Below are 56,609 nucleotides of genomic sequence, written 5' to 3'. Positions count from 1 at the left end.
ACGAAACGCTACGCTGTCGCGGCTGCGCAGCTGCGCGAAGCCATCCTGGTCCGCCGAGGCCAGTACCGCGACCTTCGGGTAGCCGCCCGTCGTCTGATGGTCCGCCATCAGGATGATGGGATCCCCATGGCCAGGCACCTGCATCGAGCCACGCGGCAGTGCCTCGGACGGCATGTCGAGCGTTCCGACGATCGGTAGCTTCGGGCCCTGCAACCTGACGCCCATGCGGTCGTATTCGTTGCTGAGGGTGAAGGGCTCGCCCAGCAGGCGGCGGATCGTCTCCGGTGCGAAGAAGCGGTCCTGCGGCCCAAGCACCAACCGCACCTCCGGCCGCGGCCGCGACGTCACCGGCAGAGGAAGGTCGCGCTCGCGGGCCAGGCGCCGCTCGGCATCGCGGATCTCAAGATGCTGCCCCGCCTGCAGGCGGAGGCCGCCGAAATCCGACAGCACATTGGTCGCGCGGCTGCCGAGCCAGGCCGGTGCGACGATGTCGCCGGCGAAGGCGAGATAAGTCCAGCTTCCCCAGTAGCCCGGACGTACCGACAGCAACGATCCTTCGCGGACACCGAACACGCCCCAGGCCCCAACCGGCAAGCCATCGACGAAGCAATGGAAACCGCCGCCGACGCTCGCGACCGTCACCTCGCCCTCGATGCAGCGCAGCGCGACGCCGCCGATCGTCGTCTCGATCGCCGCCGCGTGCCCCGGATTGCCCAGCGCGGCCTGCGCGATGGCAAAGGCCTGGCGGTCCATCGGACCCGCCTCCGTCACGCCATAGCGCAGATAGCCGAAGCGGCCGTGGTCCTGCACCGTGGTGAGCGGCCCGGCGTGCTCGACAAGGAAGACGGCGCGGCTCATGGGGCGCTCTCCAGCGCATCGAATTCATCGCGCCCAATGCGGCGGAAGCGGATCTGGTCGCCCACCTCGAACAGGAACTGGCGTTCGCGATGCACGTCGACGATCCGTGCCGGGGACCGGCCGATCAGCCACCATCCCGTCGGCGCCGTCACGGTCGTGACCAGGCACATGGGCCCCGCGATCACGACGCTGCCCGCGGGCCTGCCTCGCACCGGGTTCGGCTTGCGGGGTATGCGGATCGCCTCCGGCACGCCGCCGAGATAGCCATAGCCTGGCGCAAAGCCGAACATGAAGACGCGGTATTCGCCCGATAGATGCGCGGCGATCACCGCTTCCTCGCTCATGCCGCAGCGCTGCGCCACCTCGGCGAGGTCGGGCGCAAAGGGCTGTTCGTAGCACACGGGCAGTTCGTGGAGCGCCGCGTCGGCCAGTCGCGGATGCGGCTCCGCGAGCAGTGCCTCGACATGCGTGCGTACCTCGCCGGGCGACACCTCAATGGGATCGTACCCCACCAGCACCGCGGCGTAGGACGGTGTGCTTTCCGTGAAGCCGCCGAAGGGCCGTGCCCGCAGCGCCGCATCGAAGGCGAGCACGCGTTCACTGACGGTGACATCGACCGTATCCCCGAACTCGACCAGCAATCCCTGGTCGCCCGCCGGACGCAGGCGAGGAAACCGGGCGGGCCGCACCGCAATCAGATCCGTTCGGCCGGCAGGAAGGATTTCAGCGTGACGCCCGCCTTCTCCAGCGCGTGACGCACGCCACGCGCCATGGCCACCGCATGGTCGCTGTCGCCATGAATGCAGATGGACACGGCATCGAGGGGCACCGCGCCCCCATCCACCGTCCTCATCCGGCCCGTATCGAGGAAATGCAGCAGCCGCGCGGCGGCCTCCTCCGTGCTCTCGATCATCGCACCGGGCTGGCTGCGCGGGACAAGCTGGCCCTGTGGCGTATAGCCGCGATCGGCGAAGATCTCGGCATAGGTCGTCAAGCCCGCAGCACGCGCGGCGGCTTCGAACTCGCTGCCCGGCATGGCCAGCACCGCCAGCCCATCGAAGGCACGCACGGCGCGCGCGATGGCCTCGGCGACGCTGCGATCCTCCGCGGCGACATTGCCGAGCGCGCCATGCGGCTTGACGTAGGCAATCTTCACGCCGGCCAGGTGGCCAATGCCGATCAGCGCACCAATCTGCGCCGCGACGAAGCGTTCGATCTCGGCCGGCGGGTAAGGCAGCCGGCGACGGCCGAAACCCTCCCGGTCCGGGTAGCCGGGATGCGCGCCGACGGTCACGCCGCGCTCGCGCGCCTGGGTCAGCGTGCGGAACATCGTCTCGGGATCGCTGGCGTGGCCGCCACAGGCGATGCTCGCGCTGGTGACGATGTCGAGCATCGCCGCGTCATCGCCCATGCGCCAGGGGCCGTAGCCTTCGCCCATATCCGCGTTGAAGTCGATCAACCGTTCCGGCATCGCGTGGCACCCCTTGTCCGGCAGCCCATGGCAGCAGAATTCGCTTCCATACAGCCAGGGCCGGCGGACCGCTAATCCGGCGTCGCACCCGATGCCCGCACCACCGGCGCCCAGTCGGCGACCTGCCGGCGCACGAAGGATTGCGCCGCATCCAGGTAGAGCTGGCCAGGCGTGCTCGACATCTCGTCAAGCCGCTGGCGCACCGCCGGTTCAGCCTGGGCGGCGCGCATCGCTCCCGCCAGCGCTTCGAGGATCGGCCGCGGTGTCCCGGCCGGCGCGGCCAGCCCGGCCCAGCCATCAGCAACCACGCCGGGGAAGCCCAGCTCGCTGAAGGTCGGCACGTCGGGAAATCCCGGCGAGCGGCTAGCGGAGGAATTGGCAAGGGGCAGCATGGTGCCCGCGCGGATGAAGCCGCTTGTCGCCGTCAGGCTTTCGATGATGCCGGGGATGGTGCCGCTCATCAGGTCGGCGCTGGACTGCGCCAGGCTACGATAGGGAACGTGCTCCAGGGTGACGTGCGCGGCGGCGGCGAGCTGCACGCCGAGCAGGTGGGCGACGGAGCCGACGCCCGTGGTGCCGTAATTCAGCCCGTGCCCGCCGCGCGCAGCCGCGATCCAGCCGGCAAGGTCGCGGATCGTGCCGCCCGGACGCACGCACAGCATCCAGGGCGTCTGCAGGATCATGCCGATATGCGCGAAATCGCGGTCGGCATCCCAGGTGATGCGGTCGCGATAAAGCGTCTGCCCAACCGCCATGCCGCTGATTGTCGAGACGACGAGCGTGTACCCATCCGCCGGGGACCGCGCCGCGGCGGTGGTGCCGATCGTCGCGCCGGCGCCGGGCCGGTTGTCCACCACGATAGCCTGGCCGAGATGCCGCGACATCGCCTCGGCATAGACGCGGGCCACGAGGTCCGTCGCCCCACCGGTGCCGAAGGGCACGATCAGGCGGATCGGCCCGCCGCGCGGCCAGGCGGGCGGGGCCTGTGTCAGCCCGGGCCGCGCCAGGACAAGGCCGGGCAACGCGGCAAGCACGGTACGGCGCAGGACACGCATCAGCTCAGTTCCCCATCGATGAAAGCCGGGATGATCATCTGCACCAGGGTGCGGACGACCGGCAGGTGGTCCGCTGTGAAGTGCCGCGCCACGTGCAGCAGGTTCACCTGGCCAAGCGCCCGGCCGCGCCACAGCACCGGCATGTTCAGGATGCTCTCGCAGCCCAGCGCGAAGATCTTGTCGTGGTCGGGAAAGTCGCGGCGAATGTCATCGGCGTCATGCCCGATATAGGGCTGTTGCGTCTCGGCGACGCGGCGCTGCGTCGGCGCCTCGGTGAACGCCTTTCGCCCGCGCGCGGGATAGAGGTCCGGCCGGCTGCTGTAGAGGCGTTCCGCCACACCCTCATCCCAGCGATAGGTGAGGATGGTCAGGAATCGGTGCCCGACAGCCTCCTGCAAGGCGGCATCGAGTGCGGCGAAACTCGCCCCGGGCTGCTGCGGATCAGCCAGTGCGGCGGCGATGCGCTCGGCGGGCGCCTGCATCACCGCCTCCGCAGCGGCAGTTCGATAGCGGAAGCGCGATCATCACCGCGCAGCAGCGTGAAGCGCGGCGGACGGCCATGCGGCACCTGCACGCAGTGATCCGCATCCGCGCCGGCGATGGACAGCCGAATGCGGCTGCCCTTGCGGAACACCCAGGAGGTCGGCAGCAATGGAATGCGGATACGCTCCGCCTCGCCGGGCACCAGCGGCGCGGCATGGTCGCGGCGGAAGCTACGGAATGGCCAGGTGGTGCGATAGCGGTCCGGCGCCGGGCTTTCCTTCCGGTGCAGTGCGCGCAGCAGCCCTTCGGTCACGTAGCGAACGCTGCCATCCGCCTCGACCTCCGACAGATAGACGAAGATGGACGCATCCGGTTCGCTGCAGGCGAACCACAGATCGGCCAAGCCATGTCCGGTCAGTTCCATCTCGGCGTCGAGCGGCGCGGAGGTCCAGCAGGTCAGCGGTGCGGCGCGCTCGGCCCAATCTAGATGGTAGGTCGTGCTGTTGATGCCAGCGATGCGCTCGTAGCGCGTGCCACTGCCGCTCCCGAGCGAGAAATCCGCCTGCGCGGTGTCGGCGCCTGACTCGCGCGGCGCGGCATCGGCGAGCCCCGCATCGGGTGCGAGATGCAGGCGCTGCGTCGCCCCGACCGGCGGCCAGGCGGCGGCATCGCGCCATTCCTCGCCATGCAGGCTGAAGTAGTGGATGCGCGCCTCCGCCTCGAGCCCGGTCGCGCGCCCCATCAGGTAGTGGTCGAAGAACCGCACCACCTCGCCGAGCAGCGCGAATTCCGGTTCCACCCGCGCCCGCCAGGGCGAGACGTTGCAACGCGCCCCATGGTCCCAGGGACCGAGCAGCAGATGCACCGGATTGTCGCGCAGCGTCAGGAAGCGCGAGATCGCCCCGTTCGCGTAGCCCGCGCCATCCATCCAGCCGGAACAGGCGAAGACCGCCACATCCGGCCGAATTCCCTCGCTGACGGAATAGGGGCTGAAGGAGGCAGAGCTGAAGGACGGATCATAGGGCAGCGGTTCCTCGCGGAAGCGGAACTCGCCCATGAAATCCGGCTGGCGGAAATTGCCGGCATGCTCGTGGATCGCCTGGGCAAGGAGCGTGCCCTCGGTGTCCTCATCCACCGGATGCGGGCCGGCGAGGTCGGGATTGGCGTAGTAGACGAAGTTCTTCAGCAGATCCCGACGGTCGTGATCCATGGCGATCATCAGCTCGTCATAGGATCGGGCGAGCTGCTTCAGCAGGATGCCGCCCGGATAGTAGTTGTCTGCATAGGTGTCCCACACGGCAAAGAGCGGCGCGATCGCCTTGACCGCGGGATGCCCGGTGCTCGCCAGGAAATCCGAGGCCGCGCCGGGATAGGAAATGCCGGTGGCGCCGATGCGCCCGTCCGACCAGGGCTGCGCAATGATCCAGTCGGCGATCTCGCGGCTGTCCTCGCGCTCCTTGGGAGAGCGGAAGCTGTCGCGCGTGCCGAAGCTCGCACCCGTGCCGCGCACATCGACGACGACAACCGCGTAGCCGCGCGGCACCAGCAGGTCGATGAACTTGCCCGCATTCGGCGTCGCGTCGCCGCTGCCGCCCTCGCGCAGACGGAAGCGCCGGTAGTACGGGGTGGCGATGATGACCGTGGGCACCGGCCCGGTCGCGCCCTCCGGCAGCCAGGCATCGATGGCGATGCGGCAGCCATCGCGCATCGCGAGGTATCGCGACAGCGGCTTGGCCGGCCGTGCGAAGGGCACCTCACGCGCCTTCAGGTAGGCGCCGGGCGGCACGACCCAGGCGGGGCTGTCGAGATCGCTGTCCGGCATGGTCTGGTCCTCGCGAGGGGGAATGTGACGAGTGAATGTCTGGCCCTTCGCTGCGTCAAATGCATAATGGGGTGCATTTCGTGCGTTTTTCGCAGGTGACAGGTGATCAATCAGCGTGCGCTGGAGGCCCTGCGGGCCTTCGTCGAAGGCGGCTCGATCGCCCAGGCGGCCGAGCGGCTGGGCCGCACACCGCCCCAGGTCGGTCGTCTGCTCGCCAGCCTTGAGGCAGAACTCGGCCTTGCCCTCTTCGCGCGGCACAACCGCCGCCTATCCCTGACGCCGGAGGGCGTGCGTTTCCATCGCCAGGCCGAACGCGTCCTCGCCGGCCATGACGGCTTGCAGCGTCTTGCCGAGGAGCTGCGCTCAGGCCGGCAGGCGGGCCATGTGCGCATGCTCGCGGCGCCGCACATGGTGCGCGCGCTGATGACGCCGGTGCTGCTCGCCATGGCGCGCCGCAACCCGGCCTTCAGCGCCACCGTCGACGTGCGCGTGCGCCTCGACATCGAAAGCTGGGTCGGGCAGGAGGCTTTCGATCTCGGCATCACCGTGCTGCCGCTCGTGCATCCGGCACTAGAGATCGAGGAATTCTGCCGCACAGAAGCAGTCGTCGTGATGCCGCGAGACCATCCGCTGGCGGCGGAGAGCGTGATCACGCCGGCGGAACTGATCCGCCACGATCTGGTGGCGACGCATCCGCGATCCCTCGTGAGCCAGCAGGTGGACCAGCTGTTCCGCGCGGAACAGGGCAAGCCGCGGATACGCTTCGTCGCGCCGAACGGGGCGGTGGCCTGCGAGCTCGCCGCCGCAGGGCTCGGCGTGACGCTGGCCGACCCCTTCGTGGCGGAATCGAGCGGTGCGGCGGGTTTCGTCATGCGCCGCTTCCGGCCGGCGATCGCGCTGGCCTATGGCCTGCTGTTCCCGAGTTGGCAGCCGCGCTCGCAGGCCACCGCCGAACTCGCCGGCCTGATCGCCGCACATGGCCGCGCCCAGGCGGCGACGCTGGCGCGGCGCGTCTCGCGCGTCAGGACCGTTTCAGCGCTGTAGCGCGCTCAATAGACCACGGTCTCGTGCAGCGGCTCGCCGGCCCGGATGCGGGCATAGCCGAGCGGCGAGAGATCGAGGCTGCGGTATTCGCCATGCAGGATCCATTCGGCCACGCCGCGCCCGGTGGCGGGGGCGTGCTGCAGGCCATGGCCCGAAAAGCCCGTGGCCAGGATCAGGTTTGCCACCTCGTCATGCGGGCCGATGACGCCGTTGTGGTCCAGGGTGTTCACCTCGTAGTGGCCGGCCCAGGCACGTTCGATGCGGAGCTGCTCGAGCGCCGGGACGCGGTGCGCCAGGACCGGCCAGAGCACCTCCTCGAACAATTCATGCGCCGGACTGAAGTCGTCCGTCGCATCGGGATCGGCGTCCTCCGGCGGCACGATGCCGGCGATGAAGCCGTTGCCTTCCGGTCGCATCCAGGCGCCACTGGTGTCGAACAGCATCGGCATGCCGGCGCCGTCGAGCGGCGCGCGCAGAGTGAAGACGGTGCGCTTGCGCGGTTCCACCGGCAGCAGCAGGCCGTGCCGCCGCATCAGCGCCCCGGAGGACGGGCCGGCCGCCATGACGCACCAATCGACCGGGATGGTGTCGCCCTTGGCGGTGACGACCGCCGTCACACGACCGCCGTGCATCTCGATCCGCGTGGCCTCGGCGTCCAGGTATTCGGCCCCCATGCGCCGTGCCGCGCTGCGCACCAGTTGCAGCAAGGACCAGGCATCGAACCACCCCTCGTCGCGCAGCCCTAGCGTGCCGATGCCGAGATCCGTGACATTGAGCCAGGGGAAGCGCTCCGCGAGTTGCGCCGGCGACATCACGACCACCGCGGCGCCCTGCGCCGCTTGCATCTCCGCGCCGGCACGCCGGATCTCCTCCGTGCCGGGGGTGCCGAGGAACAGGTACCCGCGCTCAACCCGCCCAATATCGGCGTCGTTGCCGAAGCGCTGCTTGAGCTCTCGCAGAAAGGCGGCGCCGAACAGGCTCATCCGCACATTCACCGGGCAGCCGAACTGCGTGCGGATCGAGGCCGCGGACAGCGCGGTTGAGGAGCGGGCATAGGTCGCATCGCGTTCGAGGACGAGGATGCGTCCGCGAAAGCCCAGCTCGCGCAGGAAATAGGCGGTGCAGGACCCGACGATGGCGCCACCGATGATGGCCACCGTGCCGATCGCCTCCGCACGCTGCGGCGGCGCGGTCATCGGCATGCGGGTGCTGTGCTCATTCCAGCTCCAGGATCGGTTTGCGACGGATGGCGGGGATGGTGGCGCGGCTTTCGGACTTCGGCAATGTCGCCCGGAGGTCCCGCGACGGCGCCACCCCTGGCGCGCAAGGCCGCGCGGCCCCACACTTCGCGCAACAGTGACGGAGGCCATCACGATGCTGACCAGACGTTCCCTGGCGACGCTGCCGATGCTCGCCCTGCCGGGCCTCGCCGCGGCGCAGGGTTGGTCGCCCTCCGGGCCGATCCGCGTCGTGCTGCCCCAGGCGGCCGGCTCCTCGGGCGACATCATCCTCCGTTCGATGGCCGAGGTGATGACGCGCGAACTGGGCCAGCCCATCGTCGTGGAGAACCGCCCGGGCGCGAACGGGTCGATCGCCGCGAGCTACGTCAAGCAGCAACGGCCCGATGGGCAGACGCTGATGCTGCCCGGTGTGTCCATGGTGGCGTTCAACCAGCATCTCTACGCCAACCTGCCTTTCGATCCGCTGCGCGACTTCACCTACATCGCGCCGGTCACCAACACGGCCTTCGTCGTCATCGCCAGCCGACAGAGCGGTATCACGACGCTGCGCGAGCTCATCGATCGCGCACGGGCCCAACCGGACCGGCTGACCTTCTCCTCCGCCGGCATCGCCAACACCACGCATTTGGCGATGGAAATGCTGGCCGATCGTGCCGGCGTGAAGATGACGCATGTGCCCTTCGGCGGTTCGCCGCAGGCGATGACGGCCGTCGCCGCCGGTCAGGTCGATGCCATGACCGCGGTGCTTGGCATCGCCCTGCCGCTGATCCGCGGCGGCCAGGTCGTGCCACTTGCCGTCGTGCGTGACGCCCGCGCGCCCGTTCTGCCGGACGTGCCAACCCAGGCCGAGGCCGGCGTGCCGGGTCCGGTCATTCCCGGATGGTTCGCCCTGGTGGGCCCGGCCGGCATGCCGGATGCCGCCGTGGTGCGGCTGAATGCCGCAACGCGCGCCGCGCTGTCGGACCCCGCCGTCAAGGCGCGCCTCGACGCCGCCGATCTGGAAGCACTGTTCAGCACGGCTGCCGAACTCCGGGCGCGGCTTGAGGAGGAAAGCAGGATCTGGGGCGACTTCATCCGGGCGCGCGGCCTGCGCCTCGAATGAACGGACTTCGCTATGCGCGCTCCGCCTCATCCCATTTGCCGAGTTCCTTCGCCGCGGAGCGCACGGCGTCAAGGATGCCCTGGTAGCCGGTGCAGCGGCAGAGGTTGGAGGAAAGGAGATGCCGCAGGCTGTCCTCGGCCAGCCTCTCCTCGCGCTCCAGCATCCAGGTGGCGAGCATCAGGAAACCCGGCGTGCAAAAGCCGCATTGCAGGCCGTGATGCTCCTGAAAGGCGCGCTGCAGGACGTTGAGCGTGCCGTCCGGGGCTGCCAGTCCCTCGATGGTCCGGATGGTCGCGCCATCGGCCTGCACGCCAAACATCAGGCAGGAGCGCATCGGCACGCCATCCACCAGCACCGTGCAGGCGCCGCAGACGCCGTGCTCGCAGCCAAGATGCGTGCCGGTGAAGCCGCAGGTATCTCGCAGCGTGTCGGCCAGGGTGAGCCGGGCCTCGATCTCGACCGCCTGCGCTTCGCCGTTGACGGTGAAGCGCACGACATGGCGGCTCACGCGGCACCCCCGGCCGGGCGGCGAGCCGCAGCGTCGCGGATCAGGGCGCGGATGCGCGGCGGCGTGGCAGGGATCTCGGCAATCTCGACGCCGAAGGGGGCGAGCGCATCGGTGATGGCATTGGCGATCACCGCCGGCGCGCCGATGGCGCCCCCCTCGCCGAGGCCCTTCGCACCCGTCGCCGTGGCCGGGCTGATGGTCTCGAGGTGGTGGATCTCGATCGCCGGAATCTCGGCGACCGTCGGCAGAGCGTAGTCGGCGAACGTACCGGTCAGGATGTTGCCGTCCTCGGCGTAGATCACTTCCTCAAACAGCGCATTGGCAATACCCTGGGCGACGCCGCCACGCACCTGCCCATCCGCGATCATCGGATTGATGATCCGCCCGGCATCCTCGACGACGAGGTAGCGTTCGATGCGCACATGCCCGGTCTCCGGGTCCACCTCCACAATGGCGGCGTGGCATGCGTTGGAGAAGGTGCCTTCGGGGTCGTAAGCCGCAGTCTCGGCCAGGTTGAAGCCGTCGAACAGGTCGCTGCGCTGGTGCACTTGCCGCGCCAGCGCCGCGATCGGCACCGACGATCCGTTCGCTGACACGGCCTGCCCGTCGCGCAGCACGATCCCCTCCGCCTTCGCCTGCAGGACCTTCGCCGCCGCCGCGCGCAGGCGGGCGGCCAAGCGGTCGGCCGCTTCCTGTGACGCGCCGCCGCTGATCACCATGGACCGGCTGGCGAACGTGCCCCAGCCATAGGGCGTGCGGTCGGTGTCGCCATGGATGACGCGCACGCCCTCCGGTGCAATGCCCAGCCGATCGGCGACGATCTGCGCAAGGGCCGTGCGCAGCCCCTGGCCATGCGGCGAGGCGCCGATGCGAAGTTCCACCTCGCCGCCTGGCGTCATGGCGATATCCACCACCTCATAGCCCGGCACGATGCCCATCCCACGTGCGGCGAAAGCGGGCGAGCCATAGCCCGTGCGTTCATTGAACACGGCAAGACCGAGGCCAAGGTAGCACCCCTCCGCCCGAGCCACGGCCTGGCGCGCGCGGAAGGCGGGAATGTCGAGCCGTGCGACGGCATCATCGAGCGCTTCGACATAACTCGCCTCGTCCAGCATCAGCCCTGTCACCGTGCGGTGTGGGAAGCTGTCGACCAGGTTGCGCCGGCGCATGTCTTCCGGCGCGAGACCGATGCGCGCGGCCGCGCGGTCCATCAGCCGCTCGATGCCGAAGGTAATCGCCGGCCGCGACACGCCGCGATATGGCGCCATGGGGCAGGTATGCGTCAGCACGCCACGCGCCCGCGCAGCGTAGGTCGGCACCTTGTAGGGACCCGGATACTCCGCGAAGGCCATCAGCGGCTCGACGCCGCAGGTCGTCGGATAGGCCGAGAAGGCGCCGACATTGGCGAGGATCTCCGCTTCCAGCCCCAGCAGCGTGCCATCGGTGGCGAAAGCGCCGCGCAGCCTGTGCTCCTGATCGCGGGAATGGGCCGAGGCGATAAGGTTCTCGTTACGATCCTCGATCCAGGCGAAGTCGCGGCGATGCTTCCGCGCCAACCAGACCAGCACCGCGTATTCGGGGAACAGCGCCATCTTCTGCCCGAAGCCGCCGCCGACATCCGGCGCGATCACCTGAAGGTCGGCCTCGGGCATGTTCAGCAACTCGGCAATGCCAGTGCGCAGCATGTGCGGCATTTGCACCGAGGCGGTCAGCCGCACGCGCCCCGTGCTGCGGTCGTATTGTGCGCAGCCGCCGCGTGCTTCCATCGGTGAGGCGTTCTGCCGCCCGGAGCGGAAGGCGAATTCCACGACATGCGCTGCCGCGGCGAAGGCTGCCGCGCATTCAGGCGGCGCCAGAATGCCTTCGACGGCGACATTGCCCGGTGCGATCGCATGTACCTGCGGCGCGTCCGGCCGCAAGGCAGCCGCGATATCCACCACCGGCACCGTGGCGTCGAAGGCGACCTCGATCTCCTCCAACAGATCCTCGGCGAGGGCCGCATTCTCAGCGGCGATGGCGGCGATCGGCTGGCCAACGAAATGCACCGCGTCCGACGGCAGGACAGGCTGTTCGACCGGGCGATAGGCGAAGCGATGTAGCATCGGCCTGATCGTGCCGGTGCCAGCCATCTCGGCGGCACTGACGAAGATGGCGCCCGGCGGCATGTTCGGCGGCGGTCGCAGTGACGCGATCCGCCCACTGGCGATCGGGCTGCGCAGGAAGCGCACCGCGCGTGCCCCGGCCGCGACGTCGGCGGTGAAACGGCCTTGGCCCCGCAGCAATGCGGGGTCCTCCAGTCGGCGGATACTGCGGCCGACCCAGGTCACGAGGCGAAAGCCATCTCGAGCGCGCGGCGCACCATGGCGCCAACGAGGTCTCGGCGGTACGCCGCCGGGGCGTGGATGTCATCCTGTGGGTCGCACTCCGCGGCAGCCTGCGCGGCGGCGAGACGCGCCGCCGCGCCGCCGGCTGGGCGGCCGATCAGCGCCGCGGCAGCCTCCGGAGCAAGGACCGGCGTGCCGCCGATGCCGCCAAGGGCGATGCGCGCCTCCCGAACCGCGCCGGTTTCGATCCGCACGGCAACGACGGCCATTGCGAGCGCGAAGTCGCCCGCTCGCCGGCTGAACTCGGCGAAGCCGCAGCGCCAATCCTCGCTGAGCAACGGCAGGCGTGCCTCGACCAACATCTCCCCCGGGCCAATCGCGGTGGTGAAGACGCCCTGGAACCAATCTTCCGCCGCGACCTCGCGATGCCCATCAGGTCCGGTGAGAACCAGCGTCCCGCCCAGTGCCAGCGTCGTCGCGCACCATTCGGATGCCGGGTCGGCATGCGCCAGGCTGCCGCAGAAGGTGCCGCGCATGCGGATCGGCGCATGGGCGATGTGCTGCGCGACCAGCGGGAGCAGGCGGCCCACCGGACCGGTGGCGGGCGCCTTCTCGAACCAGGAATGGCGCGCCAGAGCGCCGATGCGCAGGACGCCGTCCCCTTCCTTCACGTAGGCCAGGGCGGGGATGCGGTTGATGTCGATCAGTATGCCAGGCCGGGCCATGCGGAACGCCATGGTCGGCACCAAGGACTGCCCGCCGGCGAGGATGCGAGCCTCATCGCCGCCGCCATGAAGCAGGGCGAGGGCCGCCTCCAGCGTCGATGGCGCGTGGTAGTCGAAGGCAGCGGGCTTCATCGCGGGTCCCGGTCCATGAATCGGATGCGTCGGATCACACCAGAACTTCGCGAAACAGCCAACGCGCGCTGCGGGCGCGCACCCGCCAACCGCTACGCCAGCCGCTGCCGGAAGAAGGCGATGGTGCGTTCCCAGGCCAAGGTCGCCGCGGCTTCGTCGTAGCGTGGCGTCGAGTTGTTGTGGAAGCCGTGCTGGGTGCCCGGGTAGATGTGCATCTCATGTGGCACGCTGCCGGCCTTCAGCGCCGCCTCATAGGCCGGCCACATGGCGTTGATGCGTTCGTCGCGCTCGGCGTAGTGGATCAGCAGGGCGGCCTTGATGGCGGGCACCGCGGAAGTTTCCGCCGCCGCGCCGTAGAACGGCGCGCCGGCCTGCATCCCGCTGCCGAGTTGCGTCGCCAGGAAGTTGGTCGTGCCGCCGCCCCAGCAGAAACCCGTGACGCCGAGCCTGCCCGTGCTCAGCGCATGCGCCTTCAGGTAGAGTGCACTGTTCAGCATATCGGTCCGTAGCTTCGCCTGATCGAGACGGCTCTGCATCTCGCGTCCGTCATCATCGTTGCCCGGATATCCGCCAAGCGGCGACAGCCCGTCCGGTGCGAGAGCGAGGAAGCCCGCGACAGCCGCGCGCCGCGCGACATCCTCGATATAGGGGTTGAGCCCGCGGTTCTCATGGATCACCAGCACCGTGGGAAACGGCCCGGTGCCGGAAGGCTGCACCAGGTAGCCGCGCATCGTCCCGCCGTTGCCGCCCGGCGAGGGATAGCTGACGTAGCGTCCGAGGATGCGCGGATCCGTGAAGGAGATCGTCTGCGCGCTTGCGTAGCGGGGCAGCAGAGCCTGCGCCATGGCAAGCCCGCCGGCAATGGCGGATGCCGCCTCCAGGAAGCTGCGGCGATCCATCCGGCCGTGACAGTACTCGTCGTAGAGATCGAAGACGCGCTGGTCGATGAACTCCTGCGTCAGCGCCTGCGGCTCGGTGGTTTCAACGCTGCTCATGATCGTGCCCTTCGATTGGCTATCGCGCGAGAGGATCGGGTCGCATCTGCACGCGGAACACGCGGGGCCGCTCGCCGCGCCCGCTTTCGCTGTGGAACGGCGCGCGCGTGCCGGTGGTGGTCCAGACGCCCCGGCCGCGCCAGCCGATACTCGGGTCATCGATCCGGCCGTCGACGTTTTTGGTGAAGAACCCAAGCGGATAGGGCACGCGCAACTGATGCAGCCTGCCATTCACCAGCACAGTCAGCGACTCGCTGCCATTGGTCGAGGCGATCGGCACATCGTTGCCAAGACCCAGCGTGTTGAAGCGATCGACCCAGATGTAATAGGCGTGATCGGCGCTGCCCGCCGGATCGAGCCCTGCGAATTGCGGTCCGGGAAATCGGTAGAGCGTCCAGCCTTCGTAGCAATGCTCACCGGTCGCGGCATTGGGGCCGGTCAGCGGGCCCCGGCATTTCGACCGGTCGAAGCTCGCCATGTGGCCGCTGGCCAACGTGGTCCAGGCGACGCCGTTGCTGTCCACATCGAGGCCGCGCGGGCTGAAGCTTCCGGGGGGCGGCCGGAACACCTCCGCGAGGCCGGTCCGGGCCGGATCGACGCCGGGGATGAAGCGGATCAGGTAGCCGGGCTGGTTGCCGCCCGCGAAGCCCGCACTCATCGACTGGCCCCAGATCGAACCATCGGTCGGGCTCGGCTGCACGCCATAGAAGCCGGCGATGATGCGGCGCTGCCGGTTCGGGTCCAACGGCTGGTTGGCTTCGGTGTATTCGCCGCGGCGGCCCCAGCCGGGCACGTCCACGATCAGCGGCGCCCAGCCCTGGGAGGTCCGCGCGTCACGCGTATCGAGGAAGCGTCGCGTGTTCAGCCAGCCGACCGCACCACCGCCCGCGCCGCCCCAGCTCGTCCACAGCGTGTGGTCGGCGTCGTAGCCGAAATAGAGGTGATGCGTGCTGAAGCAGGTGTCGATCAGGTCGAAGCGCTGCGTGCGCGGGTCATAGACCGACAGGTGCCGTGTCGCGGCATTCAGCGGCGCGACGCGCGCAGAAGGATGGTCGCCGCCCGCGCTGCACCAGGCGGGCTGTGCTTCCCCGGGGCGGATGCGCGCGGTGAACCACACCAGGCCGCGATGATCGAGGATCGGATTGTGGATGCTGGTTCGGCTGTCCCAGATCGCCTCGTCACCCCAGAAGGGGGAAGTTCCGAGAGGGTTGTCGGCACTGGTCGGCGTGTCCGGATGCGCATAGGGGTGGCGGATGGTCCAGGTACGGTGGCTCACCGGGTCAAGCACCGGCACCTCGTCCGACGATTCCTCGGGCGAGCCATAGATCAGGCCATTGGCGTTCAGCGTCGGCTCGCGCTTGTCGGTGGAGATCGCGTCGTGCTGGTAGGTGGTAAGCGAGGCCCAGTCCCACAGCGTGACGACCATGTTGCGTTCCAGCCCCTCCGGCCGGCGCGGCTGCTCGGCGGGTAGTTCGCCCGCCCGGACGCGGTCGGTCCAGTCCGCGAACAGGTCGAGGCCACGTTCCGGCCCGAGCCGCCCGATCGACCCGGCCATGTTGTTCATCGCCTGGCCCGACTGAATGCGCCGCAGCCACATGTCATAGGAGTTGCCGATCTCGGCGAGTGACTCACTGGGCCGCCGGACGTTCTGGGTGCCGAGGCCATGGCAGGACTGGCAGGATTGCTTCAGCGTGTCGATCCATGCCGCCTGGTCGGGCGCGGATGTGGGAATGCCGTTGCCGGATGGACGATCGCCGGTGCCCGGGAACTGGTCCGCCGAGGGAATGCGCAGCATCGAATACCAGTACATGCCCGGGTAGTATTCGGCCGCCGCCGCCGCGTCCGGCGCCGGCGCGGCGGTCAGGTCCAGGCGTTGTCCCGGCGTTCCCGCCACTCGCTCGCTGTCCACCAGCCCGTAGCCGCGCACCCAGACGCGATAGGCCGCACGCGGTAGGTCCGGGATGAGATAGCGGCCCTGGCCATCCGTGACGACGATACGGGCGAAGCGCGTGGGCAGGTCAGTGGTCTCGGCGATCACCCAGACGCCAGCTTCAGGGCCATTCCGGCCGGACACCACGCCGCCGATATCGGTGGCGCCGAGCTCAATGGCAGCGGATGCCGTGGGCTGCGCATCGGCGCCGATCGCCGCGGATGCGAGCAAGGCCGCCAGCAGGGCTGCCGTCTGGCGGGCGCGGCGGAACACCTTGGACATGCCTGAACCTCCAGCGTGGCGATCATCATGCGGTGCGGTGTCCCGCGACCATAGCAGCATCCGACGCGGCGGCACCGCCGAAAGAGGCCGGCCGCGTGCGCCTACAGCGACACCCAGCCGCCTTCGCCGGCCGCGGACCGCAAGGCCGCTTCGACGAAGACCATACCGTCGAGGCCCGCCTGCGCATCCGGCATGCCCGCGCACAGCGCTTCGGGCGCCAGGCCAAGCCGGCGCGCGGCGGCATATTCGGCGAGGTCCAGGTACAGATTGGCGAAAGCCTCGTGCAGGCCTTCGGGATGGCCGGTGCGGCGGAAGCGCGTGGCGCGCGTGGCTTCTGGGGAGAGGCCGGCATGACCGCGCGAGAGGGTCATCGGGAAACCTTCGAGTGGCGCCAGGCGCAACTCATTGTGCGCCGCGTGGCGCCATTCGATATGCCCGTCCGTGCCAAACAGACGCAGCAGGATGTGGTTCTCCGCGCCCGCCGCACCCTGGCACAGCACCATGGATCCACGGGCGCCACCGGCCATGCGGAAGCGGGCCTGCGCGTAGTCCTGCACGCGGCGCCCGGGCATCAGTGTGCCGACCTCCGCACTGATCGCCGCGACGGGTTCCCCGGCGGCGTAGCAGGCGATGTGATGTGCATGGGTGCCGATGTCGCCCAGCACCAGCGACGGCCCGCTGCGCGCCGGGTCGAGCCGCCACCGCCGGGCGGCGTCGGGCGCCTGCTCCACCGCGACCGCGAGGCCCGATCCGAAATACTCGACCTGCAGCATGCGCAGCGTGCCAATGCGCCCAGCGGCGACCAGCGCGCGCGCCTCCCGCACCATCGGATAGCCGGAATAGGCGTGGGCGACGCAGAGCGCGACACCCCGTTCGGTCGCGGCGCGCTGGATGTCCCTGGCCTCGGCGACGCTGTTCGCCATGGGCTTGTCGATCATCACGTCGAGCCCCGCGGCAATGGCAGCCAAGGCCTGCGCGTGATGCAGGTCGTTCGGTGTGACGATGGCGACGGCTTCGATACCATCCGGCCGCACGGCTTCGCGTGCGAACATTTCCTCCGGCGTGGCATAAGCGCGGGTGGGATCAATGCCGTACTCCGCCGCGGCGGCGCGGCCGCGCGCGGCGTCACGCGACAAGGCACCGGCCACCACCGAGAAGCAGCGGTCCATCGCCGCGGCGCGCCGATGCACCTGACCGATCATCGAGGGCGCGGCGCCCCCAATGAAGCCGAGGCGCAGCGGACGCCCCAATGCCTGAATCGCGGTCATGATTCGAATCCGAGGATGCGTTGCGCCGTGGCCGGGTCAATCGGGCGCCGCAGCGCGGCGTCGAAGGGCCGGTCGGTGACATGGATCATGTGTCGAGCGATGAAGGGAGCGCCCTCCGCCGCGCCGTCCTCCTTGCGCTTGTAGCAGCACTCCCATTCCAGCGTGGCCCAGCCGTCATATCCGACATGGGCAAGGCGCGAGAACACGCCCTTGAAATCCACCTGCCCGTCGCCGAGTGAGCGGAAGCGCGCGGGACGATCGCGCCAGTCCTGGAAGCCGCCATAGACGCCGCTGCGATCGCTGCGGATGAATTCCGCATCCTTGACGTGGAAGGCGCCGATGCGGTCGCCATAGCGCGTGATGAAGCCGAGATAATCCATGTGCTGCAGCAGCATGTGGCTCGGGTCATAGAGGATGCGCGCCCGGCGATGGCCATCCAGCAGACCGAGGAACCGCTCGAAGGTGGCACCGTCATGCAGGTCCTCACCGGGATGCAGTTCGAAGCAGATGTCCACCCCCGCGTCGTCGGCGTGATCGAGGATGGGGCGCCAGCGGCGCGCGAGTTCAGCAAAGGCCGCGTCGATCAAGCCCGGTGGGGCCGGTGGCCATGGATAGATGTAGGGCCAGACGAAGGCCCCGGAAAAGGAGGCCAGGCGCGACAGGCCGAGCCGCGCCGTCGCCTCGATCGCCTGGTGCAGCTGCCGCTCCGCCCAGGCCGAACGCGCCGCGGGATCGCCACGGACCTCGGGCGCGGCGAAGACATCGTTCAACTCCGCAAAGGCGCGGTTCACCGCCATGAGCTGGCCGGCGCGATGGGCGGCGAGTTCGCTGATCTCGACGCCGAGCGCGGCGAGCCGCGCGCGGTAGTCGCGGCAGTACGCATCATCGGCCGCGGCGCGCGGCAGGTCGATCAGCCGTGCGTCATGCACGGGGATCTGCACGGCCCTGTAGCCGAAGCTGGCCAGCCACCCGACCACGCCGTCAAGGCTGTCGAAGGGCGGTTCACTGCCCATGAACTGGCTCAGCATCACGCCGGGACCGCGGATCGGCATGCGGCTACGCCGGCACGGGCGCAGCCGCGTCGAGCAGGCCCTCGGTCTTGAGCTCCGTCCAGAGCGCCGCCGGAATCGGCCGACGCAGATGTGCGAGGTTCTGCTCGACCTCGGTCCGCGCCAGCGCGCCGGGGATGACCGAGCAGACCACCGGATGCGCGAGCGGGAACTGCAGCGCGGCAACAGGCAGCGGGACGTCGTGGCGACGGCACACCGCTTCGATGCGGTGGGCCTTCGCCACCACCGCAGCCGGCGCGGCGGCGTAGTCATAGGTCGCGCCGTCCTTCACCGCACCGGCCGGGATGCCGGAATTGTAGGGGCCACCGATGATCACGCTCATGCCGCGGGTCGCGCAGTACGGCAGGAACTCGTCGAGCGCGCCCTGTTCCAGGAGCGTGTAGCGGCCGGCCAGCAGCATGCAGTCGAAATCCCCGGCCCTGGCGAAGCGCAGGCACATGTCGGCCTCGTTCAGCCCGCAGCCGATCGCGCCGATGACCCCGGCGGCGCGCAGTTCGTCCAGGGCGCGGTAGCCGCCATCCATGGCCGTGCGGAAACGATCCTCCAGCGCGGCGCGATCGCCGACGCTCCAGAAGTCGATATCGTGGATCAGCAACACGTCGATGCGGGCGATACCCAGGCGCAGGCAGGATTGCTCGACCGAGCGCATCACGCCGTCATAGGAGTAGTCGAAGGCCGGCACGAAGCCCGGCAGACCGTTGGCCCGCATGCCGGCCGGCGGCACCTCCCCGGGCCTCAGCGCATGCATCACGCGGCCGATCTTGGTCGAAAGGATGAACTCCTCCCGCGGCCTCTGCCGCAGCGCCTGGCCGACGCGCAGCTCGCTGCGGCCGTAGCCGTAGAAGGGTGAGGTGTCGAAGAAGCGCACCCCGCCATCCCAGGCAGCGTCGAGCAGCGCCTGCGCCTCGCTTTCCGCGATGGCGGTACGGAACCCGCCGATCGGCGCGGCGCCGAAGCCCAATGCCGTCACCTCGATCGCCGTGCGGCCCAGGCGCCGCTTCTGTGTCGGATCCACGGTCATCCCCTGCCCATCGCGGCCAGTGCAACCTTGCCCATCGGCGCAACTCCCCCCAATGTTCGTGCAGAATACACGCATGGCATGCTCATGCACGGGGGAACCGCGTGGCAACAGTGTCGTTGCGCAAGCTCCGCAAGGCCTTCGGGACGGTCGAAGTCGTCCATGGCGTGGATCTCGACATCGCCGAGGGCGAATTCATCGTCCTTGTCGGCCCCTCCGGCTGCGGCAAGAGCACGATCCTGCGCATGGTCGCGGGACTCGAGGAAGCAAGCGGCGGCGACATCCTGATCGACGGCGTGGTCGTGAACGAGCGCGACCCGAAGGATCGCGACATCGCCATGGTGTTCCAGGATTACGCGCTCTACCCGCATATGAGCGTGGCGGAGAACATGGGCTTCTCCCTGGCCTATCGCGGCGTGAAGAAGCCCGAGATCGCACGCCGCGTGTCGGAGGCTGCCGTGGTGCTCGACATCGCGCACCTGCTGGCGCGGCGCCCGCGCGAGTTGTCCGGTGGCCAGCGACAGCGTGTCGCGATGGGCCGCGCCATCGTTCGCGATCCCAAGGTGTTCCTGTTCGATGAACCGCTGTCAAACCTCGATGCCAAGCTGCGCGTGCAGATGCGCACCGAGATCAAGAAGCTGCGCGACCGGCTGCGTGCCACCACCATCTACGTGACCCACGACCAGGTGGAGGCGATGACGCTGGCCGACCGAATCGTAGTGCTGCGTGGCGGGCATATCGAGCAGGTCGGCACGCCGGAGGAGATCTACGACCACCCGGCCAGCGCCTTCGTCGCCAGCTTCATGGGCGCGCCGGCCATGAACCTGCTGCCGGTGAGCATCACCGCCGGCGCCGCGGTGCTGCCGGACGGCACTGCGCTGCCACTGACCCGGCGGCTGGCCGATGTCACCGAGGCGACGCTCGGGCTGCGGCCGGAGCGGCTGGCCTGGCTAGCGCCCGATGCGCCAGCCAATGGGACGGAACTGACCGCGCGCGCAGCGGTGGTGGAACCGCTTGGCGCAGAGACGCTGGTGACGCTCGATATCGCGGGACATGAGTTGCATGCGCGGGTGCCGCCCCGCAGCGTGCGCGTGGCCGGGGAACTGGTGCGCCTCGCAATCGACCCGTCCGACCTGCACCTGTTCGCGCGCGAAGGCGGGCAGCGCCTATGACCAACGATCCCCTGCTGATTGCGCCGGAAATGCTCGGCCACGGGACGGGCATCGCCGTCACGGTGGTGCCGGATGCCGCGACCTTGACGCAGGCTTTCGCCGACATGCTGCTGGATGAGTACCGCGCAGCGCGTGCGGCGGGCCGCAGGCAGGCGTTGTTCATCGTACCGGTCGGTCCGGTTGGGCAGTACGATCTGCTGGCGGCGCGCTGCAACGCCGAACGCATCGCACTGACGGATCTCACCCTGATCGGCATGGATGAGTATCTGACCCCGTCCGGCGACTGGATCGATGAAGCCGATCCGCGGTCCTTCCGCGGCCATATGCGCCGGCACTTCCTCGATCTGATAGACCCCGCGCTGGCGCCGCGCGTCGTCTTCCCGCACCCGGCGCGGACAGGGGAGATCGCTGCGGTGATCACCGATGACGGCGGCGTGGATGTAACCTTCGGTGGCGTCGGCATCGCTGGCCATGTCGCCTTCAACGAGCCACCCGAACCCGGCGAGCCGCTCGATGTGGATGCCTTCGCCGCCCTGCCGACGCGCGTGGTGCGCCTGGCACGGGAAACGCGCACCATCAATGCCGTCACCGTCGCGCGCGGCGCCATCGAACTGGTGCCGGAACGCGCGGTGACAGTCGGGATGCGGGAGATCCTGGGCGCGCGGCGCCTGCGCCTGTTCCTCAACCGGTCCTGGCAAAGCGGCATCGTGCGAAAGCTGCTGCACGGACCCGTAACGCCCGCCGTGCCGGCATCCTACGCTCAGCGCCATGCGGATGCGGCGCTGATCATGACCGAGGAGGTCACGCGCTCTCCCATGCCGGTGCTGGCGTGACGGCGCCGATGCGCGTCGGGCTGGTCGGCTACGGCGCCTGGGGACGGCACCACGCGCGCGCGCTGGCGGCCGCCCCATCGGCAACGCTGGTCGCCATCGCCGCACGCAGTGGGGACAACGCCGCCACGGCCGCCATCGATTGGCCAGGTGTCGCTGTCCGTCGCGATTGGCGTGAAGTGATCGGAGACTCCTCACTACAGGCCGTCGCTGTGGCGGTCCCCAATGCGCTGCATGCGGAGATCGCGCTGGCGGCGCTGGCCGCCGGCAAGCATGTGCTGCTGGAAAAGCCGATGGCGTTGACGCTGCCGGATTGCGACCGGCTGATCGCTGGTGCCCGCGCAGCCGGCCGCGTGCTGACCATCGGACATGAACTGCGCGTCAGCCGGCAATGGGCACCGATACGGGCATTGGTCGCACAGGGTGCGATCGGGACGCTGCGCCACGCTTCCTTCTCTCTGTTCCGGTTTCCCTACCGTCAGGGATCGTCCGCCTGGCGATACGACCAGGCTGTTGTCGGCTCCTGGATCCTCGAAGAGCCGGTCCATCTGTTCGACCTGCTGCTCTGGTACGGACGGGAACTCGGCCCGCCACGCACGCTGCGCGCCGTGGCGGAGGGCGATCCGGCCATGCCGAACGCGCTGTCCGTCACGCTGCGCTTCGATGGCGGTGCCCTCGCCACGCTGAACACCGTGGTTGGCGGTTTCGAGCATCACCTCGCGCTGCACGTCATGGGAACGGCCGGATCTGTCCGCGCGCTGTGGTCGGCCGCCATGGATCGCAGCGGTGAACCAGCCGCAAGCCTGCACATCCTGCGCGGCCGCGCCGCGCCGGGGCAGATTGCCGAGACCATCCCCTTCGACCGATCGGGCGAGATCTTCGAACTCGAGACACAGGCGGAGGAAGCCATTCGCGGCTTCCGCGAGGGCCGCGCGCTGGTGCCGCCCGAAGAAGCCCGCGCCGCCATCGCCTGCTGCCTGCTCGCGGAGCGGTCCGCACGCGAGGGCGGGCGTGAGATTCCTTGGACCGAGGCCGATCCACCAGCCTAGGCTTCGCCACACAGATCAAGGAGGGAGGGATACGAGATGCTCAAGAGGCGCACCGTCCTACAGGCCACCACCGGCCTTGCCCTGGCGACCCCATCGGTCGCCCAGACACGACGGCGGATCAGCTTCCTCACCTGGAACATCATCGACCAGGAACCCTTGATCCGCGGCTGGATCGCGAGCTTCGAGCGTGCCAATCCGGGCGCCGAGGTCGAATGGCTCGACAAGAAAGGGCCGGAACTGCCGCCCTTCTACCAGACGCAACTTGCCGCCGGCACGCCGCCGGACGTGATCAACACGCAGGGCGCGCTCTGGCTGGAATACGCTGCCGGCGGCGCGCTGCTCGACATGACACCGCTGATCGCCCAGGACGAGGCGATGCGCGGCCGCTTCAACGCGGAGTACCTCGCGAACTGGACCTATGAGGGGCGCAACTTCATGCTGCCCTTCTACATCACCAAGACGCTGCTGTTCTTCAACAAGCCAATGTTCCAGCGCGCCGGCCTGTCCGGTCCGCCGCAGAATTTCGACCAGATCCTGGAATTCGCAGGGAAGATGGCGCAGGGCGACGCGACAGGCTTCCTCACGCTGAACTTCGACTGGCTCTACTGGCCGCTTTTCGCGATGAATGGCATCGAGCTGCTGACGCCGGACCTGCGCCGCCCCGCCTTCAATACGCCCAAGGCGGTTGAGGTGGTGGAAAAGCTCGCCCGCGCATCGGATACCGGCGCGATCAACAAGATCTCCTGGACCGGGCGCTGGGTGGAACCCAACGGCGCCTTCGCCGCGGGCAATGTCGGCATGCTGCACGCCCATTCGCCGGCCTATTTCTTCGTCAAGGGCCAGGGCAGCTGGATCACGCCGGACAGCCTCGGCGTCGCACATGCTCCGGGCGGCTCTTCGACGCCCAACAGCCACGGGCTGGGCATTTCCAAGGGTTCGCGCAATCCCGAACTGGCCTGGGCTTTTCTCAAGCACATCACGGCCAATGAGCAGGCGACCCAATTCGCGACGCAGCGCCGCATCCTGACCGGCAACACGGCGGTGGACCAGGCGCTGCTCGCGTCCCTGCGGACGGAAGATCCACAGGTCTTCTCCGTGTTGACGACGCAGCTTGAACACACCGACAAGATGGTCGGCAAATGGCCGCTGGCGAATGATGCACGGGTGAAGGACGCCTTCTGGGCGGAGTTGCAAAGCGCGCTGCTCGGCCGGAAGCCGGCGCGCCAGGCACTGGCGGATGCCGAACGGCGCGTCGGCCGCGAACTCGGACGCGCCTGACGCCGTGCGGGATTGGTGGGGCAGGCGGCGGACGCGGCAGACGATGCTGATCGTCTGCTTCCTGCTCCCATCATTGGCGATCTTCTTTCTCTATCGCGTGCTGCCGCTGGGCTGGAATGCCGTGCTGTCCTTCCAGTCCTGGTCGCCGATGCGCCCGCCCCGCTGGGTCGGCCTCGAACATTATGAGGAGATGCTCTTCTACGATGACGTGTTCTGGCAGGCTCTGCTGAACACGCTGATCTGGATCGGTGCGGCGCCGCTGACCATCGTGCTGGCCCTGGGCGTCGCGCTGCTCGTCAACAGCGACCTGAAGGGGGCGAGCGTCTACCGAACGATCGTCTTCCTGTCCTATCCGCTGATGACGGTGGCGGTCGGCATCGTCTGGCGCTGGATGTATGATGAACGCGGCGGCTTCATCAACTGGGCGCTGCGCTCCGCGGGGATCATCGACCGGCCGCTCGGCTTCCTGCAATCCTTCGACATGGCGCTGCCCGCGGTCATCGTCACTGATGTCTGGCAGATCCTCGGCTTCTACATGATCGTGTTGCTCGCCGGGCTGCAACAGATCCCGACGCATCTGTACGAAGCGGCCCGGGTTGATGGCGTGCCGGCCTGGGCGCGCTTCACGCGGATCACCCTGCCCATGCTCCGGCCCGCACTGTTCCTTTGTGCGGTGATCGGGTTGCTGAATTCGATGACCGCCTTCGACCTGGTCTATGTGATGACGGGCGGCGGCCCCGGCAACGCGACGGAACTGCTGATCACCTACATCTATCGGATGGGCTTCGGTCAGACGAAGTTCGACTACGCGGCAGCCATCACCGTCGTGCAGTTCGCGCTGCTGCTGTTCCTGACGGTGCTGGCGAACCGGGCCGCCGGCGGCAATGCCGGCGCGGTTGATCGCGACTGATGCGCCGACGTTTCCCCTGGCTGCGCCATGCGGCACTGCTGCTGGTCTCGATGGTGATGCTGCTGCCCTTCTACTGGGTGATCAAGACGGCCATCACCAATGAGAACATCTACGCCTACCCGCCCCGGCTGCTGCCGCAGGACCCGCACTTGTTCAATTTCGTCGATGTCTGGTACCTGATCCCCTTCCCCCGCTACCTGCTGAACAGCATCATTGTCTCGGCCATGGTAGTCGTGGGCAACGTCGTGCTGAACGCGCTGGCCGCCTATGCGCTGACCAAGCAGTTCGCCGCGCGGCGCCTGGTGATTGTGGCCCTGCTATCCTGCACGCTGATCCCGTTCCAGGCGACGATCATCCCCGCATACCTCATCACCGCGAAGATCGGGCTCCTCAACACCTATCTCGGTCTCGCGCTGCCGTTGCTCTCCACCATCATCTGCATCTTCATCTACAAATCGGCCTTCGAGGCAGTGCCGCGCAGCCTGATCGACGCGGCGCGGATCGACGGGCTGCCGGAATGGCGCATCATCCTGCGCGTCCTGCTGCCGCTGTCGAAGCCGGCCATCGCCACGAATGTGATCCTCGCCTTCATCTGGTCGTGGAACAGCTTCATGTGGCCACTGATCGTCACACGCGACGCGCAGATGCAGACACTGCCGCTCGGCCTTGCACGCTTCCTGTCCTACATGGAGGACACGACCGGCGCACTGTATGCCTTCGTCTGCCTGGTGCTTGCACCCGGCATCCTCGTCTTCCTGATGGCGCAATCGGCCTTCATCCGCGGCCTGACGAGTGGAGCGACGAAGGGATGAAATGGCTGCGCTCACGTTGGGTCATCGTGCCCGGTGGGATGCTGATGACGGTCGCGTTGTGGAACCTCTATGTCGCCGCCAATGCCGGCGGCATCGTCGAAGGCCAGGTGGTGGACCGCGGCGGCACACCGGTGCCGGGCGCCAATGTTCTGCTCTACGAACGCGCCTTCATCACAAACAACGAGAAGCAGCGCACCGTGACCGGTCCCGACGGTCGCTTTCGCTTCGAGGGCAATACCAGTCATGCAATCCAGTTGCAGGCAGAAGGCGCCAGCGGGCGGTCGGAACGCATGACCCTTCGCCTGTGGTTCCGCGCGCAGAACCGCTCGATGCCGGAACCGCTGCGCCTGCCGGGGGCGGCGTCGTGATCGGGTCCGCCACGCGGTTGATCTTCCTGGCCGGCGATCCCATCGGCCACACCAAGGGCTATGCCGAGTACGCTGCCGCGCTCGAAACCGCCGGGATCGATGCCGCCTATCTGCCGATGCATGTGCCGGCCGGCGCTTTTGTCGAGTTCCTCCAGGGCGCGCGGCAGATGCGCAACCTCGCCGGCATCGTCGCCACCATCCCGCACAAGCAGGCCGCCTTCGCCGCCTCGACGCCGGATGCGGCAGCGCGCCGCGCCGGTGCCGCCAACCTGCTGCGTCCCGGACCACGCGGGTGGGACTCCACCAATCTCGACGGCATCGGCTTCCTGGCGGCGCTACGTGGCGCGGGGATCGCGCTCCCCGGACGGCATGTGCAGGTGCTGGGCGCGGGGGGTGCGGGGCGCTCGGTTGCGATGGCGATCGCCGATGCAGGCCCCGCTTCGCTCGCTATCGCCGATCCGGATGAGGCCCGCGCGGTTGCGCTGGTCGAAGCCGTCGCGCGCGAGTTTCCTGGCTTGCGCGTCACCGCCGCCCTTGGCGTGTCGGAGGTGCTGGTCAACTGCTCGCCGGTCGGCATGGGCGAGGATGATCGGCTCCCGCTTTCCGCCACGCTCATTCCCGATCGCGGCGCCGTCTACGACATCGTCAATCGGGCCGATACGCCATTGCTGGTTGCAGCGCGGGAGCACGGCTGCATCACGGATCATGGGCGCTCCATGATGCTGGCGCAGATCGACCTGCTGATCCGCTTCCTGTTCGGTCGCACATGAAAACCGTCCTGCTCCACGCCGACGATGTCGGCATGTGCCACGGCGCCAACCGCGCCTATCTTGACCTTTTTCGCGCCGGTCGCCTCGACAGTGGTAGCGTCATGGTGCCCTGCCCCTGGTTTCCGGAGATCGCCGCGGAGGCGACTGCCGATCCGACACTGGATCTCGGCGTGCATCTCACGCTGACGAGCGAGTGGCTCGGCTATCGATGGGGGCCGATCTCCACCCGCAGCGCCGCGAGCGGCCTGCTCGACGCGGATGGGTTCTTCCCGCGTAATGTGGTCGCGCTGCGCGAGACCCTGATGCCGGAGGCAGCAGAGGCGGAGATGCGGGCGCAGGTCGAGCGCGCCCTCGCCGCCGGCATCGACGTGACACATCTGGACACGCATATGGGCGCCGCGCTGGTGCCGGAGTTGCTGCCCGCGACGCTGCGGCTGGCGCTGGAGTTCCGCCTGCCGCTGCTGCTGCCGCGCGACATCCGCTCCTACCTCTCGGTCCTGAATCTGGGCGATGTGGATGCGGGAGCCTATGAGACGGTGCTCGCGGCCATCGAGGAAGCAGGGATGCCGGTGTTCGAGCGTTTCACCATGACGCCCGGGCTGACCCCCGACGCAGCATCCTATCGGCCCGTCCTCATCCCATCGGGCCCAGGCCTCACCTTCGTGTCGCTGCACCCGAACGCGTCCGGCGACATCGAGGCGATCACCGCGCGCCATCCACGGCAAGATCCGACATGGCGCACCGGCGAATATGCGTTCCTGGCCTCCGGCGCCGGGGATGCGCTTCTGACGCGCGAGGACGTCAAGCGGGTCGGCTTCCGCGCCCTGCGGGACGCGTGGCGTCGGGGCCTTGCAATGCCCGTGACATAGGCCATCGGGCAATTCCCCAAGGAAGAGGACGATGGCGCAGCTGAGCGGAGAACACCCTTGAAGAAGCTCGTCAATGACCCGCGCGCGGTCGTCCGGCAGATGCTGGAAGGCTTCATCGACCTGAATCCGTCGCTGGCCCTGCTGGATCGCGAGGACGTGGTGGTCCGCGCGCCCGTCCCGCCGCCGTCCGAACGTCCGGTTGCGGTCATCTCAGGCGGCGGCAGTGGGCACGAACCGGCCCATGCCGGCTATGTCGGCGAGGGTATGCTCGCGGCCGCCGTGGCAGGCGACGTCTTCACCTCCCCCAGCGTGGACGCGGTTCTGGCCGCCATTCGCGCGACCGCTGGCCCGCGTGGCGCTGTTCTGGTGGTCAAGAACTACACCGGCGACCGGCTGAATTTTGGCTTGGCGGCCGAAATGGCGACGGCCATGGGCATTCCCACCCGCGTGGTGGTCGTCGCCGACGACGCCGCGCTGCGCGACACAGTGGAACCCGGCCGCCGGCGCGGCATTGCCGGAACGGTGCTCGTCCACAAGGTTGCGGGGGCTGCCGCCCTGGCAGGCCTGCCATTGGATGCCGTGGTCGAGGAAGCGAGCCGCGTCTGCGCCGGCCTGGCGACGATGGGCGTTGCCCTCGGGGCCTGCACCGTACCTGCGGCGGGGCAGCCCGGTTTCGTCATCGGCGATGATGAGATGGAACTGGGTCTCGGCATTCACGGCGAGCAGGGCGTCCAACGCCTTGCACTGCAGCCGGCGGATGCCGTCGTGGATACCATCCTCGGCACGCTCCTCGACGACATGGTGCTCGTTGCGGGGGACCGCGTCGCGCTCCTCGTGAACGGATTGGGCGGCACGCCGCCCATGGAACTCGCCATCGTCACCCGCCGCGCCATGGATGTGCTGCGCGAGCGGGGTGTTCAGGTCGAGCGGGCCTGGTCCGGGAACTTCATGACGGCGCTCGAGATGCCAGGATGTTCGCTGACGCTGATGCGTGTGGATGATGCCTTGCTCGCGCGGCTGGATGCGCCGACAGCCGCACCGGCCTGGCCAGGACGGGGGCAGGTCGGATCACGCCGGACAGTGCCTGCCCCGGCCGAGGTCATCGCATCGCGCAGCAGCCCAGGACCCGGGCCACTGTCGGCGGCACTCCGCGATGCGGCGTCCCGCGTGGCCGATGCGTTGGATGCGGCCGAGGGCGCGCTGACCGCCTTGGACAGCCGGGCGGGAGACGGGGATCTGGGAATCAGCCTGGCGCGCGGCGCCGTCGCGATCCGCGCACTCCCGGAGACGGCCTGGGACACGCCCGCGATCGCGCTTGAGGCCATGGGCCATGCGCTGCGCCGCGCGATCGCCGGCAGTTCAGGGCCATTCTATGCAACGGCGCTGATCCGCGCGGCGCGGAGCCTTGAGGGCAAGGCGCCGGATCCCGAGGACTGGGCCGCAGCCTTTGCGAAGGCTGTGGCTGCGATCGGCGAGCTGGGCGGCGCAAGGCAAGGCGATCGTACCATGCTGGATGCGCTGGCACCCGCCGCCGAGACACTGACGGCAGCGATCCAGCAGGGCATGCCGCTGGCGGAAGCGTGGCGTCGCGCCATCACAGCGGCGGAGCGTGGATGCGTCGCGACGGCGTCCATGCGGCCCCGCCTGGGCCGGGCCGCCTATCTTGGCGACCGGGTCTTGGGTGTCGAGGACGCAGGGGCACGCGGGGTCGTCGTCTGGATGCGGGCTCTCGCTGGCCTTGGTTGATTCGTTTCGGCGGGCGGGGAGATGGACCCGGCCCGTCCTACTGGCGCAGCGCCAATGCGGCGACCGGATCGTCGCTGGTGAAGATGTCGACCTCCAGATCCAACACGCGCCTGATATCGGCCACGTCCTTCAGGCCCCAGGCACCTGGGGACAGACCCGCCGTGCGTGCCGATGCAAGGACACCCGGATCGAGCAGGCTGTGATGGATGCCGACCCCCGATGCCCCGCAGGACCGCGCTGTCGCGAAGACTGCATCCATGCCGATATCGTGCCAGACCTGCGGCGCGCACAACCAGATCAACGTGCCCGGGAAGCGCCTGGTGTCACGGATCGTCGCCACCATGGACGCCTGGAAGGAGGTGATGGCTGCGCGGCCGAGCATCCCTTCCTGCTCCAGCACGTCGAGCACCTTCGGCCCGATGCCGGGATAGTGGATACGTTCCGCATCCGCCTTGATCTCGACGCGCAGCAGGATCGGCGTGTCACGGTAGATCCGCACCACCTCGGCCAGCGTCGGCACACATTCGCCATGTGCGCCGCGCAGGCGGATGGTGCGCAGTTCCGCCAGCGTCCGGCCATGTACCGGCCCCCGCGCATCCGTCGTGCGATCCAGCATCGGATCATGGATGACCACGCATTCGCCGTCCGCCGAGAGCTGAACGTCGAACTCCACCTGTTCCACGGCCAGCTTCGCCGTCTCGCGGAACGCCATCAGGCTGTTCTCGGGCCAGAGGTAGGAACCGCCACGATGCGAGGCGATCAAGGTGCGATGGGCCATGGACGACTTCCCGTTTCAGCGGAGCGTGGGGTCGAGCCGATCGCGCAGCCAATCCCCGAGGATGGAGACCGCCAGCGTCGTCAGCACGATGGTGATGGATGGCGCGAGCAGCACCCAGGGCGCGCGGGTCAGGTACTCCCGGCCATAGCCGACCATCGACCCCAGCGAGGTCGCCGGTGGCTGCACCCCCAGCCCGAGGAAGGAGAGGCCGCTTTCCAGCAGCACGATCTCCGGGAAGGCCAGGGTCATGGACACGATCAGCGTGCTCGCGATGTTGGGTAGGATGTGCCGCCCATAGATGCGCACCGGCGAGGCACCCAGTTGCCGCACCGCCGCCGCATAACCCTGCGCGCCGGCGCTGATGGCAAGGCCGCGTGCGATGCGCGCATAGCGTTCCCACCCATGCAGCCCGAGCAGGCAGATGAACAGGACCAGTGAATTTCCGAAGAAGGCGAGGACGGACAGCGCCAGCACCAGGAAGGGCATGCTGGCCTGGAAGTCCACAAGCGCAAGCACGACATGTTCGACGACGCCGCGGAAATGCGCCGCCAGGAAACCGAGCAGCGTCCCCAGCACGGCTGCGATGATGCAGGCGCCGAAGGCGATCAGCAGCGACATGCGGATCGAATGCACCAGGCGCGACAGCACGTCGCGACCGAGTTCATCGGTGCCCAGCGGATGCGCCCAGCCGCCGCCGAAGCCCACGGGTGGCGACAGCCGCGCGCGCAGGTCCAGCGCCGTGTAGGAATAGGGTGCGGCCGCATCGGCGAAGATGGCGATGCCAAGCATCAGAACCACCCAGGCAAGGGCCAGCGCCACCAGCGGCGGGACGCGCACGCTCATCCTTTCCCCCCGCCGCGCGCGGTACGCAGCCGAGGATCGAGCATGCCGTAGAGCAGGTCGACGATGAAGTTCGACGTCACCATTGTCGCCGCCACCAACAGCAGCACGCATTGCACGACGGCAAGGTCGCGGTTCGACACGGCCACTACCAGCAACCGCCCGACGCCGGGCCAGGAGAAGACGCTTTCCACCACCACCGCGCCGGCGATCAGGCTGCCGACCATGAAACCCACGATGGTAACCGTCGGGATGGCGGCGTTGGGCAGCGCATGGCCGCGCACCACGGCGCGCCAGGGCACACCCTTGGCGCTCGCCGTGCGGATATAGGGCTGGCCAAGCACTTCCAGCATCGCCGATCGGGTGAAACGCGCCAGCACGGCCGCGCCGCCGATGCCCAGCGTGATCACCGGCAGGATCGCGTGCCGCCAGGATTCCTGCCCGCCCGAGGGCAGCCATCCCAGCTGCACCGCGAAGACCAGCACCAGCAGCAGCCCGAGCACGAAGGAGGGCACGGCAAAGCCCGCCACTGCCATGACCATCACCACGCGGTCGGTCGCAGAGTTGCGATGCAGCGCCGCATAGACGCCAGCCGGAATGCCAATGCCGATCTTCAGCGCCAATGCGGGCAGCGTCAGCGCGAGTGTCGCGGGGATGCGTTCCGTCACCAGCTCGATCGCATCGCGCCCGTCGCGCATGGATTGACCGAGATCGCCCTGCAGGATCGCGCCGAAGTAGCTGAGATACTGAAGCCACAGTGGGCGATCGAGGCCCCAGGCCTCACGGAAGGCCGCCACCGCCTCCGGCGGCGCATCGACGCTGAGGATCAGCAGCGCCGGATCGCCCGACAGGCGCAGCACGACAAAGGCGAAGGTCACGACCATGACGATGGTCAGCGCGGCGCGCAGCAGCCGCCCGGCGATGAAGCGCAGCATCTAGGCGGCGACCCCCAGCCCTTCGCCCTGCGCGACATGGCAGGCGACGCGGCGCCCATCCGATGCGCGTGGCTTCAGCTCCGGCACAATGCTGCGGCAGATGCCCACCGCGACGGGGCAGCGTGGATGGAAGGCGCAGCCCGGCGGACGCGCGGCGGGATTGGGCGGATCGCCCTGCAGCACTTGGCGCACCGCCGCCTTGCCAGGTTGGGGAATCGCAGAGACCAGCGCCTGCGCGTAGGGATGCGCAGGGTCGCGGAGTACCGCATCCGGTTCGCCTTCCTCGACGATACGGCCGAGATACATCACCGCGATGCGGTGGCTGACCTGCCGCACCGCACGCAGGTCGTGGCTGATGAACAGCATCGTCAGGTGGCGTTCCGCCTGAAGGTCGATCAGCAGGTTCATCACCTGTGCCTGGACCGAGACGTCAAGCGCGCTGATCGGCTCGTCGCAGACCAGCAACGCCGGATCGGTGGCGAGCGCGCGCGCCAGCACCGCCCTCTGCCGCTGTCCGCCGGAGAGCTCATGTGGATAGCGCGTCGCGAAATCCGGCCGCAGCCCGACATCGCGCAGCAGCCCCGCCACTCGGTCCTGCGCTCCGCCAACACCATGAATCTCGAGCGGCTCCGTGATCTGCGCCCCGATCGTCAGCCGCCGGTCCAGCGCCCCGAGCGGATCCTGGAACACCATCTGCATCCGCGCCCGTTGCGCGCGCCAGGCGGCCGAACCGACACGCGGCACGGGCGCGCCGTCGAAACGCACGGAACCTTCGTCCGGGGCTTCCAGCCCTAGCACCAGCCGCCCCGTGGTGGATTTGCCGCAGCCGGATTCACCAACCAGTCCGAGCGTCTCGCCGCGTTCAAGGCGCAGCGACACGCCGTCCACCGCGCGCAGCTCCACCTGCCGCCCGAGCAACCCGCGCCGCATCGCGTAGCGGCGCACCAACCCTTCCGCCTCCAGCAACACCGTCATGCCGCGGCCAGCCCGAAGGCGGGCGGCACATCCGCGCCCAGGATACGGCAGGCCGCGCGCTGGTCCCGCGCGACCGGAACCAGCGGTGGCACCGCGGCGTCGCACAAGCCCGCATGGCGCGGGCAGCGCGGGCCGAAGGCGCAGCCCGGCGGCAGGGCGCGCGGATCGGGCACGCTGCCGGGGATGGCCGGCAAATGCTGGCGCGGCAGCCCATCCAGCGGCGGCAAGGCCGACAGCAACCCCTGCGTATAGGGATGCGCCGGCGCGGCGAACAACCGCGCGGAGGACACCTCCTCCACCACATGCCCGGCATACATCACCGCGACCCGATCGCAGGTTTCCGCCACCACGCCGAGATCGTGGGAGATCAACACCAGCGCCATCCCAGTCTCCCGCCGCAGCCTGCCCAACAGGTCGAGGATCTGCGCCTGGATGGTCACGTCGAGCGCCGTCGTCGGTTCATCCGCCACCAGCAGCCGCGGCCGTCCCGCGAGCGCCATGGCGATCATCACCCGCTGGTTCTGCCCGCCGGAAAGCTCATGCGGATAGGCATCAACGCGGTTGCCCGCATCGGGAATGCCGACCTGGTCGAGCAGCCGCCGCGTTTCCGCGCGCGCCGCCGCGCCATCCATGCCCCGGTGCAGACGCAGCGCCTCCGCCACCTGGCGGCCGATGCGATGGACTGGGTTCAGGCTGCTGGCGGGGTCCTGGAAGATCATCGCGACCTGTCCGCCGCGCACGCGGTCCAGCACCGGCATCGGGGCTCCGAGCAGTTCCTGCCCATCCAGCGTCGCGCTGCCGGTCACCCGCGCCTTGCCCGGCAGCAGGCCGAGCGCGGCGAGCCAGGTGACGGATTTGCCGCAGCCGGATTCGCCGACGAGGCCGACCGCCTCGCCGGCGTCCACCGCCAGATCCACACCGCGCAATGCCGGAAGGCCGTCGAACTCGACGCGCAGGCCGGCAATGCGGACCAGCGGTCCAGGCATCAGGCGCGGCGGCCCCAGTTGCTCGCCGTGAAGTCCATGAAGAAGGATTGTGCGGGCTTCCAGGCGATATCCTTGCGCTTCGCGGTCAGGTTCGTCGTCTGGTGCAGGACGATGTAGGCAGGGTCCTCGCGCTCCGCGATCACCATCATGCGCCGGAAGGCGCGCAGGCGCTCGTCATGCTCGACGGAAGTGTCGAGCACTTCGGACAGCCGGCCGAACTCGTCGTTGCGCCAGGCGCCGACCTGCCATTGCTGGCCCTGCGGCCCGTGATTGTTCGGCAGGGAGGAGACCGGGTCGTTGAAGGCCGCGGTATTCGACCAGTCCCAGATGCCACGCTGGCCCTGATTCGACAGCACCTGCGGGAAATTCTCGCGCATCTCGATCGCCACGTTGATGCCGGCCTGGCGCCAGCCCTCCACCAGGATCTGCGCCGTCGGGACCTGCGCGGTGTAGTAGTTGTTGAGCAGGCGATAGGGGATCGGCTCACCGCGATACCCGCTTTCGCGCACCAGGCGGCGCGCCTCGGCCAGGTCGTATTTCGGCACCTCCCAGTCGCGGATGAACATGTTGCCATAGAATTCGAACTGCAGCCCCTTCGGCACGCGTGTGCGCCCGTCCCACATGGCATCGACAATCGCCTGGCGATCCACCGCATGCGACATCGCGCGCCGCAGCAGCGGGCTGCGCAGCGCCGGCTGGTTCTTGTCGAAGACCGAGATGCGGTGGTTCATGACGTTGCCGCCGACCACCTCGTACCGCGCGCTGCGCTGCACCGTCGAGATCTGGTCGGGCGGTATGTCGCAGGCGAAATCGGCCTCGCCCGAGAGCAGCATGTTGATGCGGCTCGCGACCTCCGGAACCTCGACGAAGCGGATCTGCCGCAGCGGTGGCCGGCCGGCCCAGTGCTCATCGAAGGCGGCGAGCGTCAGCGACTGGTCCGGGCGGAACTCCACGACGCGATAAGGGCCGGTGCCGACCGGCTTGCGCGCCCAGTCCAACCAGGTCGGTGCGGCATCGAAGGCGGCCTGCGACATGATGACGCCGATATTGCGCGCAAGGCGACCTTCAAGCGTCACGTCCGGGGTCTTGTTGATCCACCGCACGGTGCGTGGATCGACGATCTCGAATCGGTCGAAAGCCGGATAGGCCCGCCGCGCGATGGCCGGCACCTCCGGCGGCGGGGCCTTGCCCTGGCTCCGTCCCGGCGCGGCGCCGAACATGTTGCGGCTCTGGTCGCCGCTGCCCCACATGCGCTCGGGACCGAAGGAGAAGACAACGTCCTCTGCCGTCACCGGCCGCCCGTCATGGAAGCGCGCGCCCTGGCGCAAGGTGAACTCGACGGTCGCGTGGTCGATGCGCCGCCAGGACTCGGCCAAGGACGGACGCAGCGCCAGGTCGCCGATCCAGTCGATGTCCACAAGGCTCTCGCTGAAGCTCCCGGACACGCGGGTGCCGACGTTCGACTGCTCGCGCAGCGGTTCCAGCACATTGCTGTTCGCCAGCTTCTGCACCGCCACTGTGATGGCGGGGCGCTGGTCGGCCTGCGCGACCGCAAAGCGGGGCAGGGTGACCGCCGCCGCGGATGCGAGTGCCAGACGTCGCGTCAGGTAGGCGTTCATCTCCCGGCTCTCTCCTCCGTGAGGGAACACCATAGGCGATGCTGGGCCGGGGCTGGCAACCCCATCATCCGGGACGAATTGGTGACAACGCGGCCAAGCGCAAGGCTCGCGGATTGCGCCCAAAGGTCACAGTGGCGACGAGATGGATAGTTGCATATCCACGCAAAGGAGAATCAGACCCCACGCGACGCCCAAAGCCATTGATGGTGCCCTGCGCTTCAGCGCTTGGTCTCCGGCGTTGATCAGGATCATCGAGAAGCGGCCGTCCTATCCCAATACAGCCGACGCTGCGGCGCTGCGCACCGCGCGGCGCGTGCTGGTGGTCGGCGCCCGTGGCGCCGCGCCGCTGGCCTTCCACCTCTGGTCCGCGCTCGACGAGCTTGGGCTCGATGCGCGGGACGCGGTGGCGGCGATCGGGTTCCCGCGCTAGCTGCGCAGCCTGGTCGCGCAGTTCGACTTGGCCGGCCGGCTCGGTGCCTGCGGCATATGCTGGTCAGTCGCGGACCCCGCATCATCCTCCATCGCTCGATGAACAGCGACGCACCGCCCAGGCGCCATCGTGCCACAGCGCCTCGAAGCCGCTCGGCGCGCGCAAGGCGTCGCTTTGCACGCTCATCCCCGGCGGACAGGGCCAGGGTTCGGCGCCCGGCCGGTGGCAGGCCTGCAACGTTGCCGCACGGTCGCGCATGGTGCTGCGCAGAGCGCAATCCGGCGCGGTCACGCCCTGGTCGGGCCAGGTGAGCACGACCTCTCGGGGCGTGTCGCGCGGGCCGAGGGCCTCGCGGAACTCCGCCAGCCGCGCCGTGCCCTCTGCCCAGGTGGGCGAAAGCCAGCCGCCTTCCGTGAACTCGTTCCAGCCATAGACCAGCACGCTGCGGAAATCCGCGGTCGCAACCCGTCTGGCCTCTTGCAGCGTGGCGCCGAGCTCGCCGGGTCGCGGTGGCTCGCACCAGTTCGGGCCGGTGGGCGCGTCCGTGCGCTGACCTCGGGCTTCGATGCGCGGCCGGTAGTCCCAGCCCGTCGTCATGTTGGGCAGGAAGGGCATGCCGCTCGCCGCCAGCGCCTGCCAATGGGCGCGCATCCGCGCCATGCAGTCGGCATAGACCAGGGCGCGCCCGCCATTGCCGGCCGGCACGACATAGGCCGAGAGCATGTCCATCCCGAGTTGCCGCGCCAGCGCCGCTCCGCGCTCGGGATTGGCATGCAGGAGGACGGCGAGGATCGGAACGCCGGCACGCTGCCGCACGGCTTCGCGCAGCGCCGCGAAGGCATCGCGGAAGCGTTCCGGCGTACCAAGGGAGCGCGACCATGATTCCGGCTCATGGCCGAACAGGAAGACAGGGGCGCGGCCATCGGCGGTCCGCATATAGTCCGGATGCGCGACGAGCTCAGCCAGGGTCTGCGTGACATCCGCCAGATCCTCCCGCGGAAAGGACTGGTTCAGGCTGACCGTAAAGCGCATCCCGGCCCGATCGGGGAGCCGCAGGAAGGACACCAGCGCGCGGTTCAGCTCCAGTTGCCGTGCCGGCGCACGGCCCCAGGAGCCGGTCTCGGGGTAGAGACCGAAGACGAAATAGTCGAGCCCACCGGCGCGGGCATAGGCGCTTTCCGCCGCCAGGACGTTCTCCATCGCGCCGTTGATGCGCAGGGCGCCCGACGCATCGCGCGCCGCGTGGAAGGGGATGCGCGACCGCCATTGCGGCCTGTCGAGTAAGGCGACATCCGGCGAGGTCGGCAGCCAGTCATCCCAGCGTATGGCGCCGACCGTCACGTCCTGGGCACGTGCCGCGACCTGCATGCACAGCAGCGCAAGCACGGCCAGCACGTACCGCATCGTCAGGCGGCCGCGGCGGTCGGCCCCGAAGCCGGCTCGGCTTCGGCGTGAAGCGCGATGTCGAGCCCGTTGCGGTGCAGGAAAAGCCGCCATTCCATCGTCAGCCGGCCGAGCTGCGCGAGGAAGGGGCGGTAATCGACCTCGGCGGCGCGTTCCAGGATCTCCTCCGCCGGCACCGGCCGGTCGAGCAACAGATGCGGCACGCGCAACAGCTCACACAATTCCCGCGTACGCATGTCGTGCACCAGGAACAGCGCCGGCACACCCGCGAGCAGCGCGGCAATGTTGCCGTGGAAGCGGCTGCCGATCGACACCGTCATGGTCTGCATGCAGCCCACCCAGTCATCGACCGAGAAGAACATCCGTACCCGCCGTTCGAGGAAAAGGCGCAGGTCGTCGCGGGAGGCGGAGATGTCGAAGATCACCGCGATGTTCTGCGCCGCGGCCTCCGCCCTGGCGCCGTCGCCGGCCGCCATGGCAGCGAGGAACTCCATCTCCGGCCGCTCGTTCTGAAGCATGTAGTAGGCATTCTCGCCAAGCAGGCGCTGGAACAACCCGTTCTCGGACACGCGCATCGGCTCGGGCTGCAGCGCGTGGCGGCGGACATTGTTGGACAGGTTCAGCGCCACCTTGTCGCGCGCCGGCACCGCGCGCGCCAGGCGCTCGAGCGTCGACGTCCGCAGCCCGAGCAGCGAGGGGCAGCCCACGACGCTGACGTCGCGGATGCCCATGTCCCACAGGACCTCCGCCGTGAAGGCGCCACGCACGCCGATGGAACCGCGTTCGGCCATCAGCCGCAGCAGGCGCTCGGTGCCGGGCTTCAGGGCCGGCTTCTCGCCGGGGCGCAGCTGCGAGCCGAGGCCGAAGCAGAAGATCGGCACCTTGGCCTTGGCGAAATAGGCGGCGTGCTCGGTCAGGTCGACGCCGTTGCCGACGAAGTTCGAGGCAGGGACGAAGACGCGGTCGAAATGCTCATGCAACCGCTCCGGTGGAATCGCCCCGAAGCCCGGATGAAAAGCCTTCTGCGCGCAATCCGTACCATGGAACAGGCCGTGGCCGATGAACAGGTTACCGGTGTTGGCACCGGTCGCGTCCAGCCCCTCGGCAAGGCTGGCATAGGCGCCGACATGCGCCGGTGCCCCCCAGAAGCAGATGCGTTCGCCCGGCGCGGCGATGCGGAACAGAGGTGGCGGGGCGATCTCGCTCATGGAGCCTCCAGGGCGAAGAATGTCGTGCCGGCACGCCGGCGGGAGGAGGAGGGGCCGAGCCCCTCCCCCATGTTCAGGCGGCGTGCAGCGCCTGCTTCCATTGCTGCGCGTCGGCCTCGTAGCGCGGGCTCGGGCTGCGCCATTCGGCCGCGCCGATCATGCTGAAATGCTCACGCCCCGAATTCAGCTTGCCGGCTTTCACCGCGGCGCCGACATCGGGATAGGAGTGGAGATACCAGCGCTCCTCGACATCCGGCGTGCCGCCCTGGCGGCCCTCGAAATAGCCGAACCCGATGTAGTGCATCCGGGCACTGTCGATCACGCCGGCGTTCAACGCGTCTGCGACATCTGGGTTGGCAGCCAGGTAGCCGGCCTCGTTGAAGTCGCCATTCGCCACCGCGATCTGCAGCAGGAAGCGGAAGAGGCCGACGGGGATCGTCACCTCCTGCTGCGCCTTCAGCGCGTCGCGCGAGGTGTAGATGCTGTGGAGCAATGCGTCATAGGGCGGGACATACATCGGATCGCGATCTCCAATCGGGTTGCGTCGGGTCTTGGCGTTCATCCGCGTCATGCCTTGCGGCGGTTCTTGCGGCGCGCGGGGCGCCGGGTCTTCGCGGTGGCGGGCGGCGCGGCACCGAGTTGCGCCGCCACCTCCGCGAGGTAGTCGCGCTGGGCCTTGGCGGCCTCCTTCGCCGCCGGAAAGGCAGCGCGCGCATAATCGTGGCAGCGGGCGATCTCCTCGACATGCCGCGCGGCATCGAGGGCGTGGGTGACGCTCTGCGCATGGCGACGATGGACGTTGAGCGGCGCCGCCTCATAGGCGATGCGCGCTCCCGGCACGGCGAGCGCCTGCAGGTACAGCTTCCAGTCACCCGCCATGCGGAAGCCGCGCAGTTCCTCGCCGCAGGCGGCGAGCGCATCGAGCAGCGCCTGCCGCCGCCACACCACGGCGCTGACATTCAGCACCAGGTTCTTCACGGCGAGAAATCGGCGCACGAAGTCCAGGCCGGTAAAGACTTCGCTGCGCTGCAGGGCATCGCGCCCGAGCGTCGCGTAGTACCCCTTGTAGTCTGGCCACTGCGCGCTGCCGTCGGCGTTGATGGTGCGGCTGTCGGTGAAGGCGAAGGCGATCGCCGGGTCGGCTTTCATCCGCGCGGTGGCGCGCAGCAGGAAGTCTGGGTCGGAGAGGTCGTCCGCCTCGGCGATCCAAAGGAAGTCGCCCTCGGCCATCTCCGCTGCCTTGCGCCATTGCGCGAAGACCGAGCCGGAATTGGTCTCGTTCGGCGCCAGGCGGATGTCGCGGCCATGCCGTTTCGCCACCGCCCGGATGACATCGAGGCTGCCATCCGTCGAGCAGTCGTCGAGCACGATGACCTCCCGCACCGGAAGGGATTGGGCGAAGACGCTGCCGAGCCGCTCGGGCATGTAGCGCGCATAGTTGTAGTTCGGCACGGCGACCGAGACGCTCGGCAGGTCCGGCACTGCCATGGCAAGCAGGTCGCGCAGATAGGGCCGCCAGGCGAAGCGCTCGACGGCGAGCGAGCGCCGCATCCGTCGCTTCACCGGCGCATCGGAGGCCAGTGCGGCGGCGGTCGCCTCCGCCATGGCGGTGACGTCGCCATAGGGCACCACCACGCCGGCCGCGTGCTCGGCCAGCATCTCGGGGATGCCGCCGCTGCGATCAAAGGCGATGACGGGCAGGCCGGCGGCCATGGCCTCCAGCGCGACCGAGGGGAAGGGATCCTCGCGCGAGGTCAGCGCATAGGCCTCGGCCGCGCGCAGGAAGGCGCCGACGTCGTCGCGCCGCCCAGGCATGTGGAAGGTGCCGGTGGCCTTGGCCGCGGCGATCTCCTCGGCGAGCCAGCCCTCCATGCCGGGATCCATGGTGCCGAGCCAGCACAGATGCACCCGCCGCCGGCCGCGCCAGCGCAGCAACCGCCAGAGCTGGAGGAACAGGTCGAAGCCCTTGCGCATATCGGCGTAACCGATGCCGAGGACCAGCGCGTCCTCCTCCGCGATACCGAGCTCGGCGCGGATCGCCGCCCGCGCACCGTCCGGGGCGGACAGGTCCTTGTAGATTCCCTGCGGGCGGATGACGCAGCGCTCATCGGGCGTCATGCCGAGCAGGCCCAGCACCTCGTCCCGCACGAAGCCGGCGGGGAACACCACCTTGCGCGCCGCGCCGATGCCCGCGCGCGCGCTGTCGGACAGATGCTTCTCGCGAATCAGCCGCGGCAGTTCATGCACCAGTTGCACGGCGCCGATGCCCGCCGCCTTCAACGCCGGCACGGCGGGCCCGGCCGCGGTGGTGTTGACGATCGCATGGCGGAAGCCGCGCGCCGCCAACGCCCCGATCCGCGCCGACATCGTCCCCTGATTGACGACGGTGACGGGCGCCACGCGGCGATAGGCCGCTTCCATCGCGCCGCCACCGAGCAGTAGGAACTCGACCTCGCAGCCATGCGCGCGGCGCAGCGTGGCGCCGATCGACAGCAGGAGTTGCTGCGCCCCGCCGGGGAAGGCGTCGTGGCCGACCAGCAGCAGCCGCGGCGGGGCGTCCTCCCCAAGCTGCGTCTGCCCCGTCACCGCGCGGCCCGTCGCGTTCAGATAGGCCGCGCCAAAATGCAGGTCGGGTTCGAGATAGGCACCCTCGCACCATTCGTTCCAGGCGTTGACGCAGACGATCGCCTCTCCATGGAAGGGGTGTTGGCCGGCGTGCTCGATCAGGCGGGCGAGCCAGGCCTCGTAGGCCGCCGGCGTCGATCCGGTGATGACGAGGCCATTGCCCTGCCGCCGCGCGTCATTGTCCCAGGATGGCACGGCAGTCTTGATCAGAGGGAAGTCGGGCGCCGGTTCCTCCACCGAGACGCGCGCCACCTCGGCATAGTGATAGACCTTGCCGGTGAAGTCGGGATCGAGGATCTCGAGCCCCGTCGCGATGGGTTCCATCGTCTGAGTCAGCTTGTGCGGCGGGAACTCGATCGCACCGTCCAGGCCATGCGGACGCGGGTCGGTGTCGCCGAAGCCCTGCGCCATGATGATCAGCGGATCCTCGCCATGCGTCTCGCGGAACAGGTGCCGCCAGCGCGCGATGGTGGATTTGGACTGCGGGATCAGCGCGGGCCGGTACATCATCAGCAGCGGCCGCCCGCCGATGCGGATGTAGCGCGGATCGCGGAAGTGCCGGGCGTATTCGGCGACCATCCGCTCATCGTCGTCGGGGCGATAATCCTGGCTGATCAGCACCTCGCTCTCGGCGCCATCCCAGCGGCGGGTCCAGTTCTCATTCGCCCACATCAGGGCGAAGGGCATGTCGATGGACGGATCGGCGAGGAAGCGCTCGACCGGCTTCTCCATCAGCCGCGTGCCGTTGAACCAGTACCAGTAGAAGACGAAGCCATGCACGCCGCCGGCCTTCGCCATCTCCACCTGGCGGCGAAAGGTTGTGTCGCCTTCCAGCGTGTAGAAGCCGAGATCGCGCGGCACGCGGGGCTGGTAGTGGCCCTTGAAGCGCGGCAGGCCACGCGGGACGTTGGTCCATTCGGTGAAGCCGCTGCCCCACCAGGCGTCGTTCTGCTCGAAGGCGTGGAACTGCGGCAGGTAGTACGCCAGCAGCTTCACGCGGCGCGCCGCGTCGGGCGGCAGCGGGCGGAACTCCTCGAAATCCGGGCCGGGCTTCGTGAAGCGCCTGACCTCGCGCGGGACCGAGGCCTCGTCCTCCGGCATGCGGCCATGCACGCCGGGTTCGTGACGATGCGCGAGCCAATGCGCGAAGGGATTTTCCGACAGGTCCCCGCGCAGGTAGCGCTGCGCATAGAAACGCACGTCGAAGGCCGGTGACGGGTCGCGCCCTTCCTTGTAGCCCTGGCCCCAGAAATGCTCGAAGGGATCGACGCCGGCCGCGGCGACGTCCGGGTTGCGGCCCAGATAGTATTCGACATCGAAGTCGGGCATCGGGCTGAACCGCCCGCTGCGCCGCTGCGCCAGCCAATGCGCGAGGGCGTTTACCTCCTCGGCGAGCTGGTAGCGCTCGCGATACCAGGCCGGATCGAAGAAGGGGCTCGGCTTGCGTCCTTCGGCATCCCCATGGAAGGCGTAGTGGAACAGCGGATTCAGCCCGCCCGCCACGACGTCGGGATTCTGCGCCATATAGAAGGCCGGATCGAAGTAGGCGTTCGGCCGCCGCCCCTCGGTGTAGCCGTGATCGAAGAAGTGCTCGAAAGGCTCGACACCCGCCGCGGCGATGTCGGGATAGGCGTCGAGGTAATGGGCGCGGTCGAACAATCCGGTACGCGCCAGCGCCGTCATGCGGACGGTCCGCAGCGCATCGGGGGTGACGGCCATGACCTCCGGCCTGTCCGGCGGCGGCACGAAGTCCGGCTCGCTGGCCACGAGGCCGCCACGGCGGCGTTCTAGCAGCGCAAAGAAATCGGTCATGGCCCGAGCCTTGTCTTGCGGAGGTGAAGGGGCGCGCTGCGCATCGGTCAGTCCCGCAGCGACCGGCGCAGGCCGTCGAGCAGCGGCCGCAGCATGTAGTTCAGCGCATTGCGCCGCTCGCCGAGCAGGAAGGCCTCGACCGGCATGCCGGGCGCCAGCGCGGCGCCACGCGGCAGCGCCGCATCGGCCCCGGCCGGCAGCGCCAGGCGTACGACGAAATAGGCAGAGCCCTGCTGGTCCACCTGCCGGTCAGCCGAGACGTAGGTCACCTCGGTCGGCAGCAGCGGCACCTCGCGCGATCGGAAGGCGGACAGGCGCAGCCGCGCCGGCTGCCCCACGCTGACATTCTCGATGTCGTTCAGCGAGACGCGGATCTCGGCCTCCAGCCGGTCATCCACCGGCACCAGGTCGAGCACCGCAGTCCCGGCGGCGATGCTGCTGCCGGGCGTGAAGAAGCGGATCTCCGTGACGATGCCGGGCTCGGAGGCGACGAGCAGCCGGCGGGCCAGCACATCCTCGGCGCCGCGCAGCCGCTGCTCGGCGTCGGCGCGCTGCGCCTGCGCATCCTGGAGGTCCCGCGCAACCTCCTGCTGGCGGTTCAGCCTGGTATTCGCCACCTCCAGCTCGGCCTGCGCGATCGCTTCGCGCGCCTGGGCTTCCTGCGCCTGGTACTGACCGAGATTGCCGAGCATCTCGGCTTCGGCGCGCTGCAGTTCCCACAGCCGTGTGCGTGTGGCGAAGCCGCGTCCAACCAGTTGCGTGACGCCCACCAGTTCCTCGCGGATGGCCGCGAGCCGTCGCGCCGTGGCATCGCGTTGCGCCACATAGGCCGCCATCTGTTCCTGAAGCTGCGCGATGCGCGCACGGCTGACGCCGAGCGCGCCGTCATAGGCTTCCCATCGTGCCGCGAACAACCTGCTCTCGGCCGACACCAGCGTCGCGATCGTCGCATCATTCCGCGCCGCCGCGCCCACGTCGGGCGGCACATCGAGGATACGGCTGTCCTGCTGCTCGGCCGTCAGCCGCGCCGCGCGCATCGACTGGCCGAGGAAGCTCGCGCGCGCCTGTGCCGCCGCCGCATCGGCCTGCGTTGTGTCGAGTTGAAACAGAGGCTGCCCGGCCTCGACGCGTTCGCCCTCGCGCACCAGCAGATGCCGCAGGATGCCGGGTTCGAGAAGCATGACGGTCTTGCGCCGTCCTTCAGCGGCCAGTTGCCCTTGCCCGACCACCGCGCGTTCGATCGGCGTGACGGACGCCCAGGCCAGCAGCCCACCGACCCCGACCACGAGGACGAGGAGCGCGGCCCCCACCAGCCGTCCGATCCGTGGCGGCGGCATCGCGGCATCGAAGGCGCGTTCCAGCGCGTCGGCGGCGGCGCTCATACGGCAGTTTCCAACGTCCAGGTGCCGCCCTTCGCCAGACGCAGCACGCCATCGGCCGCCCCGCGCCAGGCGGATGCGTCATGCGACACCAGCAGCACGATCGCACCTGCCTCGCGCGCCCGCGTGACCGCCTGGCGCAGCGTCAAGCGCGCCTGCCCGTCGAGTCCTGCTTCCGGCTCATCGAGCACCAGCAGCCGCGGCAAGCCGTGGAAGGCGCGGGCGAGCGCGACCAGCCGGGCCTGTCCACCGGACAGCCCGGCATCGGGGCCGGCCGCGTTCTCGTAACCGCGCGGCAGGCGCCCGATCGCCGCATGGGCGCCGACCAGGCGCGACGCGGCCACGGCGCCCTGCGTGCCGGTCGCGCCGAAGCGGCCGACATTCTCCAGCACGCTGCCATCCATGAGCTGCGGTTCCTGCGGCAGGTAGCCGACGAAGGGGCCCAAGGTCGCGCGGTCGACCCGCAGCGTGTCCTGGCCATCCAGCATCACGCGCCCGGTCTCCGGCGCGCCGAGACCGACAATCGCCCGCAGCAGCGTGGATTTACCGATGCCGTTCGGGCCAGCGACGATCCAGGTGGTGCCGGGCGCGAGGTCAACGGTCAGGTCGGCAACCAGCGGCGCCGCCGCACCTTGCGGCCGCAACGTCAGCCCTTCGATCCGCAAGCCGGGCGGCGCGTCCTCGGGCGGAACGGCGTCGGGCGGCCGGCCGTGCAGCACGATGGCCGCCAGCCGGCGCGCCGCGGCGATGCCGTCACTCCAGTCCCGCCAGTGGCCGACGAGGTTCACCACCGGCTGGGTCGCGAGATTCGTCATCGTCGCCGCCGCCAGCATGGCGCCCGGCGAGACGGCATGCGCGAGCAGCAGCGTCACGCCGGCCCCCACGGTGGCGAGCTGCTGGGCGAAGACAGCGAGCTGAAGCATCCCGTTGAGCGCCCGCGCCCGCGCTTCCGCGGCGCCGCGATCCGCCAGGGCGCGCGCCTGCACCGGCGCGAAACGCGCCAGCACCGCCGGCAGCAGGCCGAGGCCGAGCACGAGCTCGCGCTGCGCGAGCTGCCCCGAGAGGCCGCGCCGGCCGCGAGCCTCCTCTTGCGTCGCCGCCTGCACCGGCCCGCGTGTCGCGCGGTCGGCGGCGATGCCGACCAGGCCCTGCACCGTGGCGCAGACGAGCGCCACGACGAAGAACAGTGGATGCAGCAGCCACAGCACGACCAGTGCGATCGGGATCGAGACGAGATCCAGTACATCCGCCGGTACCGACCCGCCGAGCAGGCGCCGCAATTCCGCCACGTCCTGCAGCGCGCGACCGGTGCCGGCAGTTTCGCCACGCATCGCGACGCGCACCGCCGCGGCCAGCGCGCGGAGTTCGAGCCGCCGTCCCACCCGTTCCGACAGCGCGGCAAGCAGAGCCGAGCGCAGATGGCGCAGCACGCCGCCGAGAAGCAGCACGACCAGCATGGCCGCAGCCAGTACCCACAGCGTCTCGAGATTGCGGCTTTCCATCACGCCGTCGAAGACATGCATGGTCAGCAGCGGCGTCGTCAGCATGCTGGCCTGCACGACAACCGACAACAGCACGCAGAGCGCCAGCACCGGCAGGGTCGCGCGCAGGGGCGCGGAAACGGGGGACATGGTGGCCGTCATGCGGCCTCCGGTGCGGGCAGGCGCCGCGCCGGTTGTGGCAGGGCGCGCGTCGGACGCGGCGCGGCGAGCATCCGCCGCCGGTCACCCGCATCCTCGAGCCGCCCGTCGCGCAGCGTCATCACCCGCGCGGCCGCGCGCAGCAGGCCTTCGCGATGGGAGGTGAAGATCACGCCCGTCCCTGCCGCCGACAAGGCCGCGATCATGGACGCCACGGCGGCCTCGCCCTCGGCATCGAGATAGGCGGCCGGTTCGTCCAGCAGTACCAGCCGCGGCGTCCCGTACACCGCACGGGCCAGCGCGATGCGCTGGCGCTGGCCCATCGACAGCGCCATGCGCCCGTCGATGCGCGTGGCGAATCCGTTCGGCAGGCCGGCGATCATGTCGAGCGCGCCGGCCAGCCGCGCGGCCGCGATCACCGTCGCCATGTCCGGCGTCGCATCCAGCCTCGCGATCGATTCCGCGACCGTAGCCTCCGGCAGCACCGGCTCCTGCGGCAGGTAGCCGAGATGTCGCGCCAGGTCGGCGCGATCCCATTGCGCCGTGGCATGGCCGTCGAGGAAGACCTCTCCCGCATTGCAGGGCTGGATGCCCACCAGCACACGCAGCAGCGCCGATTTGCCGGTGCCTGGCGGCCCGGCGAAGGCCACCACGTCTCCGGGACCCATTACGAGGTTCACGTCCCGAAGCAGCGGCCGCGCCGCGCCGGGAAAGACGAGCGTCACACGCTCCACCAGCAGCCGTCCGTCCGGGCAGGGAAAGGCGCGGCTGTTCGTGGCTGGCGCCGCCTCATCCGCGCCCAGGAGTTGGTCGAGCCGCCGCCAGGCCGCGCGCGCGGAGGCCGCGTCATCGAACTGGCCGCCGATGCGCGAAAAGGGATCCATCACGCGCGCCGTCAGAAGCATGCCGGCAAGGATGCCGTATCCGACGTTGCTGCCTTCGACGAGCACGACGACGCCGACGGTGATGGCACCACCCTGCGCCACCGCGTAGAGCGTCGCCGTCGCCGACCGGGCAAGCCGCGCCGTGCCCTGCGCGCGCCGCAGCCCGGCGGCACCGAGCGCCATCGTGCTGGCCCAGCGCGAGACGAGCGACGGCAGCATCCCCATTGCCTCGACAGCTTCGGCGCAGCGCGCCGCATCGGCGACCAGCCGCGCGCCCTGCACCGAGGCGTTGTTCGCATCGACCAGTGCCGCGCGCGTGGCACGCTCCGCGGTCAGGCCAAGCAGCAGTGCGACGCCCGCCGCCACCAGGGCGAACAACGCGAAGACCCAATGGAAGGCGGCCAGCAACACCAGCAGCGCCGGCACCAGCACGGCATCCAGCGCCACTGCCGAGAGCGGCCCCGCCACGCCCCGGCGGACGGCTTCGATGTCGCGCAACACCTGGTCTGCCGCCACCGCCGGCAGCGCCGCACGCGCCGTCGCGGCCGGCAGGGCGCGTGCCGTCAGCCGGCGCACCAGCCGCTCGGTGCCGGCCAGCAGCAGCCTTTCGCGGATCTGCCCCAACCCGACGACCGTCACCGCCACGATGGCGAAGCCCGCCGACAAGCCGACGGCGGTCGGGAGGCTGCCGGTCGGCACCACCAGCGCATAGAACTGCACCGTCAGCATCACCAACGCGAAAGGCCCCAATGCCCCGGCGAGGCCGAGCCACGCGGCGGCGCGCGCGGTGCGCGCCATTTCCGCCGCCAACCCTGCCATCGCCGCCGAGGCCATGCGTCAGCCCCCGGCGAGCCGAGCAGCGAACAACAGCGAGCCGGCCCAGATCATCCCGAGCAGCAGGGCCAGCAGCAGCGTCCAGCGGTCACGGCCGCGTCGCGGCCGTTGTGGAGGCGGCGCAGCGGGCATCGCGGCCAGACGTTCGTCCAATCGCGTCAGCCAGAGCATCAGCGTCTCGACCTGCCCGGCGAGGGCCCGCTGGGTCCGCGTCAGCTCATCGAGCGACGCCGCCTCGGGCTGCCGGGCGCTGATGGTGCGCAGTTCCTCGTGGATGCGGCGATGGGATGCCACCAGCGCCTCGAGCGTGCGCTGGCCGCCGGCTTCCTGCACCTCGGCGGGAGGGCGACGGATGCGGATCGGCACCGCCAGTTCTGTACCGTCCTCGGCGCGCACGACTACTGCGAGTTCGGCACGGCGACGGATCCACTCGGGTTCGAGCGGGATCTCGAAGGCATGGCAGCCATCGCCGATGCCGGCCTTGGCGAGGTCGGGCCGCGCGAAATTCGCCTGGGTGCGGAACACCGTCGCGGCACCCAGCCGCAGTTCGACCGCCACGCGTTCCTGCGGCACGGAGGCGTTCCAGGCCCAGCCATAGAGCCGGTCGGCGGCGGCATTGTCGACGAGCCCATGCAGTTCGGCGGCGGGGGCGACGACATCAGGCGATGGCGCGGTCTCGGACGGCATGGCGTCTCCTTCCGGCGCTGGCGGTGATCAGGCTGCGATAGAATGCGAGGTGCGACGCCGCCGCGGCGTCGAGGTCCGGCGGCGTCACGATGCCGGCCACAAGTCGGTCCCACAGGCCGGGCGTCTCCGCGGCGCGGCGCATCACAGCAGCAAGGCCGGCGGGATCGCCGAGCGGCGCATGCAGCCCGTCGACGCCGTCGCGCACAGCCTCGGCCATGCCGCCGACATCGCCGCAGATCACGGGCCGGCGATGGCGGAAGGCTTCGAGAATGACGAGCGGCGCGTTCTCCCACCAGATGGACGGCACCACGACCCAGTCGGCGGCGGCGATGCGCGCACTGACGCCACCGGCCGCATAGGCGCCGTGATGGCGTGCCGATGGCGCGGCGGTGAGCGCGGCATTGAACTCGGCGAGGAAGGCCTCGCTTTGCCAGGCCGTGCCGCCATGGATGGCGAGACCGTGCCCGACACCCTCCGCCTCTAGCCGCGCCGAGGCGCCGAGCGCCACCAGCGCGCCCTTGAAGCGGTTCACGTTGCCAAAGACCGCGAAGCGATCGCGGCGGCCATCGGGCGCGTCGCGATGTGGCGCCGGATCAGCGGCCGGGACGGCATTGCGCAGCAGATGCAGGCGCTCCGGCGGCCAGCCGGCGAGGATGAAGCGATCGCGCAGGAAGGCGCTCGGCGCGATCAGCGCGTCGAAGGCTGCGAAGGCGCCGCGCAAGCCGAGTTCGCGCAACATGAAGTCGCTCGACATCCGGTCGGGGAAGCAGCGGCGGCAGGCGTCGCCGGACGGCCCGTCGCAGAGCCGGCCATCGGCGGTGAGCAACTGCCCCTCGCGCGGGCACAGCAGGAAGTAGTCGTGCAGCGTGGCGACCATGGTCGCCCGCGGCAGAACGCGGCGCAGCCAGTCGATGCCTTCCATGCCCCAGAGCAGCGGGTGATGCAGATGCACCACATCCGGGTCCAGCCGCGTGATCATCGGACCGAGCGACGCCAGGCCGTAGACATCGCCCTGAGAGAGGAAGAAGCGATCGAAATGGTCGAGCGAGACCAGCATCTCATCGGCCGCGTCGCCGACCGCCTGCAGCAGCGTACCGGGCCGCCGTTCGCGCAGCAGGCCGGTGGTACCGGCCAGGAACAGCCCCTCCGCGCCATGCCGGTCGCGCAGTGCGCGGAAAAGGCCGAGCGCGAAGGTCTCGGTGCCGCCGGCCTGCAAGGCCGGATGGTTGTGGGCGAGGAAGAGGACCCGCATCGCTCTCACGCCTCCGGAAAGCGCGCCATCAGCGCAGCGATGGTGCTGTCCCAGCGCGCATGGTGCAGGCGGCGGTTCACCGCGCCGGCCAGGGTCCGGGCGTGTCCGTCATGCAGCGCGATGGACTGGCGTTCGAAGTGGAAGAGCTCGGCGGTCGGCTCGTAGGCGATTTCGCCACCTGTTGCGCGGAGCTTCAGGCAGAGGTCGGAATCCTCGAAATCGCCGAGGATGTAGTCGGTGCAGAAGCCGCCGACCTGCTCGAAGGCGGCGCGGCGGACCAGCAGCGCGGCGCCGGTCACAGCCGGAACCCGGCGCGCCAGCCCGGCTACCGGATGCCGGCGCGGATAGCCCTTGCAGTAATGGTCGTTCAGCCAGACGCCATCCACGCCACGACGGAACAGCATCCCGGCATGCTGGATCGACCCGTCCTCGAACAGCAAACGCGGGCCGACCGCGAGGAGACGACGATCGCGCGCCAACCGCGCCAGCATGGGCCCGAGCCAACCCGGTCCCGCAGGCAGCACATCGGAATTGAGGAAGAGCAGCGCCGGCGCCCGCGCGATCGCAGCACCCGCATTGCAGGCCGCGGCATAGCCGCCGTTGCGCGGCATGACGACGAGACGCACGCCGATGGCGAGCATTTCCGACATGCCCTGCAGCAGATGCTCCACCTCGGCGCGCTGTTCGGGGCTGTCGAGGACATAGATCAGCTCGGCGCGGCGGCATGCCTCGTCCCGCGCGAAGGCGGCGAGTTGGAAGCGCAGGAAACGCAGATTGCGATAGAGCGGGATGATCAGGCTGGCCCGCGGGCGTTCCGTGGCGTCGCCGAACCCTATGACCTCCGGCGTTCCCGACGCATCGCGCCGCGCGGCGCGGTGCAGCGCCGCCGCCGGCGGGATGATGACCGCATCGAGCAACGCCGCATCGACGGCGGTGGGATGTGCCGCGCGCAGCACCAGGTCGCGCGCCGCGGCCGCGGGCAGGAGGCCGGGCGGCGCCGTCAGCACCGCCTCTCCGCCTCCGGCGAGCTGCAGCGCCAATTGCCATTGTGCCGTGCCGGCCGGATCGATGCCGGGCAGATGCGCGATGAAGCCCGCGCGCGGACCAGCCGCGCCGAGCGGCGCCTTGGCGAAGCGGTCGGCGATATCTGGCCGTGCCACGCGATGCAGCGCGCCGGGCGGGACGACATGCGACGCGCCCGGCCCGCGCAGCGCAAGCCCCGCCACCAGGCCGAGCGGATCACGCTGCCAGCCGCAGAGAAAGACGCCACCCTCATGGTCCGACAGGGCGAGTTCGATCCCGCCGCCGATCGGCCCCGCCGCATCGTCGATTCGCGTGGGCCGCGCCGGGGCGAGAAGCTGCACCTCGCGCAGCAGGCGGGCGGCCCGGTGGTCGCGCGCGGCGCGGGCAGACAGCGCAGGCAGCAGCCGCGGAACGCCGCGCCGCCCCACCAGCGCCGCGCGAATCGTCGCCCGCAATCCGGGCTGTCCCGTCGGCACGGCGAGCCGCATCGGCGGCAGGGGTGCCGGCGGCAGAAGCAGGCTGCCAGGCGGCGGCGCGCCGTCCAGCACCAGTACCCCCGAGGCCGGCGAGCCAGCCGAGGTAATTCCCGACGGCGTCAGCAACCGCCACACGCCTTCCGGCGCCGTTGGCACCTGCCAAATGGACAATCCGGCCTCGGGCCGGGCGATCCGGCGCGCCACGCCGCGCGGCACCGCGAGAAGCTGGCAAAGAACAGCGAGATCGCCATCGCCGCCGGCACGAAGCATCGGCGCGCAGGTGGCCGCGAGAAACCGCAGCAGCGCCTCGCGCTCGGCGGCGGAAAAGCCCTCAGCGAAATCCTTGGCCGTGAGAAGCGGCGGCAGCGGAAAACGGGCGGCCGCCTGCGCGCCGAAGCGCAGTTCGAACGCCGCGCCGGTCCGCAGCGGGCGACGCGGCCGGGCCGCATGGACGGCCCGCCTCTCGCCTGGCATCGCCGTCGCGCTGGGCGGCGGCAATGCTTCCCCATCCACGAGAAGGCGCGCCGCGCCATCCGGAAACGCGGCGCCGAGCGTGACATCGACCAGTATGATGCCGTCCCGGGTCAGCAGCGCGCGCGGCAGGGCGACCACACTGCCCTGTGCGGCATCCCCTGCGAAGGGGAGGTCCAGGACCTCCCCCGCCGAAACTGCGACCTCGGAGCGCGCGTCCAGGATCGCCTCACACGATGCGAACGTAGCTGTCGAGATTGCTCAGCAGATCCTCGCTGGAGACGCCGACCAGCTTGATCTGGTCGCCGCTGCCAAGATTGATCACCGAACCGGTGTCGTCGCTGGACACACGGCCGGCGAGGTCATCGGCGCTGGTGATGCCGGTGCCGTTGATGTTCGCCTTGATGGCGATGACATCCTCGCCCGGACGGAAGTCCAGGACCACGTCGCGGCCGAAGCCGCTCTCGAAGTAGAAGGTGTCGGACCCGGCGCCGCCCACCATCGTGTCGGCGTTCGCGCCGCCGACCATCGTATCGTTGCCCGGGCCGCCATACAGCATGTCGCTGCCCTTGCCGCCGGACACCCAGTCGTCGCCGGAGCCGCCGAACAGCGTGTCGTGGCCGTCATCGCCCATCACGCGGTCATTGCCGGCGCCACCATCGACCAGGTCATCGCCATCGCCACCGCTGGCGATGTCGTCGCCCTCGCCGCCCAGCACCGTGTCGCCGCCGCCGCCGCCCGACAGGACGTCGGCGCCAGCATCGCCGGATATGACGTCGTCACCCTTGCCGCCATCGACGACGTCATCGCCGATGCCGCCATCGAGCAGGTCGTTGCCATTGTCGCCGAAGAGAATGTCATCCCCGGCACCGCCATAGGCCGCGTCGCCGCCCTTGCCGGTGAAAACGATGTCATCCCCTGCGCCGGCGTGGATGGTGTCCGCGCCGCCGAAAGTGGCGATCAGATTGTCGAAGGTGCCAGGAATGTCCGTGTCGGCGTTGACGAGGTCGGGGCCATTGCCGCCAAGCAGCATGCCGCCGGGAAGTGTCGCGAAATCCGCCATGGTCACTATCTCCCGTGCTTGGAACCGGTTGTTCCGATCTGACGAGCACCACTTTAGGTTGTGGATTGTGGCAGGGAGAGTCTCAACTGTGTGCGGTGCACAAATTTACACACGCTTATGCACCTGCCGGACCGCGAGACTCAGCGCATAGCCAACGCCTCTCACGGATTGGATGGAGTCCGCTGGAAGCTTTGGCCGCAGCCGCTTCACGAGGCTGTCCACCGCCCGGTCATCGGGGCGCCAGGGGCGGCGAAACACCGACTGGCAAACCGCCTCGCGATCCACCGGCTCGCCACCCGCCGTGGCCAACAGCGTGATCAGACCAAACTCTGCACTCGTCAGTCGCAGCACCTGATTGCTGGGGGAGACCAGACGGTGACCCGTGCTCAGCAGGCGCCAGGCACCCAACTCAGTGCCACCATGCGGCGGGGTACGCCGCAGCACGGCGCGGATGCGGGCGATCGCCTCGGGCAGCGGAATGCCGCCGTGCAGAACTTCGGCAGCGCCGGCCTCCAGCGCGGCGGCACGGACTTCCGGACCGTCGCCGGGCGCAGCCACGAGGACGCAGGGGACGCGCGGCATGCTCCGCATCAGCATGAGAGCATCGTGGGCGCTCGCCGGCGCGCATTGCGCGGGCAGGACCAGCACGGCGTGGGGCATCTCCACGGCGGCGCGGAGCATCAGCACGTCATGGCTGTCTGCCATCTGCACCGCGATGCCGCCGCGCGTCAGCGCTTCGACAAAGGGACGGGCGTCATGGCCGTCGGTTGCGAGGATGATGAGCCTGGGGGCTCCGAGGGGGCTCGTGTCCGGCATGGCGGCCGGATACAAGCACCGAAGAGAACACAACCATAGATCATCTGGCGGTATTGTGACCATACACCAATGGTTGTTATTGCGTCGCAATATAATCGCTACGGGAGATTCATGATGCGATCAGCGCGGATCCTGGCGCAACCGGAGGCGCGCCGCTTCCTCGCCGCACCCGGCTTCCCGCTGCCCGATCGCACCGCCCTGCGGCGGGTCGGGTCCGCCGACGCACAGGACTTCCTCGCCACTGGGCTGCTGCTGCGCGCGGCGCTCGAGGATGCGGCGGGCGTCGAGCAGGACCACGCCATCCTCGATGTCGGCTGCGGCTGGGGGCGGCTCGCCATGCCGCTCGCTTCGCGGCTCGGTCCGCGCGCACGCTATCTCGGCATGGACGCATCGGCCGAGGCGATCGCCTGGTGCCGCCGTCACATTGGCGAGATCGATCCGCGTTTCCGCTTTCACCACGCCGACATCCGCAACAGCTACGCCAATCCGCGCGGGCGCATCGCAGCGCGCAACGCGGTGCTGCTGCCCTGGGAGGAACGCTTCGATCGCGTCGTCGCCTTCTCGCTGTTCACGCATCTGCTGCCGGATGCGCTGGCGCGGTACTTCGCGGAGGCGGCGCGTCTCTGCCAGCCGGGCGGTGCGTTCGTGGCGACCTTCTTCCTGCTCGATCCGGCGGCGCGCACGGCGATCAAGGCCGGGCGGGCCGATCACGATTTTCCTGCCGCGCATGGCATCGCCCAACTCGGCAATCCCGCGATTCCCGAGGACGCCGTCGCCTATGACGCGGACGATGTGCTGGCGCTGCTGGATGCCGCGGGCTTCACGGCGGAATGGCGCCCTGGCTCTTGGTGTGAGCGCGGGGCGGAACCCTTCGACTACCAGGATCTGGTGATCGCCCGCCGCCGCGGCACGGCGCCGCTGGCGAACGGCACGCGCGGCGCGGTGCAGGCCATCTCCGACGGCGCCCTGCGCGGCTGGGCGTGGGATGCTGCGCAGGACGGCCCACCGGCGCTGCGGCTCGAGATCGCAGGCGAGGTGGTGGCGGAGGGCCAGCCCGGACAACAAGCCCGCGCCGCGCCACCGGACGGCCCGCCCGCCGATGCCGCATCGGGCTTCGCATTGGCATTGCCGCCACATCTGGTCGGCAGGCCGCTGCGCGACGTGCGCCTGCTCGCGGGGCCCGAGGCCCTGCCGCTGCTGGCGCGGCCGGCGCTGCTGCTCGCCGATCCTGCCGAGGAGCTCGCGCGTGCCTGGCGATGCGAGGCCCTGCGCGACGGGCTTTGGCGAATCGAAGCCGCCGAGCGCCAGAACGATGGCGGTCTGCGCGGACGCGTCTGGGCGGTGCCACCTCGCGGCGCAACGCCGATGGCGCCGCCGGCGCTGTTCCTGGATGCCGCACGCATCGCGCTGCTGCCGATCGAGGGTGGCGATGCGACGCTGGATGCTGCGCTGGGTTTGTCGCCTGGCACGACGCATCCCAGCTACAGCTTCCATTTGCCTGCGGCGCTGGCTGCGCGTGGCGGCGCATTGCGACTGGGTTCCGCGATGGATCGCTGGTGGTCGCCGCGCGGCGGGCTGGCCCTGCCCCCGGACGGCGATGAGGCCGCCGCCGCGGCCTGTGTGCGGGCGGTGACGGGTCGCTCCCCGGCCTCCTTCGGGCCACGGCTTGACTGGCCCGCCGATGGGTTAGCCGAGGCGCCGGCCGACAAAGCCCGAATGGTGGTGGCGCTGAGCGGTATCGATGCTGCGGACGAGGCGGCACTGGTCGAAAGGCTGGCGGCCACCATCGCGCCTGGCGGGTTGCTACTGTTCGGCACGTCGGGAGCGACAGCACTGATCGGCGGGTCGGGCGGCGTGGGTCGCCTGCTGCACTGGCTGCGCCATGGCACGGCCGAGGCGCCCGAAGCCGTGCCCGGTCAACGGCGCCTGCGCGGCAGGACGCATTTCGAGGCGCACTGGGGTGCGTCCTTTGCCTTGCTCGACCTACGGGAGGCGATGCTGTCCGGCATGCGCGATATGGTGTTGTTGCAGCGGCGCTAGGGCCGGTCGTCGTCGGGGTGACTCCATCCCCGACGGTGGTTCCAGGCGGACTGAGCGCCCTGCGCTGCAGCGGAGCCGTCAGATCAGATCGCTGAGCGACAACGCGTCCGGCGCGACACCGGCGAGAAAGATACTGTCGCTGCCGTGAATCAGCAGCGTTCCGCCATCTTGCGCCACGGCGGCGTCGAGCATCGCACTGATCTGTGCGACGGTGAGGTCGGTGAATTGCAGATGGTCCTCGCCCGGCGTGAAGTCGAGCACCTGGTCCACGCCGTCGCCGGTGGCGAAGCGGAATGTGTCGGCGTCGGCTCCGCCAGTCAGGACATCGTCGCCGCGTCCGGCTGCAATCATGTCCGCGCCAGCATCGCCGAAGACCTGATCGCGGCTTTCGCCGAGGCCGAGGAAGCGGTCATCCCCCGCCCCGAGCGCGGTGATGCTGAGTGTACCGGCGTCGCGACCCGTGAAGGATCCCGCGCCATTGGCCGTCGCGGCGAATGTCGTATCCCCCGCAGCGACCTGCTCCGCGATGTCGAGTGCGCGGAAGGTGACGATGTCGTCGCCCTCACCGGTCGTGACACGGAAGGTGTTGACCCAGCCGAGTGCGTTGTCGGCGACCTCGATGCTGATGACGTCATTGCCGTCGCCGGTGATGACGTTGCCACGCTTGGCGCCGATCAGCGCGACGAAGGAATCACCACCATCGCCGAGCGTGACGTCGGCATGGACGAAGCCGGACAGCGTCACGCGGTCCGCCACGTCCGAGAGGATGGTGGCATTCTTCACGCTGTTCCATGCACCCAGCACGTCGACCAGCAGGCCGGAGTCGCCACGGCTGGCCTGCACCAGCCCGCCGAACAGGAGGCCGCTGGGTGGCGGATCGGAGAAGTTGGTTTCCGTGATTGCGTGCAACAACGGCGGCGCACCGACGACCGGCTGCGGCAGCAAGGTCGTGTCGGTTCCCGGCAGGTACCATTGGGTCGGCGTGCCGAGCAGTCCGAGGCCAAGCGTCTGGGTCATCGTTGGGAAGTCCTGAAATGAAAGGGGCGTACGGACGCTAGGCCACTCGGTGATACACGCATAAGTGGTATTTTGTGTCCCGATACGCCGCCGCAATGCGCGCCAGAATGCTGACGAATCCTCAGTTTCCTAAGTGATTCAGGGTGATCGGCGGATCCTTTCCGCGTTGGTTTCAAGCAAGCGTCATTGCGAGCAATGCTGCGCTGCACATAGACTTTTGGTTGTGACAGATCGGGACATTCCCCGAACTGCGGGAGTGCCTGTGTCCATGCCCATCCTCGTG

At 69.4% G+C, this 56,609-nt stretch carries 48 protein-coding genes (1 of these 48 running past the window's edge); 14 read left to right on the top strand and 34 right to left on the bottom strand.

Going from position 1 to position 56,609, the window contains the following annotated elements; translation table 11 throughout:
* The 6 genes from AC2YHJ_RS00240 to AC2YHJ_RS00215 form a co-directional block, all read right to left on the bottom strand.
* Positions 1–858 carry the 5' portion of a 5-oxoprolinase subunit C family protein gene (locus tag AC2YHJ_RS00240; RefSeq protein ID WP_487393285.1) on the bottom strand. Its footprint begins 87 nt before the window's first position, so 858 of the gene's 945 nt are visible here — the first part of the coding sequence; the start codon lies at positions 856–858; its stop codon lies beyond the left edge, outside the window.
* Entirely contained in the window at positions 855–1,547 is a 693-nt protein-coding gene (locus tag AC2YHJ_RS00235) for a 5-oxoprolinase subunit B family protein (RefSeq protein WP_487393284.1), read from the bottom strand. Before AC2YHJ_RS00235 ends, AC2YHJ_RS00240 begins: the two co-directional genes overlap by 4 nt.
* A 5-nt stretch (positions 1,548–1,552) precedes the next feature.
* Entirely contained in the window at positions 1,553–2,329 is a 777-nt protein-coding gene (locus AC2YHJ_RS00230) for a LamB/YcsF family protein (RefSeq protein WP_487393283.1), read from the bottom strand.
* Positions 2,330–2,400: 71 nt separating this feature from the next.
* Positions 2,401–3,384 (bottom strand): Bug family tripartite tricarboxylate transporter substrate binding protein, encoded by a 984-nt coding sequence (locus tag AC2YHJ_RS00225; protein WP_487393282.1) that lies wholly within the window; start codon positions 3,382–3,384, stop codon positions 2,401–2,403.
* Complete coding sequence (locus AC2YHJ_RS00220) at positions 3,384–3,866, bottom strand: GAF domain-containing protein (RefSeq protein ID WP_487393281.1); 483 nt, start codon at positions 3,864–3,866, stop codon at positions 3,384–3,386. Before AC2YHJ_RS00220 ends, AC2YHJ_RS00225 begins: the two co-directional genes overlap by 1 nt.
* Positions 3,866–5,689: a CocE/NonD family hydrolase gene (locus AC2YHJ_RS00215; protein WP_487393279.1), complete on the bottom strand. Its 1,824-nt coding sequence runs from the start codon at positions 5,687–5,689 to the stop codon at positions 3,866–3,868. The genes AC2YHJ_RS00220 and AC2YHJ_RS00215 overlap by 1 nt, the downstream gene beginning before the upstream one ends.
* Before the next feature lie 102 nt (positions 5,690–5,791).
* Here AC2YHJ_RS00215 and AC2YHJ_RS00210 point away from each other — a divergent pair, with 102 nt between their 5' ends.
* Positions 5,792–6,733, top strand: a complete 942-nt coding sequence (locus AC2YHJ_RS00210; RefSeq protein WP_487393278.1) for a LysR family transcriptional regulator — start codon at positions 5,792–5,794, stop codon at positions 6,731–6,733.
* 5 nt (positions 6,734–6,738) lie between these two features.
* On the opposite strand, the gene AC2YHJ_RS00205 is transcribed toward AC2YHJ_RS00210, so the two are convergent.
* Complete coding sequence (locus AC2YHJ_RS00205; RefSeq protein WP_487393277.1) at positions 6,739–7,935, bottom strand: NAD(P)/FAD-dependent oxidoreductase; 1,197 nt, start codon at positions 7,933–7,935, stop codon at positions 6,739–6,741.
* Between the two features lie 172 nt (positions 7,936–8,107).
* Here AC2YHJ_RS00205 and AC2YHJ_RS00200 point away from each other — a divergent pair, with 172 nt between their 5' ends.
* Positions 8,108–9,076, top strand: coding sequence for a Bug family tripartite tricarboxylate transporter substrate binding protein (locus tag AC2YHJ_RS00200; protein WP_487393276.1), 969 nt, complete (start codon positions 8,108–8,110; stop codon positions 9,074–9,076).
* A gap of 10 nt (positions 9,077–9,086) precedes the next feature.
* Here the strand turns inward: AC2YHJ_RS00200 and AC2YHJ_RS00195 are convergent, their stop codons facing one another.
* The 8 genes from AC2YHJ_RS00195 to AC2YHJ_RS00160 all read right to left on the bottom strand — a co-directional run bounded on the left by AC2YHJ_RS00195 (position 9,087) and on the right by AC2YHJ_RS00160 (position 19,331).
* Positions 9,087–9,584, bottom strand: coding sequence for a (2Fe-2S)-binding protein (locus tag AC2YHJ_RS00195; protein ID WP_487393275.1), 498 nt, complete (start codon positions 9,582–9,584; stop codon positions 9,087–9,089).
* The gene (locus tag AC2YHJ_RS00190; protein WP_487393274.1) at positions 9,581–11,911 is read right to left on the bottom strand and encodes a xanthine dehydrogenase family protein molybdopterin-binding subunit; all 2,331 of its coding nucleotides are present in this window, start codon (positions 11,909–11,911) and stop codon (positions 9,581–9,583) included. The genes AC2YHJ_RS00195 and AC2YHJ_RS00190 overlap by 4 nt, the downstream gene beginning before the upstream one ends.
* Positions 11,908–12,765, bottom strand: a complete 858-nt coding sequence (locus tag AC2YHJ_RS00185; protein ID WP_487393273.1) for an FAD binding domain-containing protein — start codon at positions 12,763–12,765, stop codon at positions 11,908–11,910. Before AC2YHJ_RS00185 ends, AC2YHJ_RS00190 begins: the two co-directional genes overlap by 4 nt.
* Before the next feature lie 92 nt (positions 12,766–12,857).
* A complete protein-coding gene (locus AC2YHJ_RS00180; RefSeq protein WP_487393272.1) occupies positions 12,858–13,760 on the bottom strand; it encodes a dienelactone hydrolase family protein in 903 nt (300 codons plus the stop codon).
* Between the two features lie 19 nt (positions 13,761–13,779).
* Positions 13,780–15,972: a carboxypeptidase-like regulatory domain-containing protein gene (locus AC2YHJ_RS00175; protein ID WP_487393271.1), complete on the bottom strand. Its 2,193-nt coding sequence runs from the start codon at positions 15,970–15,972 to the stop codon at positions 13,780–13,782.
* A gap of 101 nt (positions 15,973–16,073) precedes the next feature.
* Complete coding sequence (locus tag AC2YHJ_RS00170) at positions 16,074–17,240, bottom strand: Gfo/Idh/MocA family protein (protein ID WP_487393270.1); 1,167 nt, start codon at positions 17,238–17,240, stop codon at positions 16,074–16,076.
* The gene (locus tag AC2YHJ_RS00165; protein WP_487393269.1) at positions 17,237–18,292 is read right to left on the bottom strand and encodes a sugar phosphate isomerase/epimerase family protein; all 1,056 of its coding nucleotides are present in this window, start codon (positions 18,290–18,292) and stop codon (positions 17,237–17,239) included. The genes AC2YHJ_RS00170 and AC2YHJ_RS00165 overlap by 4 nt, the downstream gene beginning before the upstream one ends.
* 4 nt (positions 18,293–18,296) lie before the next feature.
* Complete coding sequence (locus AC2YHJ_RS00160) at positions 18,297–19,331, bottom strand: aldo/keto reductase (protein ID WP_487393268.1); 1,035 nt, start codon at positions 19,329–19,331, stop codon at positions 18,297–18,299.
* 101 nt (positions 19,332–19,432) lie between these two features.
* On the opposite strand from AC2YHJ_RS00160, the gene AC2YHJ_RS00155 reads away from it, so the two are divergent.
* Genes AC2YHJ_RS00155 through AC2YHJ_RS00110 form a run of 10 tightly spaced genes read left to right on the top strand, consistent with a single transcriptional unit; the run spans position 19,433 to position 29,132 of the window.
* Positions 19,433–20,500: an ABC transporter ATP-binding protein gene (locus AC2YHJ_RS00155; RefSeq protein ID WP_487393267.1), complete on the top strand. Its 1,068-nt coding sequence runs from the start codon at positions 19,433–19,435 to the stop codon at positions 20,498–20,500.
* A complete protein-coding gene (locus AC2YHJ_RS00150; RefSeq protein ID WP_487393265.1) occupies positions 20,497–21,333 on the top strand; it encodes a sugar phosphate isomerase family in 837 nt (278 codons plus the stop codon). The genes AC2YHJ_RS00155 and AC2YHJ_RS00150 overlap by 4 nt, the downstream gene beginning before the upstream one ends.
* On the top strand, positions 21,330–22,379 hold the full coding sequence (locus AC2YHJ_RS00145) for a Gfo/Idh/MocA family protein (RefSeq protein WP_487393264.1): 1,050 nt from the start codon (positions 21,330–21,332) through the stop codon (positions 22,377–22,379). The genes AC2YHJ_RS00150 and AC2YHJ_RS00145 overlap by 4 nt, the downstream gene beginning before the upstream one ends.
* A 36-nt stretch (positions 22,380–22,415) precedes the next feature.
* Positions 22,416–23,657: an ABC transporter substrate-binding protein gene (locus tag AC2YHJ_RS00140; protein WP_487393263.1), complete on the top strand. Its 1,242-nt coding sequence runs from the start codon at positions 22,416–22,418 to the stop codon at positions 23,655–23,657.
* The gene (locus AC2YHJ_RS00135) at positions 23,617–24,567 is read left to right on the top strand and encodes a carbohydrate ABC transporter permease (protein WP_487393262.1); all 951 of its coding nucleotides are present in this window, start codon (positions 23,617–23,619) and stop codon (positions 24,565–24,567) included. The genes AC2YHJ_RS00140 and AC2YHJ_RS00135 overlap by 41 nt, the downstream gene beginning before the upstream one ends.
* Entirely contained in the window at positions 24,567–25,379 is an 813-nt protein-coding gene (locus AC2YHJ_RS00130; RefSeq protein WP_487393261.1) for a carbohydrate ABC transporter permease, read from the top strand. Before AC2YHJ_RS00135 ends, AC2YHJ_RS00130 begins: the two co-directional genes overlap by 1 nt.
* Entirely contained in the window at positions 25,376–25,747 is a 372-nt protein-coding gene (locus AC2YHJ_RS00125; RefSeq protein WP_487393260.1) for a carboxypeptidase-like regulatory domain-containing protein, read from the top strand. Before AC2YHJ_RS00130 ends, AC2YHJ_RS00125 begins: the two co-directional genes overlap by 4 nt.
* Positions 25,744–26,517 (top strand): shikimate dehydrogenase family protein, encoded by a 774-nt coding sequence (locus AC2YHJ_RS00120; RefSeq protein WP_487393259.1) that lies wholly within the window; start codon positions 25,744–25,746, stop codon positions 26,515–26,517. The genes AC2YHJ_RS00125 and AC2YHJ_RS00120 overlap by 4 nt, the downstream gene beginning before the upstream one ends.
* Positions 26,514–27,386, top strand: a complete 873-nt coding sequence (locus AC2YHJ_RS00115; RefSeq protein WP_487393258.1) for a polysaccharide deacetylase family protein — start codon at positions 26,514–26,516, stop codon at positions 27,384–27,386. The genes AC2YHJ_RS00120 and AC2YHJ_RS00115 overlap by 4 nt, the downstream gene beginning before the upstream one ends.
* 57 nt (positions 27,387–27,443) lie before the next feature.
* The gene (locus AC2YHJ_RS00110; RefSeq protein WP_487393257.1) at positions 27,444–29,132 is read left to right on the top strand and encodes a dihydroxyacetone kinase family protein; all 1,689 of its coding nucleotides are present in this window, start codon (positions 27,444–27,446) and stop codon (positions 29,130–29,132) included.
* A 37-nt stretch (positions 29,133–29,169) separates the two neighbouring features.
* On the opposite strand, the gene AC2YHJ_RS00105 is transcribed toward AC2YHJ_RS00110, so the two are convergent.
* From AC2YHJ_RS00105 to AC2YHJ_RS00080, 6 genes are read right to left on the bottom strand one after another with little or no spacing between them, the layout of a single operon-like run.
* Positions 29,170–29,910: a glycerophosphodiester phosphodiesterase family protein gene (locus AC2YHJ_RS00105; RefSeq protein ID WP_487393256.1), complete on the bottom strand. Its 741-nt coding sequence runs from the start codon at positions 29,908–29,910 to the stop codon at positions 29,170–29,172.
* A gap of 15 nt (positions 29,911–29,925) precedes the next feature.
* Complete coding sequence (locus AC2YHJ_RS00100) at positions 29,926–30,753, bottom strand: ABC transporter permease (protein ID WP_487393255.1); 828 nt, start codon at positions 30,751–30,753, stop codon at positions 29,926–29,928.
* Positions 30,750–31,685: an ABC transporter permease gene (locus AC2YHJ_RS00095; RefSeq protein ID WP_487393254.1), complete on the bottom strand. Its 936-nt coding sequence runs from the start codon at positions 31,683–31,685 to the stop codon at positions 30,750–30,752. The genes AC2YHJ_RS00100 and AC2YHJ_RS00095 overlap by 4 nt, the downstream gene beginning before the upstream one ends.
* Entirely contained in the window at positions 31,686–32,660 is a 975-nt protein-coding gene (locus tag AC2YHJ_RS00090) for an ABC transporter ATP-binding protein (RefSeq protein WP_487393253.1), read from the bottom strand.
* Positions 32,657–33,646 carry an ABC transporter ATP-binding protein gene (locus AC2YHJ_RS00085; RefSeq protein ID WP_487393252.1) on the bottom strand — a complete coding sequence of 330 codons (990 nt, stop codon included), beginning with the start codon at positions 33,644–33,646 and terminating at the stop codon, positions 32,657–32,659. Before AC2YHJ_RS00085 ends, AC2YHJ_RS00090 begins: the two co-directional genes overlap by 4 nt.
* A complete protein-coding gene (locus AC2YHJ_RS00080) occupies positions 33,646–35,265 on the bottom strand; it encodes an ABC transporter substrate-binding protein (protein WP_487393251.1) in 1,620 nt (539 codons plus the stop codon). The genes AC2YHJ_RS00085 and AC2YHJ_RS00080 overlap by 1 nt, the downstream gene beginning before the upstream one ends.
* A 238-nt stretch (positions 35,266–35,503) precedes the next feature.
* On the opposite strand from AC2YHJ_RS00080, the gene AC2YHJ_RS00075 reads away from it, so the two are divergent.
* Positions 35,504–35,695, top strand: a complete 192-nt coding sequence (locus AC2YHJ_RS00075; RefSeq protein WP_487393250.1) for a hypothetical protein — start codon at positions 35,504–35,506, stop codon at positions 35,693–35,695.
* An 81-nt stretch (positions 35,696–35,776) separates the two neighbouring features.
* Here the strand turns inward: AC2YHJ_RS00075 and AC2YHJ_RS00070 are convergent, their stop codons facing one another.
* The 12 genes from AC2YHJ_RS00070 to AC2YHJ_RS00015 all read right to left on the bottom strand — a co-directional run bounded on the left by AC2YHJ_RS00070 (position 35,777) and on the right by AC2YHJ_RS00015 (position 53,269).
* Positions 35,777–37,090, bottom strand: coding sequence for a glycoside hydrolase family 71/99 protein (locus tag AC2YHJ_RS00070; RefSeq protein WP_487393249.1), 1,314 nt, complete (start codon positions 37,088–37,090; stop codon positions 35,777–35,779).
* A gap of 11 nt (positions 37,091–37,101) precedes the next feature.
* Entirely contained in the window at positions 37,102–38,307 is a 1,206-nt protein-coding gene (locus AC2YHJ_RS00065; protein WP_487393248.1) for a polysaccharide pyruvyl transferase family protein, read from the bottom strand.
* A gap of 73 nt (positions 38,308–38,380) precedes the next feature.
* The gene (locus AC2YHJ_RS00060; protein ID WP_487393247.1) at positions 38,381–38,869 is read right to left on the bottom strand and encodes a hypothetical protein; all 489 of its coding nucleotides are present in this window, start codon (positions 38,867–38,869) and stop codon (positions 38,381–38,383) included.
* Between the two features lie 5 nt (positions 38,870–38,874).
* On the bottom strand, positions 38,875–42,744 hold the full coding sequence (locus AC2YHJ_RS00055) for a glycoside hydrolase family 99-like domain-containing protein (RefSeq protein WP_487393246.1): 3,870 nt from the start codon (positions 42,742–42,744) through the stop codon (positions 38,875–38,877).
* A 47-nt stretch (positions 42,745–42,791) separates the two neighbouring features.
* Positions 42,792–44,126 (bottom strand): HlyD family type I secretion periplasmic adaptor subunit, encoded by a 1,335-nt coding sequence (locus AC2YHJ_RS00050; RefSeq protein WP_487393245.1) that lies wholly within the window; start codon positions 44,124–44,126, stop codon positions 42,792–42,794.
* Positions 44,123–45,766 (bottom strand): ATP-binding cassette domain-containing protein, encoded by a 1,644-nt coding sequence (locus tag AC2YHJ_RS00045; protein WP_487393244.1) that lies wholly within the window; start codon positions 45,764–45,766, stop codon positions 44,123–44,125. Before AC2YHJ_RS00045 ends, AC2YHJ_RS00050 begins: the two co-directional genes overlap by 4 nt.
* Positions 45,763–47,445, bottom strand: coding sequence for an ATP-binding cassette domain-containing protein (locus AC2YHJ_RS00040; protein ID WP_487393243.1), 1,683 nt, complete (start codon positions 47,443–47,445; stop codon positions 45,763–45,765). Before AC2YHJ_RS00040 ends, AC2YHJ_RS00045 begins: the two co-directional genes overlap by 4 nt.
* Positions 47,446–47,484: 39 nt before the next feature.
* The gene (locus tag AC2YHJ_RS00035) at positions 47,485–48,168 is read right to left on the bottom strand and encodes a hypothetical protein (protein WP_487393242.1); all 684 of its coding nucleotides are present in this window, start codon (positions 48,166–48,168) and stop codon (positions 47,485–47,487) included.
* Complete coding sequence (locus AC2YHJ_RS00030; protein WP_487393241.1) at positions 48,140–49,420, bottom strand: glycosyltransferase family 4 protein; 1,281 nt, start codon at positions 49,418–49,420, stop codon at positions 48,140–48,142. The genes AC2YHJ_RS00035 and AC2YHJ_RS00030 overlap by 29 nt, the downstream gene beginning before the upstream one ends.
* A 5-nt stretch (positions 49,421–49,425) precedes the next feature.
* A complete protein-coding gene (locus AC2YHJ_RS00025) occupies positions 49,426–51,531 on the bottom strand; it encodes a glycosyltransferase (protein ID WP_487393240.1) in 2,106 nt (701 codons plus the stop codon).
* A gap of 88 nt (positions 51,532–51,619) precedes the next feature.
* Positions 51,620–52,453, bottom strand: coding sequence for a calcium-binding protein (locus tag AC2YHJ_RS00020; RefSeq protein ID WP_487393239.1), 834 nt, complete (start codon positions 52,451–52,453; stop codon positions 51,620–51,622).
* A 105-nt stretch (positions 52,454–52,558) separates the two neighbouring features.
* The gene (locus AC2YHJ_RS00015; RefSeq protein ID WP_487393238.1) at positions 52,559–53,269 is read right to left on the bottom strand and encodes a winged helix-turn-helix domain-containing protein; all 711 of its coding nucleotides are present in this window, start codon (positions 53,267–53,269) and stop codon (positions 52,559–52,561) included.
* A gap of 111 nt (positions 53,270–53,380) precedes the next feature.
* Here AC2YHJ_RS00015 and AC2YHJ_RS00010 point away from each other — a divergent pair, with 111 nt between their 5' ends.
* On the top strand, positions 53,381–55,309 hold the full coding sequence (locus AC2YHJ_RS00010; protein WP_487393237.1) for a class I SAM-dependent methyltransferase: 1,929 nt from the start codon (positions 53,381–53,383) through the stop codon (positions 55,307–55,309).
* A gap of 78 nt (positions 55,310–55,387) precedes the next feature.
* On the opposite strand, the gene AC2YHJ_RS00005 is transcribed toward AC2YHJ_RS00010, so the two are convergent.
* Entirely contained in the window at positions 55,388–56,326 is a 939-nt protein-coding gene (locus AC2YHJ_RS00005; RefSeq protein ID WP_487393235.1) for a calcium-binding protein, read from the bottom strand.
* Positions 56,327–56,609: the final 283 nt, after the last annotated feature.

The organism is Roseomonas sp. SRI_022, assembly GCF_057586215.1.
The sequence above is the reverse complement of the archived record's forward strand: the minus strand, read 5'-3'. Positions and strand labels throughout refer to the sequence as shown.

What these genes read in the sequence shown, in the direction of transcription:
- AC2YHJ_RS00230 (WP_487393283.1), bottom strand. Translation starts at nt 2,329, where the DNA reads ATGCCGGAACGGTTGATCGACTTCAACGCGGATATGGGCGAAGGCTAC.
- AC2YHJ_RS00225 (WP_487393282.1), bottom strand. Translation starts at nt 3,384, where the DNA reads ATGCGTGTCCTGCGCCGTACCGTGCTTGCCGCGTTGCCCGGCCTTGTC.
- AC2YHJ_RS00220 (WP_487393281.1), bottom strand. Translation starts at nt 3,866, where the DNA reads ATGCAGGCGCCCGCCGAGCGCATCGCCGCCGCACTGGCTGATCCGCAG.
- AC2YHJ_RS00215 (WP_487393279.1), bottom strand. Translation starts at nt 5,689, where the DNA reads ATGCCGGACAGCGATCTCGACAGCCCCGCCTGGGTCGTGCCGCCCGGC.
- AC2YHJ_RS00205 (WP_487393277.1), bottom strand. Translation starts at nt 7,935, where the DNA reads ATGCCGATGACCGCGCCGCCGCAGCGTGCGGAGGCGATCGGCACGGTG.
- AC2YHJ_RS00200 (WP_487393276.1), top strand. Translation starts at nt 8,108, where the DNA reads ATGCTGACCAGACGTTCCCTGGCGACGCTGCCGATGCTCGCCCTGCCG.
- AC2YHJ_RS00185 (WP_487393273.1), bottom strand. Translation starts at nt 12,765, where the DNA reads ATGAAGCCCGCTGCCTTCGACTACCACGCGCCATCGACGCTGGAGGCG.
- AC2YHJ_RS00180 (WP_487393272.1), bottom strand. Translation starts at nt 13,760, where the DNA reads ATGAGCAGCGTTGAAACCACCGAGCCGCAGGCGCTGACGCAGGAGTTC.
- AC2YHJ_RS00175 (WP_487393271.1), bottom strand. Translation starts at nt 15,972, where the DNA reads ATGTCCAAGGTGTTCCGCCGCGCCCGCCAGACGGCAGCCCTGCTGGCG.
- AC2YHJ_RS00170 (WP_487393270.1), bottom strand. Translation starts at nt 17,240, where the DNA reads ATGACCGCGATTCAGGCATTGGGGCGTCCGCTGCGCCTCGGCTTCATT.
- AC2YHJ_RS00165 (WP_487393269.1), bottom strand. Translation starts at nt 18,292, where the DNA reads ATGCCGATCCGCGGTCCCGGCGTGATGCTGAGCCAGTTCATGGGCAGT.
- AC2YHJ_RS00160 (WP_487393268.1), bottom strand. Translation starts at nt 19,331, where the DNA reads ATGACCGTGGATCCGACACAGAAGCGGCGCCTGGGCCGCACGGCGATC.
- AC2YHJ_RS00150 (WP_487393265.1), top strand. Translation starts at nt 20,497, where the DNA reads ATGACCAACGATCCCCTGCTGATTGCGCCGGAAATGCTCGGCCACGGG.
- AC2YHJ_RS00140 (WP_487393263.1), top strand. Translation starts at nt 22,416, where the DNA reads ATGCTCAAGAGGCGCACCGTCCTACAGGCCACCACCGGCCTTGCCCTG.
- AC2YHJ_RS00135 (WP_487393262.1), top strand. Translation starts at nt 23,617, where the DNA reads ATGCCGAACGGCGCGTCGGCCGCGAACTCGGACGCGCCTGACGCCGTG.
- AC2YHJ_RS00130 (WP_487393261.1), top strand. Translation starts at nt 24,567, where the DNA reads ATGCGCCGACGTTTCCCCTGGCTGCGCCATGCGGCACTGCTGCTGGTC.
- AC2YHJ_RS00125 (WP_487393260.1), top strand. Translation starts at nt 25,376, where the DNA reads ATGAAATGGCTGCGCTCACGTTGGGTCATCGTGCCCGGTGGGATGCTG.
- AC2YHJ_RS00115 (WP_487393258.1), top strand. Translation starts at nt 26,514, where the DNA reads ATGAAAACCGTCCTGCTCCACGCCGACGATGTCGGCATGTGCCACGGC.
- AC2YHJ_RS00105 (WP_487393256.1), bottom strand. Translation starts at nt 29,910, where the DNA reads ATGGCCCATCGCACCTTGATCGCCTCGCATCGTGGCGGTTCCTACCTC.
- AC2YHJ_RS00100 (WP_487393255.1), bottom strand. Translation starts at nt 30,753, where the DNA reads ATGAGCGTGCGCGTCCCGCCGCTGGTGGCGCTGGCCCTTGCCTGGGTG.
- AC2YHJ_RS00095 (WP_487393254.1), bottom strand. Translation starts at nt 31,685, where the DNA reads ATGCTGCGCTTCATCGCCGGGCGGCTGCTGCGCGCCGCGCTGACCATC.
- AC2YHJ_RS00090 (WP_487393253.1), bottom strand. Translation starts at nt 32,660, where the DNA reads ATGACGGTGTTGCTGGAGGCGGAAGGGTTGGTGCGCCGCTACGCGATG.
- AC2YHJ_RS00085 (WP_487393252.1), bottom strand. Translation starts at nt 33,646, where the DNA reads ATGCCTGGACCGCTGGTCCGCATTGCCGGCCTGCGCGTCGAGTTCGAC.
- AC2YHJ_RS00080 (WP_487393251.1), bottom strand. Translation starts at nt 35,265, where the DNA reads ATGAACGCCTACCTGACGCGACGTCTGGCACTCGCATCCGCGGCGGCG.
- AC2YHJ_RS00065 (WP_487393248.1), bottom strand. Translation starts at nt 38,307, where the DNA reads ATGAGCGAGATCGCCCCGCCACCTCTGTTCCGCATCGCCGCGCCGGGC.
- AC2YHJ_RS00060 (WP_487393247.1), bottom strand. Translation starts at nt 38,869, where the DNA reads ATGAACGCCAAGACCCGACGCAACCCGATTGGAGATCGCGATCCGATG.
- AC2YHJ_RS00055 (WP_487393246.1), bottom strand. Translation starts at nt 42,744, where the DNA reads ATGACCGATTTCTTTGCGCTGCTAGAACGCCGCCGTGGCGGCCTCGTG.
- AC2YHJ_RS00050 (WP_487393245.1), bottom strand. Translation starts at nt 44,126, where the DNA reads ATGAGCGCCGCCGCCGACGCGCTGGAACGCGCCTTCGATGCCGCGATG.
- AC2YHJ_RS00045 (WP_487393244.1), bottom strand. Translation starts at nt 45,766, where the DNA reads ATGACGGCCACCATGTCCCCCGTTTCCGCGCCCCTGCGCGCGACCCTG.
- AC2YHJ_RS00040 (WP_487393243.1), bottom strand. Translation starts at nt 47,445, where the DNA reads ATGGCGCGCACCGCGCGCGCCGCCGCGTGGCTCGGCCTCGCCGGGGCA.
- AC2YHJ_RS00035 (WP_487393242.1), bottom strand. Translation starts at nt 48,168, where the DNA reads ATGCCGTCCGAGACCGCGCCATCGCCTGATGTCGTCGCCCCCGCCGCC.
- AC2YHJ_RS00030 (WP_487393241.1), bottom strand. Translation starts at nt 49,420, where the DNA reads ATGCGGGTCCTCTTCCTCGCCCACAACCATCCGGCCTTGCAGGCCGGC.
- AC2YHJ_RS00020 (WP_487393239.1), bottom strand. Translation starts at nt 52,453, where the DNA reads ATGGCGGATTTCGCGACACTTCCCGGCGGCATGCTGCTTGGCGGCAAT.
- AC2YHJ_RS00015 (WP_487393238.1), bottom strand. Translation starts at nt 53,269, where the DNA reads ATGCCGGACACGAGCCCCCTCGGAGCCCCCAGGCTCATCATCCTCGCA.
- AC2YHJ_RS00010 (WP_487393237.1), top strand. Translation starts at nt 53,381, where the DNA reads ATGATGCGATCAGCGCGGATCCTGGCGCAACCGGAGGCGCGCCGCTTC.
- AC2YHJ_RS00005 (WP_487393235.1), bottom strand. Translation starts at nt 56,326, where the DNA reads ATGACCCAGACGCTTGGCCTCGGACTGCTCGGCACGCCGACCCAATGG.